Genomic DNA, 57,671 nt, shown 5'->3' with positions numbered 1-57,671 from the left:
GCCTGGGCGGCGGCTGCACCTACGACGGCCACGGCCGCCGCTTCCGCGTGGCCAGCAGCGACGGCAGCACCCGCTTGCAGCTTTACAGTCAGGCCGGGCAGATCCTCTGGGCCACCAGCAACGGCGGGCCCCGGCCGGGGGGCAGCACGGCGTATATCTACCTCGGCGGCAAGCAGATTGCCGAGTGGGCCAGCGCCGGCAACCAGACCCAGTATGTGCACACCGATGCCCTGGGCAGCCCGGTGGCGCACACGAATGCCTCAGGCGGGCTGATGAACCGCACGCGGTTTGAGCCTTATGGCTTCACGGCAGCGGGCACCAAGCCGGGGCCGAACACCAGCAGCATTGGCTTCACGGGGCATGTGAATGATCCGGAGACGGATCTGGTGTACATGCAGCAGCGGTATTACGACCCGATTGCGGGCAGATTCTTGAGTGTGGATCCGGTGGTGACGGATGCGGAGTCGGGAATCGGCTTCGGTCGGTACACGTATGTGAACAACCGGCCGTATTCAGGGACAGACCCCGATGGGCGCTTCAGTAACGATGATTGCCGGGCGATGGGCCCGAACTGTGAAGTTCTGGTCGACAGTGGACAAGGAGGGCGAGAACCATCGTCGGGTCACGTGTCGTTGAATATTGAACACTCCGACCATTTCATCCCCAAGGGTATGACCCGTGACGAGGAACGCGAGGGAAGCAGGGATGCGGGGGCCGTCGCCATAGGGGTTGCGGCTACAGTAGTGGGGCCTGAGCTGGTCGCGGCGCGTGCGCTTCCTTGGGTTGCTCGGCTGTTTGGGGCGACTCGGGTAGTTGGGACTGCGGCAAAGGGCGCAGCAACGGCTGAACGTACAGTAATTGGCCGAGTCAAGGACTTGCAGAATCTTCCTGCGGGCGAGAAGTCCTTGCTTGATCGATTGCCCAACATGGGCAACCCGAAAGCCAACTGGGCCCAGAACTCAGGGGTGCTACGCCAGGAAATGGGGCGTGGCCTACCGATGCGGGATGCCTCACCTTTGGACACTACGGGGCAGTTTCTCAACGCCGAGCGCAATCTCTTGATGGATCGCGGTTGGACGTTTGATCGGTCCACCAATTTGTGGATGCCGCCGAAACCATGATGCAGGAGATGAAAGCCATGTCTGAGCAGGATCGAGTGCACCTCAACTTCGAGAACGTAGCCAAGACGACGTTTGCATTTCTCAACGATCTTGGCTTCTCGTTAGTGGAGTCGCTGCCAACGCTTGTTCGTTACCAAAATGGTGACGTTGAGATATCTGTCTTTCATGGCCGACGGTCCTATGAAATTGGCGTCGATATCTTGTATGTGGGGACGCGGTATGCATTGGCAGAAATCATCCGGGTTGTTGACCCTGACGCTGCCAAGCGATACAGCCACGCAATCGCATCAACAGCAGAAGGCGTAGTCGTGGGTTTGGAAGCGCAGGGAGCCTTGCTGAAACGCTATGGGACTTTAGCGCTGCAAGGTGATCCACATTTCTTCTCGATACTTGAGGAAAAACGCACGGTCTGGGCTGATGAATACTGGCTTGATGGACTGGCTAAACAAGTGCGGCCGCAAGCGGATGAGGCATTCCATCGTGGGGACTACGCGAAAGCGGCTGAGTTGTACGCACGCATTCGATCTTGCTTGAGTCCGGCCGAGGTCAAGAAATTGGTGCTTGCCGAAGAGCGAAGCAAACCATGAAAACAAAGGGCCGCTGACAGCGGCCCTTTGTTCGTCTGGGGTTCCTCAAGCCTCGGACTTGCGGGTAGCGCTCATGCGCTGCTTGAGCTTCTCTCCTTCGATGAAGGAATCAAGTAGCTGTGTGATCTGTCGCTTGGCCTTGGGCCCCAGCTTCTCGATCTCTACAAATTCGGGGTCATACAAATTCGGGGTCAAGTCTTAAATATTAACTCCCTCCCACTTTCTTGCTCGGTCAGCTCAGAATGCAGGCCATGTCCCGGCCACTTCGCATCGAGTTCCCCGGCGCTCGGTACCACGTGACCGCACGTGGAGACAGGCGGGAGGACATCTTTGTGGATGACGCATGTCCAAATTCGGGGTCAGGTCTCAATTCTTAAGGCAAGACCTGACCCTCCGCCGTTTCCCTAAACTGTCCGCTGCCCCGCCACACCAACCCGCGCGGCAAGCAAAGCGCACAAACCCTGTGGGCGCTGTACAACCCAGCCGAGTCTCAGCTCAGCGCCATCAGCGTGCCGGTGGCAGCGCGGATCAGCCATGTCTACGACGCCGTCAACCAGCTGACCAGCACCAGCTACGGCGACGGCAGCCCCTCGGTGGCGCGGGCCTACTGGCCCGATGGCAAGCTCAAGACCGTGAGCACCGGCAGCGGTGACAGCTGGAGCTACACCTACAACGCCCTTCGCTTGCTGGAGAACGAAACCTTCAGCTACGCCGGCCAGAGTTTTACCTTCAGCTGGGGCTACGACGGCAACGGCAGCCTGAGCTACCCCACGGGTGGCCCGGTGGTCACCTATTCGCCCAATGCCCTCGGTGAGCCGCGCAGCGCCGGTGCCTACGCCAGCTCCGTGAAGTTCCACCCCAACGGCGCGGTGTCGAGCTATACCCTGGGTAATGGCATTGCCCACAGCCTAACGCAGAACCTGCGCGGCTTGCCCCTGGTGAACCGCGACGCCGGGGTGATGCAAGACCAGTACAGCTACGACGCCAATGGCAACGTCACTGCCATCGCCGATCAGCAGGAAGCGGTGTTCAGTCGTGCGATGACGTACGACGATCTGGACCGGCTGTGGACGGCCAATGCGCCCGGCGTCTGGGGCACTGCCACGTACACGTATGACGCGGTGGACAACCTGCGCACGGCCTCCGTCGGCAGCCGCAGCAGCACGCTGAACTACGACGCCAGCAATCGCCTGAGCAGCATCGTCACCAACGGCAGCCAGACCAACTACGGCTACGACGCTCGCGGCAACATCAGCAGCAAGGGCGGCCAGAGTTTTGCGTTCGATCTGGGCAACCGCCTCAGCAGCGCCAGCCTGGGCGGCGGCTACACCTACGACGGCCACGGCCGCCGCTTCCGCGTGGCCAGCAGCGACGGCAGCACCCGCTTGCAGTTGTACAGCCAGGCCGGGCAGATCCTCTGGGCCACCAGCAGCGGCGGGCCCCGGCCGGCGGGCAGCACGGCCTACATCTATTTGGGCGGCAAGCAGATCGCCGAGTGGGCCAGCGCCGGCAATCAGACCCAGTATGTGCACACCGATGCGCTGGGCAGCCCGGTGGCGCATACCAACAGCGCCGCTCAACCGGTGGTGATGAACCGCACGCGGTATGAGCCTTATGGCTTCACGGCGGCGGGAACAAAGCCGGGGCCGAACACCAGCAGCATTGGCTTCACAGGGCATGTGAATGATCCGGAGACGGATCTGGTGTACATGCAGCAGCGGTATTACGACCCGATCGCGGGGCGGTTCTTGAGTGTGGATCCGGTGGTGACGGATGCGGAGTCGGGAATCGGCTTCGGTCGGTACACGTATGTGAACAACCGGCCGTATTCAGGGACAGACCCCGATGGGCGCTTCAGTAACGATGATTGCCGGGCGATGGGCCCGAACTGTGAAGTTCTGGTCGACAGTGGACAAGGAGGGCGAGAACCATCGTCGGGTCACGTGTCGTTGAATATTGAACACTCCGACCATTTCATCCCCAAGGGTATGACCCGTGACGAGGAACGCGAGGGAAGCAGGGATGCGGGGGCCGTCGCCATAGGGGTTGCGGCTACAGTAGTGGGGCCTGAGCTGGTCGCGGCGCGTGCGCTTCCTTGGGTTGCTCGGCTGTTTGGGGCAACTCGGGTGGTTGGGACTGCCGCAAAGGAAGTACTACCGGCGGCTGCGGCCAAGATAGATCCGGGCAAGATTCGTGAAATCGAGAGCATCGTCAGATCGGGCGGAACACATTTCCCGCTGGATACCGGCGCTCAGCTTCGAGCGGTCGCCGAGTCATTCGCTAGCAAGGTCAGGAACGCCGCCTCCCCTGGAGCAGCTGCACATATCCGCGATGTCGGCCTAGGTGCCATTGATCGACTTGATAGATTCAAGGCGCTGACGCCTGAAGCTGTCCAACAGTTGCGAAACATCGTCAATGGAGCGTTCAAACCATGAGTAAGCCTGAGGAGGCCATGGAAACTCTTGCCTACTCGGAGCTATTGATCTCGTGCCAAGTGGAGGGCTGCGGCAGCGTGTTCCAACCGACGCTGGATGAGCCTGCGACTGATCCGGTGGAAGAGTGGGCCAAAGGCATGGCCAATCGTGCTCGCGAGGCTGGGTGGTCCGAAAGTGCCGATGGCCGAGTCCTTTGTCCGAAGCATGGGACTTCTACGACGCGCTAGAACGGCCGAGGGTCAGGTCTCAAACCTGCCTGATTAGGCAGCAATCTCCGCTGGCATCGGCTGCCTCACTGAGTACTCCCGCCACGGCCCCGAGCGGATGGCGTCGCCCAGGAGTCCTGGCAATATTGCCCGCAGGTCAAAGCGCCGGTTGAAGCGGTACTGGAACTCCGCGAGGTAGCGCTGCGAGTAGTGGCTCAGCTTGAAGCCCTTGAGCAGGCAAGAGGGTCAGGCCTAAACCTGAAGGCAAGACCTGACCCTTGCAATGGCTACAGCCAGGGCTGGAGTTGCGGATCAAGGCAAATGCCCCTGGGGTCTGTCACATTTGCCCTTTCGGTGATCGGCAGTCGGCAGGTCGAGGTCGAGTTTCAATCGGCAAGGTGAAGCTTGCCCCTTGTCGTCCGCTTGGCCTCGCCCCCATCACTGAAGCTGAGCTGCCCCCGTGAATCCGCGTTTTTTATCAGTTATTCGCCCAGCGCCGCGAGCCTCGCCCGCTGCACCGCCTGCCCGATCTCCGGCCCCTTGCGCCCCTCGGCCAGCTCCTGCGCGCTGACGGCCGCCAGGTCCACCGCCTGCACGGCGCGCAGGTCCTTCAGCAGTCCTTCACGCTGCGGGTAGGGCCGGTCTTCCAGCCCCAGCCGGCCGCGGGCATCGCATTCGCAGGCCCAGAGCAGCTGCTCGAAGCGTTCGGGCCGGCGCCAGGCATCGCAGCGTTCCATCAGGCGCAGGCGGGCTTCGGCGCTGAAGGCTTCGCTCTGGTGCACATGGGTATGTTCGCGCGCGACCAGCTCGGCCAGTTCGCGGCAATCGCTGGGCACGCGCCAGCGTTCGCTCAGGCGCCGCACCAGGGGCAGGCCGCGGCCTTCGTGGCCGATGTGGCGGGGCAGCACATCGGCTGGCGTCAGGCCCTTGCCCAGGTCGTGGCAGAGGCAGGCATAGCGCACCGTCAGCGGCGCCTGCTGCAAGGCGCATTGCCGCAGCACCATCAGCACATGGACGCCGGTGTCGACCTCCGGGTGATGGGCGGCGGGCTGGGGCACGCCGAACAAGGCGTCCAGCTCGGGCGCCAGGCGGGCCAGGGCGCCGCAGTCGCGCAGCACCTCGATCATGCGTTCGGGCCGCGCCTCCATCAGGCCTTTGGCGAACTCCTGCCAGACGCGCTCGGCCACCAGGGCATCGACCTCGCCCGCGGCCACCATCTCGCACATCAGGGCCTGCGTCTCCGGCGCCACGCTGAAGCCTTCGAAGCGGGCAGCAAAGCGGGCCAGGCGCAGGATGCGCACCGGGTCCTCGGCAAAGGCCGGCGAGACATGGCGCAGCAGCTTGTCGGCCAGATCGCGCCGGCCGCCGTAGGGGTCGATGATCTGGCCGCCGTCGTCCTGGGCCATGGCGTTGATCGTGAGGTCGCGCCGCGCCAGGTCCTGCTCCAGCGTCACATCGGCCGCCGCATGGAAGGCGAAGCCGTGGTAGCCGGGCGCCGTCTTGCGCTCGGTGCGGGCCAGTGCGTACTCCTCATGGGTCTCGGGATGCAGGAAGACCGGGAAGTCGCGGCCCACGGCGACGAAGCCGGCCTCCCGCATCTGGGCCGGGTCGCCGCCCACCACCAGCCAGTCGCGGTCTTTCACGGGCCAGCCCAGCAGGGCATCGCGCACCGCGCCGCCGACCAGGAAGAAAGCTTGCTTCGTTGTCATGAGGTGCTGCTTGTGTGTTCGAACAAGGGGCCGCCAATCTTCTGTGCGCTCTTCGCGCTGCGAGCCCCGCGGATCGGGGGGGTGTTCAGGGGTGAATGTCGGTACAGTCGCGCTGAGCGCGCCGATTGAGCGCGGCTCAGCGCAGGCGATCATGCCAGTGCAAGCACACCACGGACGGAGTTGAGTATGTTGATGCGCAAGATGATGATGAATCTGAATTCGGTGTTTGCCGCGTCCGTGCTGGCCGTGTGTGCAGGTGGCGCGTCGGCCGCCACGTTGAGCGAAGCGAGTTATTTTGACGGCAGCACCTTTGTCTACGAGTTCGGTGCTCGCCAAATCACGGCTGCGGATGCGGCCGGCTCCTTTTCCTTTTTGCTGAACGCCAGCGATTTCGGGTTCAGCTCCCTGCTGGGCAGTTACGCCGTGTCGGGTGACATCAGCGGCAGCCGTTTCCAGATCTCCGAGGTCAAGATCAACGGCACGGCCTGGGTTTTGGGCGCCAGCGGCAGCAATATCGACCTGGGCTCGCTGAGCTTCCCGGACATCAATTCCGTGGAAGTCACCGTGTCTGGCGCGCGTCTGGGTGCCGGCGCCAACTTTCAGGGTTCGTTGGTGCTGACCCCGGTGCCGGAACCTGAAACCTATGCCCTGCTGCTGGCGGGCCTGGGGGTCGTGGGTTTTGTCGCTCGCCGGCGCAAGGCGGTCTGAGCGGACGAGAAGCCAGTTTCCCCATGAAAAAAGCGCCGTGAGGCGCTTTTTTTGTGGTCGGCCGCGTGCGAGCCTCAGGCTTGGGTTCGGTAGGGCTCATCCTCGGCGATGAAGTCGCGCTCGGCCAGGGCATCGGCCACGAAGGCCTGCACCGCCGGGTGCGCCTCGATGGCCTGCACATAGGCCTGCGCCGCGGCGGTCAGCGGCAGGCCGTAGCGGGTGACGCGCATCACCACCGGGGCGAAGTAGGCGTCGGCCGCGCTGAAGGCGCCGAAGAGAAAGGGCCCGTCGCTGGCGGCCAGGGCCTCGCTCCAGAGCGCGTCCACGCGGGCCAGGTCGGCCTTGAGCTTGGGCTCGGTGGCCAGCAGGCGGGTGCCCACCGCCTGCAAGTCCGCGTCGATATTCATCGGACACAGGCTGCGCAGGGTGCCAAATCCGGCGTGCATCTCGGCACAGAGGCTGCGGGCGCGGGCGCGCTGGCGGGCGCCGCGCGGCCAGATGGCGTGCTCGGGGTGCTGCTCGGCCAGGGTTTCGGTGATGGCCAGGGTGTCCCAGATGACGAAACCATCGTCTTCGACCATCAGCGGCACCTTGCCCACCGGAGTCAGCGCGGCCAGGGCCTGATAAAAGGCCGAGCCGGGGGTGAAATCAAAGCGCAGCTTCACCTCCTCGAAGGGGATGCCGAAGGCCTTGAGCAGCACCCAGGGCCTCATGGACCAGGAGGAGTAGTTCTTGTTGCCGATGTAGAGCTTCATGGGGTGGGTTCTTTCTGGTCGTCGGACGGGCTTGCAAAGAGCGGCCAGCTTAGCGAGCCAGGCCGCTGAAACTGAAAGCCAGGCCGCTGATATTCACGCATGAGCTTGATGCGCTGAACGCATCAATGCATGCCCGCGGCGGGCCTTGGGCTTCGCCTCAGCGCCCCGCCTTCATGCGCCAGGCATCGAGCCGTCCGCAGCCCTGTTGCTCGGGCCGCAGGTAGTCGGGCGCCACGGCCGCCATGGCGCTGGGCGCGATGCCCAGCTCGGCCAGGCCCGGCAGGGCCGGGCCGCTGAGACCGGCCACATTGGGCACGCGCATGGAGCCCAGGTTGTCACGCGACATCAGCGGCTCGCCCGGCATCAGCTCCATCATCAGCGCCTGTGCCCAGGCCAGGGGCGCGGGCAGGGGCAGGATGGGGCGCGGGTGGCCGCTCCAGCGGCCGGCCCGGCGCACGATCTCGGCCAGGCTCAGCACCTCGGGGCCGGCGATCTCGTAGGTCTGGCCGATGGTGGCCGGGTCGGCGATGCAGCGCCGGATGGCCGCCGCCACATCCTCCACCCAGACCGGCTGAAAACGCGCCTCGGCGCCCGCCAGCGGCATCAGCGGGAACAGGGCCTGCAGCTTGGCGAACAGGTTGACGAAGCGATCACCCGCGCCGAACACCACCGAGGGGCGCAGGATGCTGAGGTCCAGATCGGGCGAGGTCTGCAGCACCGCCTCGCCCTCGGCCTTGGAGCGCAGATAACGCGAAGGGCCCTCGGTCTGCCCATCGACCGTGGCGCCCACGCCGAGGGCGCTGATGTGGATCAGGCGGCGCACGCCGGCCGCCCGGCAGGCGGCCGCGATCTGGCGCGGCAGCTGCACATGGTTGCGCTGGAACTGGGCCTCGCTGCCTTGCAGGATGGCGATCAGATTGACCACCACCTCGTGGCCGGCCACCAGGGCTTGCAGGGTCTCGGGCCGGTGCACATCGGCCTGCAGCACGGTCAGCCCGGGCAGGCTCTGGATGGCTTGCAGGCCCGGCGCGTGGCCCAGGCGGCGCGTAGGCACGGTGATGCGGGCGCGGCCGCCCTGGGCCTGCACCAGCTGCTCGCACAGGGCGCGGCCGATGAAACCGCTGCCGCCCAGGATCAGGATGGACGGGCTGCTCGAATCGATGGCGATGCTCATGGCAGGGGCTGCTCCTCGGGAACGATGTCGGTGCCTGCGCTGCGCGGGCCGATGCTGCGCCCCAGGCGGCCCTTGAGGCTGCTGGCCTCGGGGCCCAGGCCCAGCAGCTGGGCGTAGACCGCGCTGTTGGTCAGCACCTTTTTCACATAGTCGCGGGTTTCCAGAAAGGGCACGTTCTCGGCCCAGATGGCCGCCTCCAGCACAGGGCCATCGCGCCAGCGGCGCGGGCGGCCCGGGCCGGCGTTGTAGGCGGCTGCGGCCATGGCGTAGGAGCCGCCGAAGTCATCAAGCACCAGCTTCAGGTAATGGGTGCCGATGCGCAGATTGAAGTCCTGCGTCTTCATCAGCTCGGGGCTGTAGCTGAGGCCGGCCTTCTTGGCCGTCCAGCGCGCCGTGGCCGGCATCACCTGCATCAGGCCCGTGGCGCCGACAGATGAGCGGGCGTCGGCGATGAAGCGCGACTCCTGGCGGATCAGGCCGTAGACAAAGGCCGGGTCCAGGCCGGCCTCGCGGGCTTGACCGAGCAGGGCGTTGCGGAACGGGGTGGGGAAGCGCTGGGCCAGGTCGAACTCCTGGCGGCTGCGGTCGCTGCTGTTGATGCAGCGGTCCCAGAGTTCGCGCTCGCAGGCCAGCTGGGCGGCGGCGCGCAGCTCGCGGTCGTTCAGGCCGCGCAGGGAGAAGTTCCATTCGCGGTTGCCCTCGCTGCGCAAGCCCAGCTGGATCAGCATCAAAGCCCGGCCCAGGCCCGGGTGGGCTTGCGCCTGGTTGCGCTCGGTCGGGCTCAAGGCGCTGGGGGCGGGCGGCAGGGCGGGCTGCAGGCCCAGCTCTTCGGCGGCCAGGCGGCCGTAGTAGTGCAGGGCGGCCTGGGGAGCTTCGGCCATGGTCTGCAACAGCTTGCGCGCTTCGTCCCGCTGCGCTTCGCCGGCGGCGCCCGGCGCGGCCGTGGCCAGCAGGGCGCGTGCGCGCCAGTAGGGCCAGGGCGGCAGGTCGCGCGCTTCGCGCAGCTCGCGGGCCTGGCGGGCCTCACGGGCCTCGCGGCCGTGACGCAGGCCTTCATCGGCGCCGGTCAGCAGATCCAGACCTTGCAGGGCCTGGGTCCAGCGGCCGCTGCGCAGGGCGGCGCGCACGATCCAGGCGCGGGTCTCTTCGCTCCACTCAGGTGCCAGTCGCCCCTGGAGCTTGAGCGCGCGCTCGAAGTGATCGCTGGCCTCGGCTTGCAGCTTGAAGGCCGCTTGGCGACCGATTTGCGCCCAGGCCCAGGCCTGCAGGTCTTGCGGCAGCTCGCGCTGCCAGCGCTTGTTCATGGCCTCGGCCGCAGCGCCCGGGTCGGTGGCCGCCAGCCGCATCAGTCCCAGGGTGGCCAGTTCGGTGTTCTGCCGGGGGCCGCCGCGCGCCTTGCGCGCCATGTAGCGCGCAGGGTTGTCGAGCAACTCTTTCAGGGCCAGCTCCACGGGCTTGCCCAGCAGGCTGGCGGCTTGACGTGCGGCCGGCAGCTTGAGCGATTCAAGCGAGAGTCGCAGCTTGAGCCAGAGGTCGGCCTGGTTGAACTGCTTCTGGTCCAGCCAGGTGCTGGCCAGCAGACCACAGCCTTCGCTGGCCTCGCGTTGCGCGAGCCAGGCGGCGCGGGCCGCTTCGCGCGCCACGGGCCGGCCGTTGAAATGCTCGGCCAGCAGGGCGTAGCAGGCGACCTCGCGGTCGTCGCGCATCTGGTAGGCGGCGTGGTCCTTGGCGAAGTTCTTCCAGTCGCGGCGGCGCCCCAGTTCGAGCAGCCAGTCGTTGCGCAGGCGGTCTTCGACGTAGGAGCCGGGCCAGCGGGCGTAGAAAGCGTCCAGCTCGGGCTGCGCGGCTTCGGCCAGGCGCTGGCCGATCTGCCAGTAGTCGACCCAGGGGGCCAGCGGGTGTTTGAGCTCCTGCGCTGCTGCATTCAAGGCCGAGAGTCGGGCGCGGTTCTTCTGGCGCAAGGTGTCCTGGGCTTCCAGGATCAGCTCCGGGCTGGCGCTGGTACTCACAAGGGCCGGGTTGCTTTGGGCCCGGGCCGGCGCTGCGCCCGAGCCGAAGCCTCCGGCAATCGCACAGGCCGCCAGGGCCAAGGCCCATGGACGCACACGGCCTGCGCGGCGATCGGGGGCATCCCCAGCCTGAGTCCTCACTTCTGCTTCATATACTGCCAAGAACATGGTCCCACTGCTTTCTGCGACTGCGACTGCTTTGTTGTTTCTTCCACATCACACGGATCCAGGCGGGCCCAGTGGGCCGCGCTTGCGCAAGGACTGCGCCTCATGAGCGATACACCGGCTTCGCCTTCATCGTCTGCTTTATCCGCACACACCACACTGTCTCACGAGCGACCGGCCCTGCGCGCGCAATTGTTGGCCCAGCGCAGCGCCTGGTTGGCCACCCCGACCGCTCATGCCGCGAGTGCAGCGCTGGGCTTGCAGCTGCGTGAGCTGCTGCGCCAGCTGGCGCCGCAATGCCTGGGGGTCTATTGGCCGCTGGACGGCGAGTTCAATCCCGGCCCGCATCTGCTGAACCTGGCCGCTATGCTGGAGACCGAAGCCGCCGCCGATGAGGACGACGACGAAGCCTTCGACGATGACGGTCCTGCCGAGCCCCTGCAGTTCGCTCTGCCGTTTGCCTACAAATCGCCGCGCCGCATGGACTACCGCCGCTGGGATGGCCCGCTCGACGGCCCGGCGCCGGCACTGCTGGACGAGTGCGGCATTCCGAGCAGCAAGGGGGCGGTGGTGGTGCCTGATGTGGTGCTGGTGCCTTGCGTGGGCTTCACCCGCGAGGGCTACCGACTGGGCTATGGCGGCGGCTATTACGACCGTTGGTTGGCGGCCCACCCAGGCGTCACCAGCATCGGTCTGGCCTGGAGCTTGGGCGAGGCGTCCTTTGCCGTCGAGCCGCATGACCAGGCCTTGACCCTGGTGCTGACTGAGCGCGAGGTGATTTCGCCTTGAGCCGCTTGTGGGAGTGTGCGAGTTGAAGGGCGCGCTGAGCCGCCGGAGCTGCCTGGGCCGTGCGCTGTCGGCCCTGTCTGCTGCAGTCTTGCCGCCATCCGAGGCCATGGCGGGCGAGGCCGTGCCGAGCTCCATACAGGCTGCGGTTCCGGCCGATGTGATGGTCGACTACGGCCGTTTTCTGAACCGCCGAGACCCGTTGACCCTCAGCGATTTTTCCGGCCCGCACTCGCGCCGCGATGTGGTCGAGGTGGTGCTGCTGCACCAGGCTTTGGCCCTGGGCGGCTGGGCCCAGCCGCTTGAGTTTGTCGACATGCCCTCGGGCGAGCGCCTCTTGCGCGAGATCAGCTCCGGCCGCCTGATTTGCAGCGCCACCACCTACTGGGAGCAGGACATTGCCGGCGCTGGCCCGGGCGTGATGCTGAGCCGCCCCATGGTGCAGATGGGCGAGTTCGAGGCCGGCCTGTACACCGTCGAGAGCAACCGCCAGGCCCTGAGCGCGCGCAGCTTGGCCGATGTGCAGGCCTTGAGCGTGCTGTCCAACCGCAACTGGGTGGTCGACTGGGCGACGCTGGAACAACTGGGCATCCACCGGCGCCAGCACGTCACCAACTGGGAGCTGATGCCGCGCATGGTGGAGGCGGGCCGGGCCGATCTGCTGCTGGCGCCTTTCCAGGCCACGCCCGATCTGTCGCTGACCGTGGGCAAGGTGCGCCTGGTGCCGATCCCGGGCCTCAAGATCAGCCTGCGCGGCACCCGCCACTACCTGCTGGCGCGCGAGCACCCGCAAGGCTTCGGCCTGCGCAGCGCTTTGGACATCGGCCTGCAGCGTCTGCTGCAACAAGGCGTGGTGCGCAAGGCCTACACGCAGTCGGGCTTCTTCAATAGCAAGACGGCGTCCTGGGCCCGGCTCTAGCCGGATTCAGGCCTCGGCGGGCCTGTTGCTTTCTGATTCGCTTGCTGTGTTGGCTGCTGCTTCGGCTGCTTCGGCTGTTGCGTCGGCCTCGCCAATGTCCGCCCGTGTCTGCGCCGCCTGCGCGCTGACCCAGTCGCAGAACTGGCGCACTTCGGTGCGCTCGCGGCTGTGGCGGGATTGCAGCTGCCAGTAGGAGATGGGGCTGCTCATGCGGCCGGCCGGGCCGAAGGGCTCGACCAGATCGCCGCGATGCAGCTGTTCGCTGACCAGGGCCACGCGCGCCAGTGCCACCGCTTGTCCGGCCAGGGCTGCTTGCACTTGCTGGTAGGTGAAGTTGAGGTACATCCAGCGGCGCGGCTGCAGCTCGCCCACGCCATGCGTGCGCAGCCAACGGCGCCAGCCCAGGTATTCGGTGCTGGCGCGCGAGTCGTCTTCTTCGGCCAGGCTGTAGGCGGCCAGATCGGCCGGTCGGCGCAGGGGAGGGGCTTCACCGGCCGCGGCGCGCTCGGCGGCCCAGCGGCCGATGGCCGGGGTCAGCGTCTCGCCGAACAGGCGCTCGGCACCGGGCGGCGTCTGTTCTTTCGAGATGTAACGCAGGGCCACGTCGAACTCGCTGTCGTCGAGATCGATCACCACATCATTGGCCGAGACGCGGATGTCGATGTCCGGATGTTCGCGCTGGAAAGCCTCCAGCCGCGGGATCAGCCAGAGCGAGGCGAAGGAGGCAAAAGTGGTCACATTGACCACACGCCGGCCGCGCGACTGGCGGATCTGGCGCACTGTCTGATCCAGCCGTTCGAGCAAAGGCAGGACCTGCTGGCGCAACACCGCGCCGTCGGCGCTCAGTTCCACGAAACGCGTGCCGCGCAGGAACAAGGTGCAGCCGATCTCGTCCTCCAGCGATCGGATCTGGCGGCTGATGGCCGATTGGGTCAGGTGCAGCTCTTCAGCCGCGGCGCGAAAACTGAGCAGACGGGCCACCGCCTCGAAGGCGCGCAGAGGGCCGATGGACAGCGGCCGCTGCCGGCTGGACAGGGGCAGCCGCGCGGGTTGCGGGTCGGAGGGGTGCTTGCCATTCATGCGCGAATGGTATCAATCGTCTGCGGCAGTCTCATTGGACGCCGCTCCGGGGGAACCCTAGTATTCACTCATGTCCATGAGGGTGTTTGCAAGGTCTGTGTCACCTCGGGACGGGAACAGCGGGAGCAGTAATCATGAGTGAATCGCAAGCATTGTGGCGCCTGGCCGAGGGCGAGGCCCTGAGTTTCAAGATCGGCCCCGGGGCGCGCGAGCTGCGCGTGAGCAGCGGCCGCCTCTGGTTGACCCAGCCTGGCTGCCCCGACGCACCTTCAGAGGATGTCTGGCTGCAGGCCGGTCAATCCTTGGCCCTGGCCTCGGGCAGCCAGGTGGTGATCGAGGCCTGGCCGCAGGCCGACTTCCAACTGCTGGTGCCGCCCTCGGCCTGCCCGGCGCTGCAGGCGCGGCTGGGTGAGCGGCGCGCGGCGGCTCAGGAGCGGAATGCCATGGGCTGCCTGGCGGCAGCCTGAGGCTTGACGTCTGAAACCTGAGGCCGCACTTCAGCGCGGCGCTGCCTTCTTGGCGGCGGCCGGCTTCTTTTTCGCCGCAGGTTTTGGGGCCTTGCTCGCCCGCGCCCGCAACGCGGCCCCCAAGGCCAGGCGCGCCCAGGGCACCATCAGAGCGGGGGACTCCATGGCCTCCTCGGGCGCCACAAAATAGCCCAGGCTCAAGACCTGACCTTCGCGCTCGTACTGGAAGGGCGCGCAGCCGGCGGCTTCGAACTGCGGCCGGCTTTCGGCGTCGGCTTTCAGGTAGAGCTGATCGAAGGCAATCAGGGCGATGAAGATGTCGTCGACATAAATGCCCCAGCCGCCAAACATGCGTCGGCTGCGCAGCGGCCCCAGCGGGGCCAGCAGCTCCAGGCTGTGGTGGAGCAGTTCTTGGGAATCCTTGGACATGGGTCAAATATAGGGGCTGTTCCTGCCTGGGCGCGGCGCGAAGTCCGCTCACAATCGCGGGGCCTTCCGAATTGCCTGCCCGAATGTTCCCAGGGAGTTGTCAGTGGACATGAACGACCGCGCCGCCTTGCGCCACAAGCTGATCCAGGATCGCCTGAACCTGCCCCACCGGCTGGAGCTGGCCGAGCAATTGCAAAGCGTGCTGCGGGTCTGGCTGGTGCGGCGGCGTGAATTGACCATTGGCGCTTACTGGCCGATCAAGGGCGAGTTCGATCCGCTGCCGGCGCTGTACCGCTGGAGCGAGGCGCACCCGGATCGACGCATCGGCCTGCCGGTGGTGGACAAGGAGCACGGCACGCTGCGCTTCCACGTCTGGTATCCCGGCTGCCCGATGGAGGACGATGCCTACGGCATCCCCAAGCCCAAGGACACCGCCACGTTTGAGCCGCAGCTGCTGCTGGTGCCCTGTGTGGGTTTCGGGCCCTTCGGCCTGCGTCTGGGTTATGGCGGTGGTTTCATGGACCGCACTCTGGCCGAGCTGCAGCCGCGGCCGGCCACGGCGGGGGTGGGCTATGCCCATGGCTTTCTGCCCATGCTCAAGGCCGAGCCGCATGATGTGCCGCTGGATGCCGTCTTGACCGAAGAAGGTGTGGTCTGGGACCGCGAAGGCTGAGCATTCTTCAGCCCGCCATGGCCGACAATCCGCAGCCATGAGCACGACGACCTACGCCCAACACCTGGCCCAGCTGCAAACGCAGCTGGAAAGCGCCCTGGCGCGCACCGGCTTTGACGCGCTGCTGATCGCGTCCGGCATCGAGAAGTACGCCTTCCTTGACGACCGGCCCTATCTGTTCCAGCCCAACCCGCATTTCAAGCATTGGTTGCCGCTGACCCAGCATCCCAACAGCTGGCTGCTGCTGCGCCCCGGCCACCAGCCGCGCGTCGTCTACTACCAGCCCGACGATTACTGGCATGTGCCTCCCAGCGCGCCGACTGGTGAGTGGGTGCAGCATGTGGAGCTGATCGTCATCAGCCGCGCCGAAGACGCCGCCGCCCATCTGCAGGTGCCGGGCCGCCTGGCCATCATTGGCGAGGCCGATGCCGCGCTCGAAAGCGTGGTGCCCAACAACCCACAAGACCTGATCCATCTGCTGCACTACCAGCGCGCCTTCAAGACGGCCTACGAGCTGGAGCAGATGCGCGCCGCCTCGCGCCGCGCCGCGCCGGCCCATCTGGCCGCGCGCGATGCCTTCCTGGCCGGCGGCTCGGAGGCTGAGATCCACCGTGCCTATCTGATCGCCGCCGGCCACACCGACCGCGATCTGCCCTACGGCAATATCGTCGCGCTCAATGAACATTGCGCCGTGCTGCACTACCAGTACCAGGACACGCAGCGCCCGGCCCAGAGCCGCAGCTTCCTGATCGATGCGGGCGCGCAAGTGAACGGTTATGCCTCGGACATCACGCGCACCTGGTCGGCCGGTGGTGCCGGCAGCGCCGAGTTCGACGCCTTGCTGGCCGCCATGGAGTCAGCCCAGCTGGCGCTGGTGGACGAGGTCCGCGCCGGGGTGGACTACCGCGACATCCACCTGAGCACCCACCGCCGCATCGCCGCCATCCTGCAAGACCAGGGCCTGGTGCGCATGAGCGTGGAAGCGCAGCTGGCCGAGCGCGTGACCAGCATTTTCTTCCCTCATGGCATCGGCCATTTGCTGGGCCTGCAGGTGCACGATGCGGGCGGCTTCATGGCCGATGAAACCGGTGCCGTTTCGCCCAAGCCAGAAGGCCACCCCTATCTGCGCCTGACCCGCCCCCTGGCGGCCGGCATGGTGGTGACCATCGAACCGGGCCTCTACTTCATCCCGACCCTGCTGCGCCAGCTGCGCGCGAGTGCCTCGGCCTCCAGCGTGGACTGGGCCAAGGTCGAGCGCCTGAGCCGCTTCGGCGGCATCCGCATCGAAGACGATGTGGTCTGCCGTGCGGAAGGCCCGGCCGAGAACCTGACCCGGGATGCGTTCGCGAGTTTGAGCTGAGGTTGATCGGGCGGGTCTCGGCACGAAGCAGCCTTTGGTTTTGCTCGTGAGGCCCTGCAGCCCGTGCCGCCGCCGGACTCATGGTTCCGGGGTCGGCCCTGACGGGCCGACTTCCCTGCGCTGCTCGCGCCTCGGGGCTGGCGCATAACTCACTCCGCTCCCTGCGTTCGCTTCGTTCAGACAGAAGCGCCAAGTCAGAACTTGAAGCGCGCGGGTACGCGCGCGCCCCGAGGCGCTGTGCTGCTCGGCCCTTCACAAATCGCCCGGCAGCGGCGCGGGCTGCAGGGCGCTTGCATCGCGGTCGATGTGCCTCATCAACGGTGGAACACGCCACCTCCGGAGGTGGCTCGGCCCGCCGACGGGCGATTTGTGCGCGGCCGAGCGCGCAGCGGAGCGGCTCATGCGCGCGTACTCGCGCGCTTCAAGCTCTGACTCGGCGCCACTGTTTGACCACAGTGAGCGCAGCGAACGGAGGGAGATTGGCGCCGCTGAGCCGCGAAGCGAGCAGCGAGGGAAGTCGGCTCGCAGAGCCGACCCGCGAACCATGAGCCCGGCGGCGGGACGAGACACCGCAGCGAGAAAGATCAAGACACCGGAGGTCCGCTATGTGCCGTTTCCAGCCGACGAAAAAAGCCGCTGCGCTTTCTTCAAGCTGCAGCGGCATGGCGTCTTGATCTCAGACGCGGCCACCGTTGAGAGTGGCGTTGGAGATGACAGCGTGAATCTGTCTGGGTGGGCGCCGAATTAGAAGCGGAAGCCCAGACCCACGCCGACCAGGGTGGGGTCGACCTTGAACTTGCCGACTTCGGTGCCGCTGGAGTAGACCTTGGTGCCGATCTGGACCTTCTTCACGTCCACGTTCAGGTACAGGTTCTTGCTCAGCTCGATGTCAGCGCCGACCTGGAAGGACAGACCGTAGCTGTTGCGCTTGATGCTGGGATGCAGGGCGGCGTCCACGGCGGAGTCGAACTTCACGGCCGAGAAGTTGGTGTAGTTCACGCCGGCGCCGACGTAGGGGCGGAAGCCGCCGGTCGGGTTGAAGTGGTACTGGGCCGACAGGGTCGGGGGCAGGTGCTTCAGCGAGCCGATGTCGGTGCCCTTGGACTTCAGGGTGTGCTTTTGCGGCACGGTCAGGATCAGTTCCAGGGCGAAGTTCGGGGTCACGAAGTAGCTGAAGTCCACTTCAGGGATGACCTTGTTGTTCACGGTCAGGCCCAGGCCGGTGCTGTCCTTGTTGGCCGAATCCAGGTTCACGGCGCGCACGCGCATCAGCCAGGGGCTTTCTTGGGCGGCGGCGTTGAAGGAAGCGCCAGCCAGGGTGGCGAGAGCCAGGGCGGCGGCGGCGGTGCGAGCAAAAGTCTTGGAGATCATTTTTTTGGCTTCCTAGGTATGGGATCAATCAAATCTGTTCCCGATGGAAGCCATTGAATCGCTGCGCAAGGGGTTAACCCTTGATCTGGCGCAAATGCAAAAAGGCCCTCGCGAGGAGGGCCGTTTGGAATTGATCTGACGCAAGAAACTCAGCCGAGGCCGAGGCGTTTGCACAACGCCAGCGTCAGGGTCGATTGATTGAGCGTATAGAAGTGGATGCTGGGCGCGCCGCCGGCGATCAGGCGCTCGCAGACGCGTGTCATCACCTCCAGGCCGAACTCGCGGATGCTGGCCGCGTCGTCCATATAGCCCTCCATCTTCAGCGCCACCCAGCGCGGGATCTCGATGCCGTCGCGTGCGGCGAACTGCGCGATGCGGGCGTAGTTGTGGAAGGGCATGATGCCCGGCACGATGGGCGCGTCCACGCCCAGCTTGCGCACTTCGTCGACGAAGTGGAAGTAGGCGTCCGGGTTGAAGAAGAACTGCGTGATGGCCGAGTTGGCGCCCGCGCGCATCTTGGCGGCAAAGTGCTGCAGATCCTTGGCCGCGTAGCGCTGCTGCGGGTGGTACTCGGGGTAGGCGGCCACTTCGATCTGCCAGTCCGGGCCCTGAGTTTCGCGGATGAAGGCGACCAGCTCCGAGGCATAACGGAATTCACCGGCGGTGGCCGTGCCGCTGGGCAGATCGCCGCGCAGGGCCACCACGCGGCGGATGTTCTGCGCGCGGTAGGTGGCCAGAATTTCGGCGATGTTCTCGCGCGTGGAGCCCACGCAGGACAGATGCGGTGCGGCCTCATAGCCGGCGGCCGCAATGTCCATCACCGTGCTCAGCGTCTTCTCGCGGGTGGAACCACCGGCGCCGTAGGTGACGCTGAAGTAATGCGGATTCAGCACGCTTAGGTCTTGCACCACGGTCTTGAGTTTCTCGGTGCCCACCGGGGTGTTGGGCGGGAAGAACTCGAAGCTGACGGGCACGCGGGGTGTTGCAGTACTCATGGCTTGTCTTTCGCATGCTCTGGTGCCTGCGCCCAGAGGAAAAATTCCTTGTTGCCGTCACCGCCGGTGATGGCACTCTCAAAATAGCCCAGCACCTGCCAGCCCTGATCTCGGGCGGCCTGGCGGGCCTGGGTTTCCAGCAGCGGGTATTGCTTGGCGTCCTTGACCAGGCCGCCGCGGGCCAAGGCTTTCTTGCCCAGCTCGAACTGTGGCTTCACCAGCAGCAAGACCTGACCCTGCGGTGCCAGCCAAGCCGCCAGATGCGGCAGCGCGCCCAGCATCGAGATAAAGCTGAGGTCGCCAACGATCAGGGCAAAGCCCTCGGGCGGCGCGTGCTGCGCCAGGGTCGAGCCGGCCAGCTCGCGCACATGCAGATGCTCCAACCCCACCACCTGGGGATGCTGGCGCAGCTGTTCATGCAGCTGGCTGTGGCCCACGTCCACGCCCACGACCTTGGCCGCGCCCGCTTTCAGCAGGCAATCGGTGAAGCCGCCGGTGCTCTGGCCCATGTCCAGCACCGTCAGCCCGCGCACATCCAGGCCGCTTTGCTGCAGTGCGCCCTCCAGCTTGAGCCCGCCGCGTGAAACAAAGCGCAGCTCCGCGTCATCGCTGACGCGCAGCTCACAATGCTCCGGCAACTCTTCACCCGCCTTGCGGATGGCCTGCCAGTCCTTGGGCGCCCGCCACTGCGCCGCGCCGGCCGAAATCAGCCGCTGCGCCGCCGAACGAGTCGGCGCCAGGCCTTTGGAAACTAACAGTTGATCAGCGCGCATAGGTGAAAAGGAAACTCGGTCTTGCCAGGGCGTAGCGAGCGGTGCTCAGGCTAGGCGGACGGAGCGCAGGAACCGGAAGGTACTTGGGGTACCTGAGGATTCCGAGCACCGCCCAACGACGCATGAGCGCCGCGCAGTAGCCCTCCGCCGATCAATAGCGGTAGGTGTTGGGCTTGAAGGGGCCGGTCTTGGGCACCCCGATGTACGCCGCCTGCTCATCGCTCAACTCGCTCAGCTGCGCATTCAGCGTGGTCAGCTGCAGGCGGGCCACCTTCTCGTCCAGGTGCTTGGGCAGCACATAGACCTTGCCGATGTCGTAGGCGTCCTTGTGGGCGAACAGCTCGATCTGGGCGATGGTCTGGTTGGCGAAGCTGGACGACATCACATAGCTCGGGTGGCCCGTGCCGCAGCCCAGGTTCACCAGACGGCCCTTGGCCAGCAGGATGATGCGCTTGCCATCGGGGAAGATGACGTGGTCGACCTGCGGCTTGATCTCGTCCCAGCCACACTTGGACAGCGAGGCGACATCGATCTCGTTGTCGAAGTGACCGATATTGCAGACGATGGCGTTGTTCTTCATCGCGGCCATGTGCTCGTAGCGGATCACGTTCTTGTTGCCGGTGGCGCTGACGAAGATATCGGCCTTGTCGGCCGCGTATTCCATGGTCACCACGCGGTAGCCTTCCATGGCGGCTTGCAGGGCGCAGATCGGGTCGATCTCGGTCACCCAGACTTGCGCCGACAGGGCGCGCAGGGCCTGGGCCGAGCCCTTGCCCACGTCACCGTAGCCTGCCACCACGGCGATCTTGCCGGCCACCATCACGTCGGTGGCGCGCTTGATGGCGTCCACCAGCGATTCGCGGCAGCCGTAGAGGTTGTCGAACTTGCTCTTGGTCACCGAGTCATTGACGTTGATGGCGCGGAACAGCAGGCTGCCCTTGGCGGCCATTTCGTTCAGGCGCAGCACGCCGGTGGTGGTCTCTTCGGTCACGCCGATGATCTCGGCGCTCTTGCGGGTGTACCAAGTCGGGTCTTGAGCGATCTTGGCCTTGATGGCGGCGAACAGGATGCGCTCTTCTTCGCTGCCCGGCTTGTCCAGCACCGACAGGTCCTTCTCGGCCTTCTGACCCAGGTGCATCAGCAGCGTGGCATCGCCGCCGTCGTCCAGGATCATGTTCGGGCCTTCGCCTGGCTCGCCCTTGCCGGCGAACTCAAAAATGCGGTGCGTGTAGTCCCAGTAGTCTTCCAGGGTCTCGCCCTTGTAGGCGAACACCGGCGTGCCACGGGCCACCAGGGCGGCGGCAGCATGGTCCTGGGTCGAGAAGATATTGCACGAGGCCCAGCGCACTTCGGCGCCCAGCGCTTGCAGGGTTTCGACCAGCACGCCGGTCTGGATGGTCATGTGCAGCGAGCCGGTGATGCGGGCGCCCTTGAGCGGCTGGGTGGCGGCGTATTCCTTGCGAATGGCCATCAGCGCCGGCATTTCGCTCTCGGCAATCGTCAGTTCCTTGCGACCCCAGGCGGCCAGGGACAGATCGGCAATGTGGTACTGGTCAGCGGCCAGCGAGGTGGTGGTTTGGGCGGTCATGGATCAGCTCCTTCATGCGAAATATGAAGCCGCTGCATTCATTGCCTGGAGGAGGGGGAGGACGAAAAAAACCGGTTCGGTGCTCCGAACCCTGGTTTGATGCATGCAACCGTTCACCCACGCAAGGACGTCAGCGGGTGAGCGCGGTTGCCAATGAACAGGGCCGAGGGGATGACGAGGCCGCTGTGCAAATTTTTCCGAGCCTGGCCTGGGGGTCTGAAGCCAGACCGGCAGGTTGCAACGCTCCTCGGAACGGACGAATTCTAGTCGCAAGCGCCACTTTCGCGCTTGGAACAGGCCAGGTTTTCCCGCCAATCCCGGCCCGAGCTCAGGACTCAGGGGGCATCCACACCCAGGAAGCGGGCCATGGCGGCCAGTTCTTCGTCCAGCGCGGCGCTGAAGCCGGGCTCGCGGGGCGCCCTGCCGGCCACATAGCCCAGCTGTGCCTGCAAGCGCCCCTCGGCGCTGCTGACATTGCCCCAGCCGATCACCTCGCCGCGCCAGAGCAGGGGCAGGGCGTAGTAGCCCAGCTTGCGCTTGGGCGCGGGCGTGTAGGCCTCGAAACGGTAGGCCCAGCCCCAGAATTGTTCAAAGCGCAGGCGGTCCCAGACCACGGGGTCGAAGGGGGCCAGCAGGCGCACGGCCTCGTCCAGCTTCCAGCGCTTGGAGCCGGGGTTCTCGCCCTCGGGCCAGAACCAGGTCTGGCCCTCGACCTGGGCCTGGGGCCAAGTCTTGCGTACCTGGGCCAGCACCTGGCGCAGTTCGCCGCGCAGATGCGGCGCGCCATAGCCTAGCAGGCTGCACAAATGGCCGAGGCTGCGCGAAGGCAGGGGCGCGTACTTGGCCAGCACCAGATCCAGCAAGGCCTGGGCTTTCTCGTGCGGTGTGCGCGGATCGGGCGTGTGGGCCACGGCGCTGTAGATGCGCTGGCCTTGCTCACGCTGCTGCACGCGCAGCAGGCCTCGGTAATGCATGCCGTCCAGCAAATGGGTGGTGGCATTGCTGCTGCCGCCCCAGGCATTGCGGGTGGAGCCCAGATTGAAATGCTGCTGGATCTCGCGCGGGTGGCAGGGGCCCTGCGCTTGCACAAAGGCCTGGATGGCCTCGGCCTGAGCGCGCGTCTTGGCGTCCCAGGCGCGCTTGGCGCTGCGCGGATGCATGAGCTTGAGGTGCTCGCGCGGCAGGAAGCCGTAGTTGACCAGGCAATCCTCTTCCACCGCCAGCCGGGTGTAGCGGCGCTCCAGATCGCCAGCGCGGTAGTCCTTGACGCGGTGCCTCAGGGTCAGGTCTTGCGCGCGCGCCGGAGCGCGGATCGGGTCGGCCTGGACAAAGCCCAGGCGCTGGATGGCCTGGGGCAGGCTGGTGGGCTTGAACAGGCTGCGCGCCACGGCGTAGCGGCGCAGATCGGGCAGGGTCAGGGTGAGGGCGGCGGCGGGCATGGGCTTTGGTGTCAGTTCTGCGCGAGGCGCTCTAGCGCGCGGTCATGGGCGCGCGCCAGCAGCAGCTGGGCCAGCATGGCGCCCAGCCAGGCCAGGGCCATGTCTTTCTGCGTGTCCCAGGGGTCGCCCTGGGCGCCCAGGAATTCATCGGCGCCCTGACCCAGGGCCACCGCGGCGCCCCATTCGATCAGTTCGTAGATGGCGCTGATGGCCAGGCAGCAGGCCGTCACCACGGTGAACAGCCAGCCGCCGCGCTGCAGCCCGGTCTTGCGCAGCAGCAGCTCGCGTGCTGCGATGGCGGGGATGAAGCCTTGCGCCAGATGGCCGAGGCCGTCGTAGGGATTGCGGCCCAGGGCCAGCATCTCGCGCAGCCAGTCACCCAGGGGCACGCGGGCGTAGCTGTAGTGGCCGCCAGCGATCAGGATCAGGGCGTGGACAAAGATCAGGCCCAGCAGCAAGGGCGTGAGCGGGAAGCGCCGCTGCGTGGCCAGCAGCAGCGGCCAGACCAGCAGCACCGGCGCCACCTCCATCCACCAGGTGGCGGCATCGAAGGCACCCAGGCGGCTCCAGGCCAGCACGGCGAGATTGAGCCCGGCCAGCAGGGCCAGCTGTGTGGCGCTGAGCTGCGCCGGCGGGGTGAATGGGGTCGAACGGGACGAGGGTACAGCAGGCATGCCGGCATTGTGGCCGCCGCCCGAGGCGGGGGCGTCAGGTGAAACCTGGGCTGCTGTGCGATCCCCGGCCTGCAATTGCCCTCAACCTTTGCCGCCGGCTGCCGAAAACCGAGAACGCCCGGGCCACTGGGCGGTGTCGGCCTGCGTGCAGGCCAGGATGGCTTTTCCGTGGACGCATCATGACCGAAACCACCCAACTTGAAGCCAAGGTACTGCTGCTGGAGCATGACGCCGCGCAGTACCAGGTGCTGACCGAGTTTTGCCAGTCCGTGGGCCTGATGGCCTTTCCCCGCTCGTCAGCCGATGCCTTGGCCACCCTGGCCCAGAACAAGGACCTCGGCGGGGTGCTGCTGGCAGAAGACCTGCCTTGCGAGGGCGAGGACGGTCTGCACCTGGCGCGCGCCATCCACAAGCTGCGGCCCGAGTTGCCCATCTTTTTGCGCCGCACCACCGACCGGCCGCTCACGCCCGAGGAAGAAAAAGTGGTGCGCCACCGCTGGAACACCGGCGATCTGGATCACCTCAAGGCCGCAGTCGAGTACTCCATCTTCAGCCTGCGCTACCCGACGCGCCTGGTCTACGGCATCGTCGAGCTGACCCGCTCGGCCCTGGCCGCCATGTTCCCCAATGCCCTGGTGGTGTCCGAGTCGCCCTATGTGGTGCACGACCGCATCATCCACGGCGAGGTCTCCACCCTGATCGCCATCGAGAGCACCTGGTGCCGCGGCTACATGATGCTGCAGACCGAGGAAAGCGCGCTGCGCCAGGGCCTGATCCAGGGCTTCAGCTACGCCGGCATCGGAGGCGACCTGAACTTTCGCGAGCTCAACCACATGCTGGGCGAGACCACCAACCTGATCTGGGGTGCGTTCAAGAACCGCTACATCCCGCCCAAGGCCTTTGCCAACCAGCAGACCCAGGTGCCCATCGTCATCAACCACGAGCACAAATACATCTCCTTTGGCTCGCAGGACCCGCAGCTGTGCATCCGCTACCAGCTCTCCGATCCCTTCCGGCCGGGCCTGCCGCCGCTGATGATCGTGCAGCGCTTCATCTTCAATCTGCACTGGTCGCCCGATGAGTTTGCCGAGTTCGACGCCGAGGCGCCCGAGGTCGGCCCCACAGGCGAGCTGGAACTCTTTTGAGCGTTGAGCGCGGCCAAAGCTCTAGCCCAATATTTTACATACTCAATCAATCAATCAAGCCCAGCGTGACCCTCGAGGTTGGCGCGAGGAGGAAACAAGATGGCGAATGTTCTGGTGGTTGACGACTCCAACACCATGCGCGAAATCGTGGCCGGTTACCTGAGCCAGAACGGCTTTCAGGTCGCCGTGGCCACCGATGGGCGCGATGGCCTGCTGCAGCTGCGCAGCGACCCCGGCATCAAGCTCATCGTCAGCGATGTCAACATGCCCAATATGGACGGCCTGACCATGGCCGAGAAGATCCGCAAGGAGCTGGGCAACAAGGATGTGCGCATCATCATGCTCACCACCGAAGACAACCCCGCCATGCGCTCGCGCGGCAAGGATGTCGGCGTGACCGGCTGGATCGTCAAGCCCTTCCGCGGCGATGCGGTGCTGGCGCCGTTCAAGAAGTTCTGCGGCTTGAGCTGAAGCGCGCAGGCCAAGAAAGAAGGCCGCTCCGGGGATGCCGGAGCGGCCTTTTTGTTGGTTCGGTGTTCGCTGGCGTTTACAGCCCACCCGCGGCACGCAGTGCTGCAGCCTTGTGGTCTTCGCTCACATCGCTGCGCGATATGAGCAAAGCCCCAAAGCGGCGGGTTCGCCTTCGGCGTCCTCTGGCCCTTAAAGGCCAGCCGCTGCACGCAGCGCAGCCGCTTTGTCAGTCCGTTGGTCTCTGCTCACGTTGCTGTGCAACATGAGCATCGCCCACGAACCGATGCCTCGCTGGCGCGAGGTGGGCTTACAGCCCAGCTGCAGCACGCAGTGCTGCAGCCTTATCGGTCCGTTCCCACGTGAACTCGGGCTCTTCGCGGCCGAAGTGGCCGTAGGCGGCTGTCTTGGCGTAGATCGGGCGCAGCAGGTCCAGCATCTGGATGATGCCCTTGGGGCGCAGGTCGAAGTGCTCATTGACCAGGGCGGCGATCTTGTCGTCGCTGATCACGCCAGTGCCTTCGGTGTAGACCGTCACATTCATCGGGCGGGCCACGCCGATGGCGTAGGCGACCTGGATCTGGCACTGGCGCGCCAGGCCGGCGGCGACGATGTTCTTGGCCACATAACGGGCGGCATAGGCGGCCGAGCGGTCGACCTTGCTCGGGTCCTTGCCCGAGAACGCGCCGCCGCCGTGCGGGCAGGCGCCGCCGTAGGTGTCGACGATGATCTTGCGGCCGGTCAGGCCGCAATCACCTTGCGGGCCGCCGATGACGAAACGGCCGGTCGGGTTGATCAGGTACTTCGTGTCCTTCAGCCATTCCTTGGGCAGCACCGGCTTGATGATCTCCTCGATCACCGCCTCGATGAACTCGGGCTTCATCTTGGCGCCGTCGCTCATCTCGGGCGCGTGCTGGCTGGACAGCACCACGGTGTCGATGCTGTGCGGCTTGCCGTCCACATAGCGCATGGTCACCTGGCTCTTGGCGTCCGGGCGCAGGAAGGGCAGGCGGCCGTCCTTGCGCATCTGCGCCTGGCGCTCGACCAGACGGTGGGCGTAGTAGATCGGTGCCGGCATCAGCTCGGGCGTCTCGTCGCAGGCGTAGCCGAACATCAAGCCTTGGTCGCCGGCGCCGATGTTCAGGTGGTCGTCGCTGGCGCGGTCCACGCCCTGGGCGATGTCGTTCGACTGCTTGTCGTAGGCCACCAGCACGGCGCAACCCTTGTAGTCGATGCCGTACTCGGTGTTGTCGTAGCCAATGCGCTTGATGGTGTCGCGCGCCACCTGGATGTAATCCACATGGGCGTTGGTGGTGATTTCACCGGCCAGCACCACCAGACCCGTGTTGGTCAGGGTTTCGGCTGCCACTCGCGACAAGGGGTCTTGGGTGAAGATTGCGTCGAGAATCGCGTCAGAGATCTGGTCAGCCACCTTGTCCGGGTGACCTTCAGAAACCGATTCCGAAGTAAAGAGAAAATCGTTCGCCACTTTTACACTCCTTTGATAGTTCGACGGCGTTGCCGGACTGTCTGGTTTGGAGACGCGGCGAACGCTTTAGCAGCATTTGTTGAGCATCGCTGCCCGGCGGGACTTCAATCACATGAATAAAGCCCGCATCGCCCCGCAAGTTGTTCAGTAACTCGGCGATGCGCTGATTATAGAAATATGTTCCTGCTCCTTCGCCTTCTTTCTAAATGTCCCTTGCGTCTGCTCCATGCCGTCGGCGCGATGGCGGGCTGGCTGACCTTCTGGGCCTCGCCGACCTACCGGCGCCGTTACCGCGCCAATGTGGCTCAGGCCGGCCTGGCCTGGTCGGCCGTGAGCGATGGCGTGGCGGCGGCGGGGCGCATGATTGCCGAGCTGCCCTGGCTCTGGCTGCGCCCGCCGGGCACGCCGCTCGGCGAGCGCGTCCGCTGGGACGGCGCCGAGCTGATCGAGCAGGCCTTGCAGGACCGGCGCGGCCTGGTGCTGATGACGCCGCACCTGGCCTGCTTCGAAATCTGCGCCCAGGCCTATGCCGAGCGATTTGCCGAAAGTGCCAATGCCCCCATCACCGTGCTGTTCCGCCCGGCCCGCCAGGCCTGGCTGCGTGAGGTGGTGGACGGCTCGCGTGGCCGCCCGGGCCTGGAGACGGCGCCGGCCAACCTGGCCGGCGTGCGGCAAATGATCCGCGCTCTGCGCCAGGGCCACACCATCGGCCTGCTGCCCGACCAGGTGCCGCCCGAGGGCCTGGGCGTCTGGGCGCCGTTCTTCGGCCATCCGGCCTACACCATGACCCTGGCCAGCCGCCTGCTGCAGCAGACCGGCGCGCGTGCCCTGCTGATTTGGGGCGAGCGTCTAGAGAAAGGCCAGGGTTTCGTGGTGCATGTGCGACCCGGCCCCGAGATCGGCCGTGAATTGACGCCAGAATCGGCCGCCCTTCATATCAATCGATCCATGGAAGAGCTGATTCTCCAAGCGCCCAGCCAGTACCTCTGGGGCTACCACCGCTACAAGCAGCCACGCGGCCTGGACATCGGTGCTGCGCCGACGGCCGTGCCGGCGCCAGCGGCTGGACCTGCAGCCGGTCCTGTCGTTGAGTCGGAGCGCTGAATGCTGTCCATCTGGGGTGCCAAATTCCTGATCGGCCTGCTCTGGCTGCTGCACTTTCTGCCGCTGCCGCTGCTGGCTGCCCTGGGCCGCGGCCTGGGGGCCTTGCTGTGGTGGGCGGCCCGCTCGCGGCGGCGCATCGCCTTGCGCAATATCGAGCTCTGTTTTCCGGAGCTGAGCGCGACCCAGCGCCTGGCCCTGGCGCGCGAGCATTTCGCTTGGATGGGCCGCAGCGTGCTGGAGCGCGGCCTGCTCTGGTTCGCCCCGGCCGAGCGCCTGCAGCGCCTGATGACGATCAAGGGCGACATCCAGCTGGCCCAGCGCGCCGAAACGCCGGTGATGTGGTTGCTGCCGCATTTCGCCGGCCTGGAGTGGGCGGCGCCGGCCCTGATGCTGAACCAGACCTGCCCCGGCGTGGATGTCTACTCGCGCCAGAGCAATCCGGTGTTCGACGCCCAGCTGCTGGCCGGGCGCGCTCGCTTCGGCAAAACGGCGTTTGTGGATCGCCACGACGGCATCCGCCCGGTGCTGCGCCTGATCCGCGAGGGCTATGCCTTTTTGAATGCGCCCGATATGGACTTCGGCGCCAAGGACTCGGCCTTCATCCCCTTTTTCGGTGTGCCCGCCTGCACCCTGCTGGCCCCGGCCAAGATCGCGCGCAGCATGGGCATGACGGTGCAGCCCCTGGTGGTGACCATGAAGCCGGGCGGTCAGGGCTATCTGATCGAGGCCTTCGAGGCGCCGGCCGGCTACCCCAGCGGCGATCTGGAGGCCGATGCGCGCACGCTCAACGCCTGGTTGGAGGCGCGCATTCGCGAGAATCCGGCCCAGTACCTTTGGGTGCACAAGCGTTTCAAGACCCGGCCCGAGGGTGAAGCTTCTCTGTACTGAGCCGGGCGGGCGGAGGCCTGGCCTGATAATGCCGCGATGAACCTGCGCTTCACCAAGATGCAGGGCGCCGGCAATGACTTCTGTGTCATCGACGCGACCCAGCACGCCCTGACCCTCAGCCCCGCGCAACTGCAGCGCTTGGGCGACCGGCGCTTCGGTGTCGGCTGCGACCAGATCCTGGTGATCGAGTCCAGCCGCGCGCCTGGCGTGGATTTTCGCTACCGCATCTTCAACGGCAGCAGCGGTGCCGAGGTCGAGCATTGCGGCAACGGCGCCCGTTGCTTTGTGCGTTATGTGAACGAGAAAGGCCTGTCGGCCAAGCGCAGCATCACGGTCGAGACGGTCAACAAGCGCCTGGAGCTGCATCTGCGCGACGATGGCCGGGTCAGCGTGGACATGGGCGCGCCCATCTTCGAGCTGGCCCGTGTGCCTTTCAATGCCGAGGGCCTGAGCCCGCGGCTGCAAGGAGGTTTCGAGCTCTGGCCGCTGGCGGATCTTGGCGTTGAAGTCGCCGTGCTGTCCATGGGCAACCCGCATGCGGTGATGCTGGTGGACGATGTGGACCAAAGCCCGGTGGCGCAGCTCGGCCCCCAGGTCGAAACCCATGCGCGTTTCCCGCGCAAGGTCAATGTCGGCTTCTTGCAGATCGTTTCGCGCTCGGCGGTGCGCTTGCGCGTGTTCGAACGCGATGCCGGCGAGACCCTGGCCTGCGGCACCGGCGCTTGTGCGGCCGTGGTGGCTGGCATGCGTTTGGGCTTGCTCGATGCGGCCGTCGAGGTGCAGACCCGCGGCGGGGATTTGAAGATTGAATGGGCTGGCGCCGGTGCGTCATCGGCGGCCCTGGACGCGCCGGTCATCATGACCGGGCCGGCGCAAACCGTGTTTGAAGGAGAGATCTCGCTGTGAGCAGCCAAGCCCCCACCGTCACCGAGCAGGACATCGCCGACTTTCTGGCCCGCACCCCCAGCTTTTTCGAGCGCCACGCCGAGTTGCTGGCCAAGGTGCAGCTGAGCCACCCGCATGGTGCGCGCGCCGTGTCCCTGCAAGAGCGCCAGGCCGAAATGCTGCGCGAGAAGATCAAAGGCCTGGAGCAGAAGATCATCGAGATGATCCGCAATGGCCAGGAGAACGTGGCCATTGCCGACCGCCTGCACCGCTGGACCCAGGCCTTGATGCTGACCGTGGCCACGGCCGAGCTGCCGGCCGTGCTGCTGAAAGAGCTGCGCCACCAGTTTCTGATCCCGCAAGCCGGTCTGCGACTCTGGGGTGTGGATGCGGCCTTTGCCGAGCATGAATGCGCGCGCCCGGTCAGCACCGATGTGAAGAGCTTTGCCTCCAGCCTGAGCCAGCCCTACTGCGGCGTCAACTCGGGCTTCGAAGCGGCGGGCTGGTTGCAGGCCGCCGATGGCAGCGAGGGCGGCGCCACCTCCCTGGCCCTGATTCCCTTGCAACACGGCACGCCGGCGCGCAGCTTTGGCCTGCTGGTGCTGGGCTCGCCCGACCCGACCCGCTACACCGCCGAGATGGGCACCGAGTTCCTGACCCGCGTGGGCGATATCGCCAGCGCGGCCCTGGCCCGCTGGCTGCCAGCCGCACCGGCGCCCGCCGCTGATGAGCCCGCAGCGCAGGCCGACTGACGCGGCAGCCTCCGAGCGGCCTGCCGAAGCGGGGCCGCTGGCGCCCTTGCTGCAGGCCTATCTCGACCATGTGCGGGTGCAGCGCCGCCTGTCAGCGCGCACCTTGGTGATCTACACCGATGGCCTGCGCCGCTTGCAGGCTCTGGCCGAGGATGCGGGCATTGATCTGTTGCAACTGAGCAGCGCGCAGGCGAGGCGCTGGGCGGCGCGTCTGCATGCATCCAGCGAGGGACGGGCTGGCTTGGGGCCGCGCAGCATTGCCTTGCTGCTCTCGGTCTGGCGGGGCCTCTACCGCTGGTTGGGCCGGGAAGGGCGCGTGGCCTTCAACCCCTTTGATGGCTTGCGGCCACCCAAATCGGCCAAGCCCCTGCCCAAGGCCTTGGCGGTGGATGATGCCGTGCAACTGGCCAGTTACCGCGACGACAGCGCCGGGCAAGACCCGCGCCTGGAGGCGCGCGACCATGCCCTGGTCGAGCTGCTCTACGGCTGCGGCCTGCGCGTGGGCGAGCTGGAGGGGCTGGATGCCTGCGCTGGCCCGCAGGCGCGCGGCTGGTTGGATCTGGAGTCGGCCGAGGCTCATGTGCTGGGCAAGGGCGCGAAACGCCGCTCCGTGCCCATCGGCCAAGCCGCCTTGCAGGCCGTGCGGGCCTGGTTGGCCTTGCGGCCGCAGCTGGCTGCGGCGCAGGAGCCGGCGCTGTTTGTCGGCCCGCGCGGTGCTCGCCTCGGTGCCTCGCAGATCCGGCTTCGGCTCAAGGCGCGTGCGCTGGCAGCGGGCATGCCCACCCATGTGCATCCGCACATGCTGCGCCACTCTTTTGCCAGCCATGTGCTGCAGTCCAGTGGCGATTTGCGCGCGGTGCAGGAGCTGCTGGGTCATGCCCACATCACCACCACGCAGATTTACACCCAGCTGGATTTCCAGCATCTGGCGCGGGTCTACGACAGCGCCCACCCGCGCGCCAAGAAGCAGGCCGCGCCGTCCGACAAGCCCTAGTTCACCGTCTTTCTTTTCCGTTTCTCAACCATGTCCACAACTTTTGCCTGGATCGGCGCCGGCGCTCTGCTGGCTTTCAATGCGGCTGCACAGACCACCCAGCCGAATGGCGAGGCACCGGTGCTGGCTCGCATCAGCGAAACCCGCCCGGCAGCCATCGAGGCCAACTGGACACCGCTGCGCCTGCCCACCGGCAAGCGCATCGCCCTGCTGGGCGGCAGCTATCTGATGGCCATCGATGAAGACTGGGGTTTTGGCCCCAGCGTCTACGGTGCCGCCAAAGGCAATTACGGCGGCGTGTTCACGGTCGGCCTGACCGCGCAGCGACGCTGGCGCCTGGGCCAGAACACCCATCTGGCGGCCAGTCTGTACGCCGGCGCGGGTGGTGGCCTGAGCTCGTCCGAGGTGCGTTTTGGCGGTGGCCTGATGCTGCGGCCCGAGCTGTCCTTGCGCACCGAAGCGGGGGCCTGGTATTCGGGCGTGGCACTCAGCCATGTGAGCTTCCCCAGTGGCAATGTGAAGGGCAGCAGCATCGGCTTTGTGCTCGGCCGTGCCGCCAGCTTCAGCAGCTTTGCACCCACCGATGCCGGACGCTTCGGCCGCTCCACCCAGCGCACTGGCCTGGGCTTTGACGAGATCACCGTGCAAGGCGGCCTCTACAAGCCGCGTGCCGGCACGCGCAACCGCAGTGGTGTGGCCAGCACGGCCCGCATGGGCAAGGCCGGCGCCGATCTGCGCCACTACATCGCCGAGGGCAGTTGGTGGGGTGTGGAAGCGTCGGGCGCGGCCCAGGGCGGCGCTGATGGTTATATGGAAGTGCTGGCCAATGCGGGCCAGGACTGGGCCATTGGCCACCCCTCGCTGCGCCTGGGCGGCCAACTGGCCGTGGGTCTGGGGGGTGGCGGCAATATCGACACCGGCAGCGGCTGGCTCTTGCGCGCCGGCCCCAGCTTGCGTTGGCAAACCCCTTGGGGCCCCAGCGTTCGCCTGGACGCCGGCCTGGCCCGCGCCACCGCCGGCAACTTCAAGTCCGGCTTTGTGCGCCTGGGCCTGAGCCTGCCGCTGGACCGCCCGCCCAGCTTCAATGCCTGGGGCATGGAGGAGAGCAAGCCCGGCGTGGTGCGTACCCAGCAGCTGTTCACCAGCGTTCAACACCTGGGCAAGGTCCGCTTCAAGGATGGCCGCCAGGAGTCCATCACCCAGCTGGGCCTCATGATGACGCGCGAGCTGACGCCCCATGTCTACGGCATCGGCCAGGCCGGCAGTGCGGCCTGGGGCTCGGCTGGCGCCTATTCCTATGGTTTGGTGGGTCTGGGCGTGCAAGCGCGGCCCTGGGCGGCCCAGCCGCGCTGGAGCGTGGGCGCCGAGCTGATGGCCGGCGCGGCCGGCGGCGGCGGGGTGGCCGTGGCCGGCGGCGCCGTGGCGCAGGGCGAGGCCTGGACCCAGCTGAATCTGGGCCAGGAAGAGCGCCTGCGCCTGCGCGTGGGCCTGGGCCAGTGGCGCAGCCTGCGTGGCGACAAGCAAAGCACCAGCCTGCTCAATGTCTCGATCGGCTATGCCTTTGGCAGCCTGACGCGCTGAGCCGCGGCATCCACACTTCCAAAGAAGAAAGCGAAGCGATGAAGAAAATCGTCATCCGTGCCGGCAAGGAGCGCTCGCTGCAGCGCCGTCACCCTTGGGTGTTTGAGAGTTCGATCGCACGCGGCAGCGCCGATGCGGGCGAGACCGTGCGGGTCGAGTCGGCCGAGGGCGCCTTCCTGTGCTGGGCGGCGTTCAGCCCGCAATCTCAGATTCGCCTGCGTGCCTGGAGCTTTGACGAAGGCCAGCGCATTGACGCTGCCTTCTTCCGCCAGCGTCTGGACCGTGCCCTGGCGGTGCGCACACGCCTGCCGATTGCCTCGGATGCGCTGCGCCTGGTTCACGGCGAGGCCGATGGCCTGCCGGGCCTGATCGTCGACCGCTATGGCGACACTCTGGTGGCCCAGTTCCTGTCCAGCGGCGCCGAGCGCTGGAAGGCGGTCATCGCCGACCACCTCTTGGCCGCCACCGGCCTGAGCCGCCTGTTCGAGCGATCGGATGCGCAGGTGCGCGAGTTGGAGGGCTTGCCCCAGGTGACCGGCTGGCTGCGTGGCGAGGGCGCCACGGAAGTGACGATCAGCGAACACCAGTGGCGCCTGAGTCTGGACGTGGCCGAGGGCCACAAGACCGGCTACTACCTGGACCAGCGCGACAACCGCAAGAAGTTCGCCGACACCGTGCGCCAGTACGGCTGCCAGTCTGTGCTGAACTGCTACAGCTACACCGGCGGCTTTTCGGTGGCGGCGCTGGCGGGCGGGGCGCAGGAGGTGGTCAGCGTGGACTCCTCGGCGCCGGCCCTGGCCCGCGCCACGGCCCATGTGGCGCTGAACGGCTTTGCGCCTGAGCTGCACCGGGCGCTGGATGCCGATGTCAACGCCACCTTGCGCGGTTTTCTGAAAGAAGGCCGGCAGTTTGACGCCATCGTGCTGGACCCGCCCAAGTTCGCGCCCACGGCTGCCCACGCCGAGCGCGCCGCCCGCGCCTACAAGGACATCAACCGCCTCGGTCTGCGCCTGCTCAAGCCGGGTGGCGTGCTCTTCACCTTCTCCTGCTCGGGTGGCATCAGCCCGGATCTCTTCCACAAGATCGTGGCCGGTGCGGGCCTGGATGCCGAGGCCGATGGCTTCATCCTCGATCGCGTCGGCGCGACGCCCGACCATCCGCAGACCATCTGCTTCCCCGAGGGCGAGTACCTCAAAGGCTTGCTGATCCTGAAAAGCTGAGGCCTGCGCGGCTGCTCTTTGTGCGCTTCGCAGGGCGGCGGCGCGCTTCCTGGTGGTTTCCCTTAGTGGAAATTCCTGCCCCGGCTGAAGGGGGTGAAGGGCTGGGAAGCCGTGCCATATTCACGACCTGGGTTTGTTTGAAACCAACCCGAAACCATCCACCCGCCGCGGCCAGAAGCCGAAGAGCACAAACAGGGTGGACAGATCGTCGCAAGACAGAAGCACAGCATCGAGAGGGACTCAGCGTGGCAAAGAACAAAGCAACTCTTCACTGGATCGCGGCGGCCGCCTTGTTGGCCATGGCCGGCGGCGCACAGGCACTGGGCAATCAGCAGGCGCCGAACCAGAGCCTGCCCAGCAGCGTGGGCGGCCTGGGCAATCTGGACCCGCTGACCGGCAACACCAGCTCGCCCTCGAACTGGCGCTTCGCCCCCGGCCAGAGCATTGCCGGCGTGGCCGGCCTGCTGGACGGCGTGGCCCGTCTGAGCTTCACCACCAGCGGCGGCGGCAGCTATGGCTGCTCCGGCTCGCTGCTGGCCGGTGGCCAGTATGTGCTGACCGCGGCGCATTGCGCCGATGACTTCACCTCGATGAAGGTGCAGTTCGGCTGGTTCAATGGCACGGCCACCGTGACCCGCAACGTCGCCGTCGGCGACGCCATCCTGCACCCGGCCTGGCAGGGCTTCAACAACTCGGCCGACAACGGCTCGGACATCGCCATCCTGAAGCTGGATGCGGCCGTGACCACCATCCATGGCTACAAGCTGAGCACCACCAACGATGTCGGCAAGACCCACATCATGGCCGGCTACGGCACGACCCAGAACGCCAACGTCAACTCCGGCACCAACTGGAACGATGGCGCATACGGCCACTACGCCTTCAACACCTTTGACGTCGACAGCAAGACCTTCAACAAGGCCGTGGGTGACACCCTGGGCGCGGGCTGGGGCTACAACCCCGACTACTACCGCCATGGCGTGACCTATATGGTCGATTTCGATCGTGGCACCGCAGCCAACAACACCCTGCAACGCATCGCCGACGCCACCGGCAACCAGTTCAGCAGCGATCTGGGCCAAGGCGGCGTTGAAGGCCTGATCGCCGGTGGCGATTCGGGTGGCGGCGACTTTGTCTGGAACGGCTCCGAGTGGGTGCTGTCCGGCGTGCATTCCTGGGGCTGGCAAGGCAATGCCACGAATGGTTTTGGTGCCTGCGACTTCCTGGGTCTGAGCGGTTGCGACAACGCCATGAACAACAGCGCCAGCTATGGCGATCTGTCCGGTTCCACTGCGGTGTTCTCGCATGGCCAATGGATTGCTTCGGTCACCGCCGTGCCCGAGCCGCAAACCTACGCGCTGATGGCTCTGGGCCTGCTGGCTGTGGGCGCCGCTGCACGCCGTCGCAAGGCTTGAGCATGGGCCGCCTCGAAGCCCGGGCCGCGGCCTGGGTTTCGGGCCTCAAACAAGCGACCTTCGGGTCGCTTTTTTCATGCGCTTGTCATGGAGGCGCAGAGGGCAATCCGGGTTTGTCCCGGCCCGTGATCCGGGGGGCATGGCGCCTTGGGCTCATGGCATATTCACGGCGCGGTCACACGGGCTCGCGCTTCCGAACAGGAGGCGAGGTGCGGGCCTTGGGCGACGAGGGCTCATGGCCTGTGCTCACCCTTCCGCGCATCAACACAAAGACACAGTCTTCGAGGAGAACTTTTTTATGAACCACCCCTCCACACGCCTGCAGCGCGGCCTGATCGCCGCCGCTGTGGCCTTGACGGCCAGCGCATCGGCCATGGCGCAAACCTCTGCCAGCGATTACTTCGTCGGCAAAGAGGCTCTGGTGGTCTCCACCGGCAACCCGGCTTCCTGGGTCCTGCAACCCGGCGCTGACAGCGGTGCGCTCGATGGCGTGGCCCGCTTGCTCTATTCCAATGACCAAGGCGGCTGGATCTGCTCGGGATCCCTGCTGGCTGGCGGCCAGTATGTGTTGACCGCTGCACACTGCGCCGACAACTTCAACTCGATGACGGTGGACTTCAAGCAAGGCGCCGTGACTCGCAATGTGGTCCAGGCTTGGGTGCACAGCGGTTGGACTGGTGCCCTGGGCACCGGCGCTGACATCGCCATCGTCAAGCTGGACCAGGCCGTCACCGACATCAACGGCTTCGCCCTGAGCACCAGCAACGATCTGAAGAAAGACTTCCTGCTGGCAGGCTATGGCCTGACCGGTACCGGTGCCACCGGTAACAGCGGCGGCTTCGACTGGGGCAAGGCGCACTACGGCTACAACACCATCGACGTGGCAGATCAGGGTGCATTCGGTGTCGAGTACATCAGCGACTTTGACAACGGCAGCAACGCCAAGAACGCCATCGCGCGCCTGGGTGCCGCCTGGGGTACGGGCTGGACCAGCAGCACCGGTTTGGGTGCAGGCCTGGAGGCTCAAATCTCCGGCGGTGACTCCGGCGGCGGCGATTTCGTCTGGGATGCCGACAACAACCGCTGGCTGCTGGCTGGCGTGCATTCCTGGGGCTGGGGTGCCTGCAATGCTGCGCTCGGCGTGGAAGACTGTGATGCCCTGGCTGGCACCAACTCCAGCTTCGGCGACCTGGCTGCGTCCACGGCCGTGTTCTCGCATGCCGAATGGATCGGTTCCATCACGGCCGTGCCCGAGCCGCAGACCTATGCCTTGATGGCCCTGGGCCTGCTGGCCGTGGGCGCCAGCGTGCGCCGCCGCAAGGCCTGATCACTGCACGACACAGGCGACAGGAAAGGCGACCTTCGGGTCGCCTTTTTTCTGGGCGCCTGGCTTTGGTGAGGTGACGGGCTTCAGAGCTTGGGCAGGGCAATGCGTGGCTCGAATTTGCCGCGCCGCACGCTGAAAAAGGCCTTGACGTTGCGCACATTGGCATCCTGCGTGAACAGGCGCAGCACCAGGGCCTGGTAGGCCGCCATATCGGGCACCTGCAGGATCAGCACAAAGTCCGGCCCCGGCGAGACCTGATAGCACTGCTGCACCGCCGCTTCACCCAGCACACGGGCTTCAAAGGCCTGCAGGTGCTCGGCGCCCTGGCGGTCCAGCGTGATCTCGACGATGGCGCTCAGGCCGGCGCCCAGCTTCTCGGCCGAGAGCAGGGCGACGCGGCGCTCGATGATGCCGCTGTCCAGCAGGCGCTTGACCCGGCGCAGGCAGGTGGCTGGCGAGACATGGGCTTGCTGCGCCAGGTCCTGGTTGGACAGCGAGGCGTCTTGTTGCAGCAGTTCCAGGATGCGCAAATCGGTGGCATCCAGGCTCAGCGTCTCGATCGAATCGTTCATTTCAATTCATTCCGTGAAATATGTTGTCGCACAACATGATGGGTGATTGATTATTTCAATCTGATTGAAAAATTGAAAGCAATGATTTCATGCCTGTGCCTACGATGCGCTCCATTGCAACCTCATGCAGCGTGCTCAGGTCCTCAGCGACGGAGCGCCGCAACATCTTCAGGAGACCAGAGTCATGTGTGGAATCGTCGGTGCCGTCAGCCAGCGCAATATCGTCCCCATCCTGATCGAGGGCCTCAAGCGCCTCGAGTACCGCGGCTATGACTCCTGCGGCGTCGCCGTGCACCAGGACGGCGGGCTCAAGCGCGCCCGCAGCACCTCGCGCGTGGCCGAGCTGACCGGCCTGGCCGCCGAGGACGGCATCGCCTCCGGCACCGGCATTGCCCACACCCGCTGGGCCACCCACGGCGCCCCCGCCGTGCACAACGCCCACCCGCATTTTTCGCATGGCCCCAGCGCCGGTTCCGACAGCGTCGGCCGCATTGCCTTGGTGCACAACGGCATCATCGAGAACCACGACGAACTGCGCGCCGAGCTCAAGACCCGCGGCTATGTCTTCACCAGCCAGACCGACACTGAAGTCATCGCCCACCTGATCGACCACCTCTACCAAGGTGATCTGCTGGAGGCTGTGCAGCAAGCCCTGCCGCGCCTCAAGGGCGCTTACGCCGTGGCCGTGTTCTGCCGCGATGAGCCGCACCGTGTGGTGGCTGCGCGCGAGGGTTCACCCCTGGTGCTGGGCGTGGGCATGGAGGCCGCCGATGGCGAACACTTCGTCGCCTCTGACGCCATGGCTCTGGCCGGTGTGACCGACCAGATCGTCTACCTGGAAGAGGGTGATGTGGTGGACCTGCAGCTGGGCCGTTTCTGGATCAGCCGCCTCAACGTTGAAACCGGCCGTTATGAAGCGCAGCAGCGCGAGGTGCGCACGGTGCACGCCCACAGCGGCGCGGCCGAGCTGGGCCCCTATCGCCACTACATGCAGAAGGAAATCTTCGAGCAGCCCACGGCAATCGCCAACACGCTCGAGTCCATCACCAGCATCAGCCCCGAGCTCTTCGGTGACGGTGCCTACGGCATCTTCAAGGAGGTCGATTCGGTGCTGATCCTGGCCTGCGGCACCAGCTACTACTCGGGCTCCACCGCCAAGTACTGGCTGGAGTCGATCGCCAAGATCCCCACCAGCGTGGAGATCGCCAGCGAGTACCGCTACCGCGACAGCGTGCCCAACCCGCGCACCCTGGTGGTGACCATCAGCCAGAGCGGTGAAACCGCCGACACCCTGGCCGCCCTCAAGCATGCCCGCGCCCAGGGCATGAAGCACACGCTGACCGTCTGCAATGTCTCCACCAGCGCCATGGTGCGCGAGTGCGAGCTGGCCTACATCACCCGCGCCGGCGCCGAGATCGGCGTGGCCTCGACCAAGGCCTTCACCACCCAGCTGGTGGGTCTGTTCCTGCTGACCCTGGCCCTGGCCCAGACCCGCGGTCACTTGAGCGAAGCGCAGGAAGCCGAGCATGTGAAGGCTCTGCGCCACCTGCCCGTGGCGGTGCAAGCCGTGCTGGCGCTGGAGCCCCAGGTCATCGCCTGGAGCGAAGAATTCGCCCGCAAGGAAAACGCGCTCTTCCTCGGCCGCGGCCTGCATTACCCGATCGCCCTGGAAGGCGCCCTGAAGCTCAAGGAAATCAGCTACATCCACGCCGAGGCCTACCCCGCCGGTGAACTCAAGCACGGCCCCCTGGCCCTGGTCACCGCCGAGATGCCCGTCGTCACCGTGGCGCCCAACGACACCTTGCTCGAAAAGCTCAAGAGCAATATGCAGGAAGTCCGCGCCCGCGGCGGCCAGCTCTACGTCTTCGCCGACGGCGACACGCAGATCGAAAGCGAGCCGGGTCTGCACGTGATCCGCATGCCCGAACACTACGGCGCCCTGAGCCCCATCCTGCACGTGATCCCGCTGCAGCTGCTGGCTTACCACACGGCTTGCGCACGTGGAACGGACGTAGACAAGCCTCGTAACCTGGCGAAGTCGGTCACTGTGGAATAAACGTTAGGTATTGTTGACTCCAACAAACAAAGTCCGTCGAGATCGACGCTCGTAAGTCGTTGATCTGTCTACATTGGCGTCGAGCTGGAAAGTCCGTCGGAAGTCCTGCAATCAGAGGCTCGAGAAACGTCGATCCAAATTAAGTCCGTCGAAGCGAAATTTGTGGCCGATTTGACCCGGATCAGGCTCGGAAAAAACTACTCTTTAGGGTCCTTGGAGCCACTATGAAAGGCCACGCCGCAGCGGTTGCTGACGGTCGCGGCCGGAGCCCGCGTGGCGGCAATGTGCCCAAAGCAGAAGTTCCAGATCCACCGCGATGGAACGCACCGCAGCGGTTGCGGTCCTAAGCCTTGCCGAACTCGACGCCCGCAAGCGGTCGTTCAACGTGCGAGGTCAGCGGGCGGCGCAGCCGTCCGCTGCAATGGCCAGTTAAAGGTCTGGGTCGCACCACAACTCGGTAGCTTGACGAAGCCTCTGGGACAATCATTCATTGACGGTCCAATAGCCTTTCTGCCCGATCGCTGCGTCGCGAGGCAGATCTGGAAGACTGGGAGGAAGCGTATCAACATCGGATGCAGCACAACGGAAGTAGAAGTAGTTGTGCCATTCGGGCGAAGGAGCGTCCAGCGGCAAATCCAACGGAACGCCTTGCAGTACGAAGCGTTCACTGTCGCAATGATCTGCGATGAAGCCCGGAACTTCGTCAAACCCGTCGGCCTCCTCCAGCCTTTCAGGATCGAGGAACCGATTCAACTCAGCCGCAATGTCGGCGAGTGCACACCTTCCGGAATTTGAGCACTTCATTGCGGAACAGGTCGTGGTCGCTGCACATACTCTCCGGCTTTGGGTCCATCCGAACCTCGTTTAGTTTGCGGGCAACTACTATGGATGGGGTTGAAATCTTGCGGCATCCACTCATAAAATGCTCGCATGCCCTGTATTCATGCGGGCGCGTGTATTTTTATGACCGACCACTTGGTAGGGATTTTATTAACAGGCAGAATTTTAACTTGTTATCGAGGCGTAATGCCAGATTTCATGAGTGACTCTGCAAAATCTTTTGTTGCTCTAACTTGGACGGACACGAAGTCATTTGCATTTTCATCGTAGTAGATGTGCTCTACCCGATACTCGTAGTTGGATGCTGACGGATCGAGACGGCGCCACCTCCGCCAAAGTCCATTTGGGGTTGCCTCAATCCGTACTAGAGGGAGGTCTACCCCATCAAGATGCACGAGAAGATCTACGTACGGAGATCCGCCTTTTGATTTTGTAACGGTTGTCGCAGTGAAAGCTAGTTTGCTTGGGGGGCGACCTAGATGCGGAAGCTCAATAATATTAGAAGCCGTCCGATCATTAAGTGAAACCACCTCAAGTACGGAGAGATTCACCAGGGTCGCTTGGAGTTGTAGTTTTGCTTCCAAGTCGTTGGCCCTATTTGTCTGCTCTACAGTTTTCTGCCTAAGCGATTCGACTCGAGACTCGGCGGCGGATGCAGCAACATCCGCAGCTTTGATTGCTCCATCCGCACGAGCAAGCCTATCCGTCGACTTAACTGCATAATTGAGAAGCTTGTCGGAAGCCGCTAGCATCTGGCTCTCCGTTTTCACGGTGAGACTTTCGAGCCGCACCTCAGTTTCGCTGCGCATCTTTTCTGCGCGCGCTGAAATGTCATCAAGCTGCTTGCTTCTGTCCTGAATCTCTAGGTGCTTCTGATGGAGATTCTGCTGCGTGTTGGCTAGCGCAGTGGTTTGCAATTTCAAATCATCTGCCGTCTTGGCGATACTTCCCTTTACATCCCACCCCAAGTAGCCGAGCATCAGCGCTACTGCAGCAAATGACGGGAGAAATCTGGTGATCAAGAACTGCTGGAAAACTTCTTTCGCCTTTCTCTCAAGGGCAAACTCAACCACCTTTCCCTCCAGGAGTTTTGTGGCGTCTGAACTTTCAAGGTAGGCATTGACGCTGGCCGCAAGTACGTGGTACTCGGGTGAGTCAGGCGTGATCTTGTCCATCTGATACTCCAAGTGTTTGAAGCCTCGGGCTGTGCCCTAGTGCGGCCAACGAACAGCGTTTATCCGCTGCGCGGGCGAGGTTGGAGCAATTCTTGGCGCAGCGGCGGCGGGCAAACCTGTCGGACTGAACCGCCCAGCCGAGGGTGTGCCAGGCGGGAGCGACATGGGGAATAAGTTTCAAATCCCCAACTGGGTCAGTACGGATTCACTTGGGTGAGCGAGCCGCCCCTGCCCCTTTCGACCGCGACAGTCGCGCAGCCGGAAAGAGCCGTCAGGCCAGCAAGAAGCAGCGCAGCGACAAGCTGTCTCATCATCACCTCCCGAAAATGTCCGGCGATTTTGCTGACGGTCCGGGAGCGGCGCACTCACAGTATTGAGGATGACGCCGATGTCTTTCGATACTTCTCGCTAGTGAAGCGGACATTGCCAACGCGATGGCATGTTGCCGACCACGATGTCGAATTTGCCCTTCAGCTCCGGCAGCTCGCGCAGGCTCCCGAGTTCATCGTCGACTGAAGCTGGATGCAGATGGTCCCCCAAGCGCCGTTGCAATCGCCGGGTCAGTCGGTGGTTGGCAGAACTCCCGCAATGGGGTCAATCTGTGGCTGGCGCACACACTGGTGTCCACCTAATTGGTTTGGTGGAGACCATCCTGGCCATAGTTGACGGCCCGTTCAAGATGAGTTGGCCGGACGCATACATCGCTTCTTCAGTGCAGCCACAAAAGTGGCCGTCGGGGAGCCCGCCGTCGGGCAGCGCAAGGTGCTCGACCCAAAAGGCCAGAGCCAACGAGGCTGCGACGCGAACTCCGAACGGCGCTGGCTACATGCTCATCAAGCATGCCAGCCCCTCTGTAGGGCTAGCTCCTTCAATGTCTCATGCCACCGGAGGAGAACAACGGCGATGTCCGAGATCGTCTGCGGGTAGGCCTCCTCCCCCTTGGCCTCCGGCAACAGGAACTGCGCCCGCCTCTCGGATTTCCACCTGGCCAGTGCCTTCGCGAGCTCCAGGAAACGGCCCGCCCTCACCGTCTCGAATATGATTTCGCCTGCGCCTGCGGATCGCGACGGCAGGAATTCCAGCCGTTCCAGGTACTCCCGCAGGCCGGGTTCGCCCCCCGACAAAGCCGTTGCCAGCGCATGCTCGAACAACAGGTTCCAGTCGCTGTGATCAAACACCATCAGATAGCGGATGCAGGGGATGAACTCTCCGCTCTCGCGCACGGCCGTGGTCAGCAGGCGACTGCGTTTCCGCCATAGCCTGTCGCGCTCATCCAGGTCGTCGGGCGGACGCGTCCCTAGCACGTCCTTGAGCACTGTGGTCAACTGCGGGTCGCGTAATCCGTGACTCCGCACCCTCGGCAGGAACCTGGACAGCTGCACCCACTTCGCGACAAGTTCGCGCTCTGCCCGCGGGCTGGACAGGATCGCCCACCGGAGGATGTGCCGTGAAGCGTTCCAGCGCCGGTCAGAGACCTGGGCGATGTCACCGCCCTGCATCTCCCGGAGCTCCTTCAGCGTCATGCAGACGTTCTTCTGCAGACGGCCGATCAGCAGGAACGACGTGGCTTCCGTGCACACGACGGCATCCCAGTTCTGCAGGTAGTCGGTCGCTTCGGAGATCTCAGCGGCCGAGTCCCCCGACTTCGCGGCGATGTGGATTGCCAGCCGGACCAGATCGGCGCGCGCATTGCGGCCGGCGCCGCGAGACGTCGGCAGCTCGAGCAGCGCACGCGAGATCAGCGCACGGCAGTCCTTCCATCGCCCCGCCCGGAAGAGTAGCCGGGCGGCGACACCGACCAGCGCCGGCGCCTTGGCCCCGTGCTCGAAGTCCGGTCCGAGTGCCGCGCGGATGGTTTCCACCGCCAGCATCGGCTGGTCGCTGAGCAGGAACTGGTTGCAGAACCCAGTCGCCCATGCCACCGCCATGCCGCGCGGCAGGCGTTGCACCTCCTCCGGCAGCAGGCCCTCGCGATTGCGCACCTTAAGGAATAGTTCAGCATCAGAGCCTGCGGGAAATTCCTCCGGGTCGATCCGCGCGTCCGTGACCCGCCCCACGGTCCAGAGCCTGTCCAGGGCCTCGAATGACTCGCCTCGCCACAAGCCGTGATAGACCGCTTCGGCCCCCGCCGCAGGGTCGCCTTCCGCGGCCTTTTCGCTGAAATAGTCGAACGCGAGGCGATGAAGAAGATCGAACTGCGGTCGATCGCGGAGCCTGATCAGCGGCAGCATCTCGTTGCGCACGTCCTGCCGGTGCCTCAGGGCCGTGAGGTCGCGTTCCACCAGGGAGACTTCCCTGGAGAAGGCGTCGAAGATGTCCTGGGCCTGCCTCTCGTCGATGGCCGACGGATCGAAATCGGGAATAGCCGGGTTCGGTGCGGGCGTGCCCGGTCCCATGACACGGACGATGACCTCAGGCGTGATACGGCGTACCACTAGCCCCGGGTCGGCCAGTGCGCGGACACGATCATCCCGCACATGGTTGAGGATCCGGCGGATCAGAATGCCGTTGATCATGCATGTCGCCGCGTCCCCTGTTTCACCGGAAGCCAGCTCCGCCATGATGGAGCGCGCGATCTCGTTACCGCTTTCAGGGCAATCCGGCGTCAGCAGGCCGGCGGCCATGCGGATTCGCAGCGGATGCACGCGCAGCTTCTCCAGCGTGAGACCCTTGCGCCGGGTGGCCAGCATTTCGGCCAGCTCGATGGCGACTTTCGGACTCATCGGCTTGGAGGCCCGTTCGGCCAGGCGGCCGAGCAGAGTCGCCGCGCCATGGACGTCTATCCCCTTTAGCTCTTCCTGGTCCACCTCGCCCGCGAAGCCGTCGAGGCGACGGCGTCCGGAGATCACCAGCCGCAACCTGGGCCAGTCGGCGGTGACGAAGGGCCGCAGGAAGCGCTCGATGTGGACCACCTGGTTGGCGTCGTACTGCACGATCTCGAAGGTGTCGAGCACGAGCAGCACGGGGCGTTGCCATTCGAATGTGCTTTCCAGGCTGTCCAGCAGCGTGTCGACCTGCTGGTGGAACGCGTCGACGAGTTCCTGCAGCAGCCGGCCCGAATCGGGCCCCTGGGCGACGCTCTCCGACTGCAGCGCCAAGGCCCGGTCGCGCAGTTCGCTCAGCCCTGCTTCCAGTGCCTCGAACTGCGCCGAGACCTGCTGGCAGATCTCGGCGAACATCCCGAAGTGATCCTTCGGGCTGATGCTCGGCCGATCGAAGTCGAGGTACGCGACCGGATACTTCCGGTCCCCGGCGTTCATGTGCTCAAGCATGAAGCGCGACAGCAGCGTCGTCTTGCCGACGCCTCCCGTCCCCCAGAGCACCAGCGGCTTGCGCCCCGTCAGCACCCGCTTGAGATGCCCGAAGGTGCGGGTCACCGTATCGATCAGCGACTTCGCCGAGACGGCGCCGACGAAGGCCCGCAGCCGCTCGAGTTCGTCGTCGCGCCCCACCACGTCGCGCTCGTAGTCCTTGCCGCAGACGCGCTCGAACTGTTCGATCATCCGGCGCTTGCGGATCAGTCCGTCCAACTGGTTTAAGGGCATCGGCGGTGTTACCGCCTCCACGCCGCTGAGCACCGATGCGGCGACCCGCAACGCCTCCAGGCGCGGGAGCGCCATCGATTCGTCGACCAGCGTCTGTCCCGAAAGCGTCAGGCGCAAGGCCTCGCTGACCGGGTCCGCGAAGCGCGTGGCGGTGCGCGCCACCGCCGCCGTGAGCTCGGTCGACCCCGAAGCCAGCTGCAGCACCTCGGTGCGCGCGTCGCGCCTCAGTTCCCATTCAGTGCCTGTGGCTGTAATCGACGGTTCGGAGAGCTGCAGGACCGTCTCTTCCGCGTCGGGACGACCGATCCTGATCGACAGGCCCTGGGCCAGCTGCGAGGGAAGGAAGGATGAGACGACGGCGGCATCGAGTAGCAGGGGCCAGGCCGGACTGTCGTCCAGGCGTTCGTTCCTTTCCGGTACGTGAGGCTTCGAGCTTGCACCCTGCATGGCGCGCATGGCCCAGGCCGGCAACGACGACAGGTCTTCCTCCTCGCTCGGTGGGGTGCTCATGGCGTGTGCGCGCTTTCGAGGAAGTCGACGACCTTCGCGGCCAGAGCCTTGCGGGCCGACTGTGGTGCGGCCGCACGACTGTTGTCCTTGAGAGTGGTGACCGCAATGGCTCGCAGGAAGTTCTCGGGCAGTGCGGCTTCCAACTGATCGATCGATTGCCATGCGTTCTGCATGCATTCCCTGAACCCATCGGGCAGATCGGCGTCGCCGCGTAGATCTTCCTTCAGATGATCCATGCCAGCGGCGGGCAAGGGTGCCGTGCTCAGGAACAGCCAGCGCAACTGGGGAATTTCGACGACCTGGCCGGCATCGCGCACGCCGACCAGCGCCGTGACCAGCTCGCGCAGGCCATCCGTCCAGAAGACGGTATCGTTAGGAGGCACTGCCACGTCGATGATCACCCATGCCGGAAAGTTGCCGGGCTGAGCCTTTGCATGCCGAACCAGCTGTCTGGCCACCCAGGCCGGTAGGTCGAGTCCCAGCCAACGCTCGCGAGTCTCCGTCGAGGTCTGCTGCGGCCGGGGATCTTTCGGATCGGAAGCCACGCCGAGCTGTTCTACCAGGGCCCGGGCGAATTCTTCCGGTGCCAGCTTCTGCATGTTGCCGGGGCCAAAGCGCACGACCTGCGCCTGATTGCCCAGCATCCGTTGCAACAACGCGATCGTGAAACGCACGAAGGTGCCGTAGTCGCCGATGACCGACATCACCCGCTTCCCGTCCCCGGTCATCATCTCCTCAATGTATTCGCGGAATACGCGCCTGCCGATGATGGGGCGCGGCTCGCGGGTGTTGTCGTTCAGCGACCACACCGTCGTCGCCTGCTTGTCGGGATCCGGAGGGTCTTGCCAAGCCGCACAACCCCGAAGATCGGCTGCGATGGTATCGATCCGGACGCCCTGGTTCACGCGGTCTTCCGGCCTGGGCGCGGGCGGCCCGGGCGGCGAATCGACCGCGGCGTTGTGCAGGGCGAGGAGCTCGCCGTTCGCATCCACTGCCGCTCCGCCGGACGATCCCTGCGCGGTGCTGACGCGATACCAGGCGCGTGTCGAGGACGCGTCCAACTGCTCAAGGTAACCGACGTCCAGCTGTTGAGCCATGCCGGCCGGGTGCTGGAAAACGACGACGCGCTTCTTGCTCACGTAGTCGCATTCCTCCTTGGGCAGCTGCAACCAGCCCCGGATCCATCCCCCGCCGACGCGGCTCGGCCGGTTGCCGATGTCGCGCTCGAGCCGCACGACCACATAGTCATGCTGCAAGCCGACAGCCTCGGCGGCGGCAGTCCCCTCTCCCGGGCGCGTCCGCCGTGCATGGACGAGCCACTGCGCGGCGGCACGCACGACTACGACCCTGCCTGAACGACCCCCAGCGGTGCCGCTCAGTTGCGGGGGCGGTTCGTGCTGGTAGTCGAATACGAACTGGAGTTCGCTCCCTACCGCGTCCTGGATGAAGGTGTCCGCAGCGCCGTTTGGGCGCAGGCATTCCGGGATGACGTGGTAATTTGTCAGGACCAGGTCGGGGCCAATGAGGAAGCCCGTCCCCCGCAGTTCATTCTTCACGGCTACAGCGCAGACCACGCTGCTGACGCGCGGCAACATTCGCTGGAAAGTCGCCGAGTTGAAGAAGGGTTCGTAGTCCGTCAGCAAGGCCTGCAGTTGCGGGGAGTCCAGTCTGCGTCCTTCCAGGATCTCTCGCAGCCCGACGACCAGATAGGGGTTTTGCTTGGCTTCACGCTTGAGCAGCGCCAGCGCTTCTTCCAGCTTGTCAGCGTCGACCAGCCGGGTCACCAGCTTGCTTGATAAGGCCGCCATGTCGCCAACGCTGTCGCCTTCCACCCGCAGCAGGTCGATATCCAGCGACGCGCTCGCGAGCCACGACAGGCTGCCGGGCGACAGAGTGCGCACGAAGAGTTGCACCAGGTCTTCTATTTGGTAGGGGCTAGGCTTTGCCATGCTGCTTGACGATGCCGTTCTTCAGGATGTTTCCCATGACATGGGCGGTCAGTCGCGCCACAGCCACCGCCGCATTCGCGTCCCCGATGATGCCCTCCGGATCCGAAGACCGCCCACCCCGGTGCGTGCCTAGCACCTGGTGGGTGTAAAGGTCGAAGATCGGGGACCCCGAGTTGCCACGCAAGGTCGAACAGTCGTGTTCGAAGTTCGTCGCGCCGTCGCGCAAGGCTGTGGTCCGGCCGGGCGAGCAACGCTTGCGGCCGTCGGCGTCTCCGAAGACGGACAGCACCTCGGTGCCCGCCAGGCGTTGTAGCGGGTGACCGACTGCGTACACCGGCTGCCCTTCGAAGGTCGGTGTCGGACCGTCCGAGTAGGCGCCCAGCAAGGTCTCGTCGTCGGACACCGCCAGCGCATTCGGCAGCGTCCCGCCGTTCGACGCCAGCCTCAGCACCGCCATGTCGATCGCGGGCTCTGGCGCACAGGCCTGCAGCGCGTTCGCGGCAAAGCGCAGAGGCGTGGCGGGCTCGTCGGTCGCACCGAAGTCAGCGACGCAGGTCCAGCGTGGATCGAGGGACCAGTCCGCCACCGGCAACGCGGCGTCGGGAACAAGCAGTCTGACCACGTGCCGGTTTGTCACGATAAGGTCGGCACCCAAACGCCATCCGGTGCCGATGTGCTCCTCCCTGCCGTTCGCGAAGACCCGGTACAGCTTTGCCACCGAAGCGGCTGCCTTGTCGACCTGCTTGCGATGCGTGCCGAGCCAGGCGGTCCAGAGCTCGTTACCCCTGCTGGCGTTTTCCGGAGACTGCACCTTGCCCAGCGGCATGCGTAGGGCCGGACGGCCGATCACCTGGACGATGACCTCGAGCGCGTCGTGCATGAACTCTCGTGCCGCGGCGTCGCCCTGCGTCGCCGAACAGTTGAGGCCACGGTCCGCGGCGTCGAGGACGGTCTGGGCGGCGGCCTCCAGGCTGATTGGGTCGGCCGGATGCAAGCGCGCCAGATGAAGGACCACGCCTTGCTTCAGCTGGGCGCGGTCGATCTGTTCGCCCCCTCCGATCGACTGCAAGGCTCCGCCCGCCGACAGAAGTTGCCGCGTGGTCGCCAGGAGCGCGTCGAAGCTGCCCATGCCCGCCCTAGCGTTCGAGGTACTCAGCCAGGCTCATTCGTACGAAACCCGGCGGCGGCTCGTCCCCTTCGGCCAGACGCGGCGCCGCTTCCGGTTGCAGGACTTCGAACTTCAAGGCGTTCGCACGCTGCCAGTCGGCCTCGAACACCTCCAGGAAATAGGCGGCGACCTCGCGGTCGTCGAAGATCAGGCTGGCATCGCGGTTAAGCGTGACGCCGTCGGAGCTCCAGTTGTGGCTACCGATCAGCACCCGATGGCCGTCGACCACGATGCCCTTGGTATGGGTATTTGCCAAGCGCCTTACGCAACGCTCGACATCGAGGCCGTTGAGTTGCAGCGCCCGCATGTCGTCGAGGAAACCGTCGCCGCCACTGCGAAGGATGATGCGGCAGTCATCCAGGACCCGGGACTTGCGCGTGATCGCATCGACCAGGACCTTCAGGTTGCCTGACGTTACCCCGGCGAAGCTGATGTACTGGTTCTGGAAGACGAGCTGTTCCTCGGCCGATTCGATCAACGCCAGCACCGCCTCTGTGAACACTTTCCCCTGGCGGTCCGGCGTCAGCAGGGGTTTCACCCGCACCCGGCGCAGTCCGATCTCCAGCGGCTCGAAGACCCGCTGGGCCGCGGCCTCCAACACCATGGCCTCTTCGAGGACGGCGGGAACGTCGACCATGACCGGGTCCTCGACGGCTTCCAGCGTCCCGCCGAGCTCGTCGCGGCAGACCCGCAGGTCCTCGAGGATGTGGTTGCGGAACAGGTCGGCCAGCTTCCGGTTGCTCAGGCTGACGTGCCATTCCCGGTTGCCGGCGCGCGAGGTGGCGCGCGGATCGTTCAGGTCGGCGTCGGCGATCAGCGGCTGGCTGGCGCGTTTCCAGTTGCCGCTAGAGAGCCAGACATCCTGCTCGTCGCGCACGCTGACCTTGATGTGGTACGAGTTGGCAACGAGTCCCCGGCCGCCGGTCGGGACGTAGATGTTCTCGAAGTTGTCGGGATGACGGAGTTCCCAGTCCGCGAAGGTTTTGCTGCGGTCGAAGTCACCTGCGGCGATCTTGCCGCTGGCGGGGTTGCGTGTCTGCCGCGCGGCCACCAGCTTCAGGTCGATTCCCTCATCGAGCTTCCCGCCAACCGCGCCGGCGATGTGCGCCGCATGGAATTCGTAGATCGACGACACGAGCCGCTCGCGTGTCCCCGCCAGGAAGGCCGCCAACTGCGTCCAGCTGCGTTCCGGCCCCACGTGCAGGGTCACCGTCATGTCCTCGTTCAGCCACTTGAAGCGGAACGCTTCGCCGCGCCGGTCGGCATCGTTGTACGCGATCGACGAAGCGGCGGCTTCGACCGCCATCGTTCCCGGCGCCCGGCCGCGTTGGTCCAGCACCGAGGCCGGTTCGACGACGACCTCGAATCCCTGGAAGCTTCTCGGCGCCACGGCCTCGATCGGTAGGATGCGCGCTGGATGGGCTGAGACGATCAGACCGGTCGACGCCAGACGTCCATGGGCGACGAGGGCTCCCGCGCGCACCGCATGAACGCCGGGCACTTCGCCGAGCATGCGCTCTAGGGATCGGGCCGCCTGATCGGCGTCGGACGATGAGGGGGCGCCGGGCGCCCCGATCGCGCCGCGGGCCTCCAGGAAATCGACCGGGCCGACGCAGACGTCGATCTGCAAGGGAATGGTCAGCGACAGCTTGCGCACGCCGGAGCCGGCGGGGGGGCTCCCACCAGGTGACGGCGACGGCGCCTCTGAGGCCGACCTCGGAGCGGGGGAGGTTGGCTGTGGGCACGCGGACCCTGAAGGCCGGACCTCGCGCCAGGGCGCCCGGTGCAGGTAACGCCGGATCTCCGATGCGGGCACGGCGTAGTTCTCTACCCGGTACAGGCCCGCAAAATGCAGCGCGACCGCATGGCCGCTTCCCATGTTCATGACCACCGCCCCGGAGTTGCCTCCCAGCGTCGAGCAATCGTGGGTGGCCCAGCCGCGGCTCTTCGGCCCCATCAGGCCCGGCGCGATGCGCTTGATATCGTAGGTTCCGCCGAAGACGCGGTCCATCCAGGACTGGTCCGGAATGATGTAGGCCGGCGCACGTGCGGGATAGCCGATCACCACGACGGCATCGCCGTCTTGGGCGTCCTGGTCCGCCAGGATCAGGTGCCTGCCCTCGGTCTGTCCGTTGGCCGCCCCCACTTCGAGGAAGGCGATGTCCGCCTTCTTCTCGTCGGGTTCGATCCACAGCACGCGCCTAATCGCCGCGACTGCGGACTCGGGAACGGCGTGCTCGCGCCGGTAGTCGACCGTGGCGACGAGCCTCTCGCCGAACCGCCCTGGCTTGAAGACGAAACCCTCGCCGCCGGCCTTGGCCATCAGTTCCGCCACGTGGCGGTTGGTCACCACGATCCCGGGGGCCACCAGCCATCCAGTGCCGAGGAAAGGCAGGTTGCCTGCATAGTTGGCGACATCGATGCGTCCGATCTGTGGCAACCAGGGTTCGATGGTCGGCGCGGCCGCCTGCAGTTCATCGAGGATGCTGCGGGCTTCGACATCCACTTGCGTGCCGCTGAACTGGATGGCGTCGTGCTGGACCATCAGCGCCGGGCGGCCTTCGCGGACCAGGGTCTCGAGAACGAGGTCGTCAAAGACATCGTCGCCGCCCGTGCTTTCCAGCGCGATGCCGCCTTCAACAGCCAGCGTCGAAGAAGCATGGCGTTCCCGGACCAGGCGCCTCCCTTTGGCCATCAGCTGCGCATGCAGCTTAGGATCGCGCTGCGCCAGCTTGTTGAACCATCGTGCATGGCGGTTGACACGTTGAGCTGCGTCGTCATCAATCATGTCGGCCTCGCGGACTTTGGTTACGAGTTGGACTCGCATGCGATTTCATCAGCCACCACTCAGATGGTGAACTTGAGGTCGATGATCGCGCCTTCCCCTATCACCTCGGGTCCCCACTCGTCTTCGATGTGCCCCGTCCCGTCCTCGCGTGCCGCACGCACCTTTACGGTGACCTTGTCGCCCGTTTTCATGGCATAGCCGCCCCAGGCGGGAAATCGTCCACGGTCGCGCAAGAAGTAGCGCAGCTTGGCGCGCGTCGAATTGTCGAGGCTGGCGACGACAGGCACGCCCGTTCCAGAGTCCACGCCAATGCAGACCGTGACTGGCCCCTTGATCAACTCCGAGCGAACGATGCGAACGGAGATCCAACCTTTGCCCGTAGGCGGCTTCGGCGTGGTGTTTTCAGGTGTGCGCAACTGGCGGAACCCGAGCGACACCATTAGGTGGTTAACTGCAGCGCTGCCACCCGCGAGCACCATTGCTGTCAGGATCTTTCCGCTCCAGTCGAGCGCGGGGACCTGCGGCGAGATCAGCTTCGCCAGCCCTGTCACGACGTCGAGCTTGAACTGAAAAACCAGGAACAGCGACGCAGCCAACGAGACGACAGGCCGCACAGCGCGGGCATTGAGGGTCTCGACGAAGGGTCGCCAGTTGAAAAGTATGGCCAGCGCCGACTCGAGGACGGTCGCCACGGCGAGCAGGAGAAACAGGGCCTTGAAGGCCTCGGGATAGACCTCGTCGCTGAAGCCAGTCGTGTTGTTACGTCCCTTCGGAACAACCTCGATAGTCAACTTCCTTTCGCCGCTGCCGGTCGCACAGGTCAGCTTTTCGCTAACTGCGGTCGCAGCTTCGGCGGCTTTGTAGAAGACATGGACCGGCTCTTCCTTGGAGGGATCGCCCGTCATCCGCAACGTTCCGTACTTGGGCCCTTCCTTAATTGTGGCTTTCGCCCCAGTGCAAATTTCCTTCTCCTCGCCCGCGGACGTGGAGATCGTGGTGTCTGCTGCACTTCGGTCGTCGGCACCTGCCGCAGTGAGCGGCAGGGCTAGAACGAAAACCCACAGTGCAAAGGACATTCGCATCATGTTCATAGCTCTACTCCCTCAGGGCCGGAAGCGACGTTGCAATCGCCGGGTTGGCCGGTGCTCGGCAGAACCCCCGCAAAGGGGTCAATCTGTGGCTGGCACACACACTCCCTGAGCAGGCTCCGCGACAGCGTGTAGTTCCAAGCCTCGTCCATCTGTCGGGGCTCTTTCTTTTCCTGGCCCAGGGCACTAGCTCCGCTCAAGGCAGCGCTGGCCCGGGACGTTCAGGTCATGCGACCAGCAGCGGGATGGGCGCCTCAGCACCTAGCTTCTCTGCCACCATCAGGAATCCAGGCGGCAGGATGTCCGTTAGTTCCGCCATGGCCAGTACGAAAGTACCGAAGGGCCAGCTCAAGTCTTCGCCAAATCCACTCAAAGTCTGGCTGGCCACGGCAACCGCTTCCAGTGCGTCACGAATGTCGCGCAACGGTCGTTCGACGCGGTCTCGCACGGCAGTTGGCAGTTCCGATGGCGGCCCGTCGAGGATGGCCTGCCGGAGCCCAGAAGCGGCTCCATGAAGGGTGGCCGCTGCACGAAGCACGCCGGCGAAGCGATGGAATACGGTGAACTGCAGGTTTGTATCCGTGATCCCGGCAGAGTTCTTGACGCCGGGGTAGTGCAAGCGGGTCGCGTAGGAGATGTCAGGTTCTCTGGGATTCACGTGTCGCAACTCGAATTCACCGAGGTAGGCGACCATGCGTCCGACGTCTGTGTCGCCTTTGAAGACCTCGTCAGCCTTCTCTCGCAGCGCCTGGGACGGCGATGTGTGGTTGAACCCCTTCTTGCCCGCGTAAACCTGGTCCAGGCACTGAAGGCCTCGACGCAGGAAGGCTCGCAGAACAAAATCGCGCGGCCGATCCTCGAACTTCTTCCAGTCGGCTGGATTCAGCTTGACCGGCACCGCGATGGTGAGGTCGCGCCAGAACGCCTCTTTCTTCTCCTGCGCGTTTGGCGCCCCGAGCAGCAGGCCGATGTCGCGCGGCGGGCGGATGCCCACAAGCGCCGCATAGCTGTCGACCAGGTCTTGCACGCCGTCCTGGTCGATCTTCTTGCCACGCGCCGTAAACGCGCCGTCCAGCTTCACCTCCAGGCGCTTGATGCCGTCTGCCGCGTTCAGGTTGGCGCTCACGGCCAAAGCTGCCGTGCGCTCAAGCCAGGGGTTCAACGTGCGCGAGTCAACGCTGGCGATCGCCTTGGCCGCAATCAGTCGTCCCCACAGGTCGGCCTTGAACTCCATGTCCAGCAGGCTCACCCGCTTGTCGGTGAAGTCGGATCCGAACACCGAGAGCACAGCCGATTGGTTCTCGACCTCCTTGGCCGTGCTGGTCAGCCAGCCAGAATCGAGTTCGAACGAATGCCCCGCCTGCGCGGCGTCGACAAGGTCTCCGAGCAGCGCAATGCGTCCGCTGCACAGCGAGTGATACAGGTTCTGCGCGGCGACCTGGTCTCCCATGCCGCTGAACCACCCAGCAACTGCAATGCCGCGGGACTTGCTGCGCTGGATCTGCTCGGCCAATGTGAGCCCGAGCTTGGCCTTCTTCGCGTCAGACAGGGCAGCCAGCAGTCGCTTTCTGGCCTTGCCATAGGCAGTCAGCGCACTGACGACGGACTCTGGCACCGCCCCGTTGAGCCGCTTCAGCTCCTTGTCGATCTTGTCGCCCAGCGCGCCAAGTGGCTTGAGGATGAGATCCAGCGCGTCGCCAGTCTTGCCAGTGATGGCTGCCGTCACCTTGTCGACTTCAGCCTTCCATTGCGCCGTCGCTTCGGTCAGCGCAGATTTCGCAGCATCCTTCAAGGTCGTCTTGAGGCCGGCAGTGAGCTGCGTGTCGCCGAGCAAGCGATCCAGCCAACTGCTGACCAATGCATCCGCGTCTGCGGCGTTGCCAGCGATGACATCGAGCGAGCCGTCTAGCGCATCGGTCAGCGGCTTGGTGAGCTTTTCAACCCAGTCGGCCTTGGCGGCCGCAGCATCAGCCTGGCCTAGTGCGATGAGTGCCAGCTTGTTGACGTCAGCATCGGAAAGCTTCGCGTTGACGATGTCCACGATCTTCTTGCCAAGCGCGGTGCCCGGCTTCGTCAGGACATCCAGCGCCGCCGGGTTGATCTCAGGCCAGGCCGCGCGAAGTGCACGTTCCGCACTTGCAGCCAATGCGCTTAGGTCCAGCGAAGCAGCCAGCGTCAGCGTGAAAGCGTCGGACCGCGCGTCGAGCACTTCCAGCTCGACCTTTAAGCCCCAGGTCTCATGTCGACGCTCCGGCCGTACGTGGAAGCTGACCTCAGCCGATTTTGCGAACTTCACGCTGGCATCCACGCTGATGCTCAGCCCGATCTCTGCCCGGTCCCCGTTGAGACCGTAGGTCCAGCCGCTCCACCCCTGCTTCGCGCCAACGCTCAGCTGCGCTTGGAGCTTACCGTTGAGATCCAGCCGCAATCCCCAGAAGTCCGGTTCGGGCGCGAGCGACATCAGTCCGGCGTAGTCATTGGGCAGCAGCCAATACCGTCGCGATCCCGCCAATGCGTCGATGAGCAGCTTGGTCGTATCGTCGCCGAAGTACCAGTGCAGCTTCGCGTCAGCGGCTGCAGAGAATGCAGCAGTAGCCTGTCCCCAGGTGCTAATGGCCTGGTTTCCCTTCATGCCCGCGCTCAGCGCCAGGTCGGCTCCGACGGAGAGTGCGATGCGCTCCTTGCCCGGCTCAATCTTCAGCTTGTCCAATAGCGCCTCGTCGATCACGTCAACCGTGATGGCGGCTGTTCCTCCTGCCGTAGCACTCCAGTCCCAGCCGAACTGTGAGGTCTTCGAAGTGGCGGTTTTGTCCAGGAGCGGTAACGAGACTTCCGGCTCCGGCTCCTGCGGCAATTGGCCCAGCGGCGTCAGCAGCAGTTGCCACTGCTGCTTGACACCCAAGGCCTTCAATGCCGCAGGCAAGTCCGTCGTTGCGGTCCACGCCTTGAGCTTCTTCACCAAGTCTTCGTCGAGCTGTAGTCCGGACATGGAACTCACCAGTGTTGAGGGCGCCGAAGGGTAGCCAGAGGAGCTCTCTGAGCCATCATCAAGTTAGTGGAGAACAGACGCGCACTGGGTGGCTGGCAAGGCTGTCCGTGCTGTTCCTTTACGGATCGCATGCTCGTGGGTGAGCTTGTCGATGACAACCTGCTTGAACGCGGCCTCAGCGCGCGACACGCGGGGCGTCGCACAGCTGCTTGGCATTGAGCGTATCGAGGTCGTCGGGAATCACGAGTGGTGATGATGGCCATCAAGCGCGGGCCTGGGCAGAACCCTCAAGGCCTGAACGTCGAACGCGTCGCTGGGAGCCAGACGCCAGCAATTGCAGCAACACCTCAGCCCCGCATCCTTCGACTTGAGGAAAAACCACGTGGGACATGTACGCATTTGCCGGTGCTGCGAGGGAACTGACCATCGGATGCATCCGCCAACGCTAGTGGATGGCTGCGCATACCGCGCACACCTAGCGCCCAAGGGAGACCGTCATGCCGTTGAGCAGCGCTCTGAAGAAGGGGTCGCAAGACCCGTACGTGAAGACCATCCAGCAGCACTTACTGGCTCTGGGATACGTCCTCCCCCGCTTCGGCGCCGACGGTGCCCTCGGTGACGAGACGCTCCGAGCGTATGGCGAGTTCCTAGTACTCGAGAAGATGCAGGCTCCGACTGATGAACAGCCAAAGAGCATCTCCGTTGCGGGAGCCGCGGCCGTGGAGCGCGCCTTCGCCGCGCTTGCAGCGGTCGCTCCAGTTGGCAAGTTTTTCGACGAGCGCAACAAGCATCCGCATGACGGGCGCTCGAAGTCGCAGCCCAACATGAAGTGGAAAGATGTGAAGGCAATCGTCCTCCATCAGACCGCGTCGCAGTTGGGCGAAAAGCCGGAGCGGTGGCACAGCGTGCCAATTCACTTTGGCATTTCGCGTCTTGGAAAAACCATCCAGCTCTACGACCTCACCGAGGTCTGCAACCACGCTGGCGCTTTCAACCGTTGGACCATCGGCATCGAGATTGACGGTTGGTTCTCCGGCATCGACGGTCAACCCAATACGCTCTGGCAGCCCAAGCCACCCGCTCCGAAACGAACGCCGATGACCCTGCCCGCAGCGCAAATGGATGCCGCAAGAGCCTGCGTCAAACTCATCATCGACACGGTTGCTGCCAACGGCGGCAAGATTACGCACATCCACCCGCACCGCCAGTCGAGCAAGGACCGTCAGTCCGACCCTGGCTCGTTGATATGGCAACAGGTCGGTATCTGGGCCCAAGACGAATTTGGGCTGTCAGACGGTGGGAAGACATACAGCATCGATACCGGCCGCCCGATTCCCCAAGCGTGGGACCCCAGGTACACCGGCAACAAATACTGACCAGCGCTCGGGGCGCCTTGCGGATGGCCTGGACGGTTGGGCGAATCCTGCCGGTCTCAGCAATGATCCGGTGAATTGAGGAGTGACCCCAGTCGAAAAGCTTCTCAATCTCGTGCAGCATCCAACCTGCTCTCCAACGCTCCCAGATCAGCGCCTTCTGGCTATCCGAGTAGTTGATCCGCGGTCGCTGTGTCAATGACTTGACGTTTCGGGGCTGCATCGTGTCGCCGGCGACTGGTCGGCTTGGCGTCTGACATGGTGTCTGAATCGCCCCGGGTTTTGAGGAGGCTCCAACTCTGGAGAATGGAGCCATGAAGAAGTCCCCGAAGTTTTCGCCCGAGGTGCGTGAGCGTGCCGTGCGCATGGTGCTGGAGCACCGAGCAGAACATCCGTCGCAGTGGGCGGCCATCGAATCCATCGCCGACAAGATCGGCTGCGTGCCGCAGACCTTGCACACCTGGGTCAAGCAGCACGAGGTCGATGCCGGCCAGCGAGACGGTGTCTCGACTGCGGAGGCTCAGCGCATCAAGGAACTGGAACGAGAGGTGCGCGAGCTGCGCAAGGCCAACGAGATTCTGAAGCTGGCCAGCGCGTTTTTCGCCCAGGCGGAGCTCGACCGCCGCATCAAGTCCTGAAGGCGTTCATCGACCAGCACCGCCAGCAGCTTGGGGTCGAGCCGATCTGCCGCGTCCTGCAGATTGCCCCATCGGCTTACTGGCGCCACGTCGCTTGTCAGCGCAGCCCGGCCTTGCGCTCTTTGCGAGCCCAGCGCGATGTGCAACTGCTACCGCAGGTGCAGCGCGTCTGGCAGGCCAACCATCAGGTCTACGGCGCCGAGAAGGTCTGGCGCCAGCTCAACCGCGAAGGCGTCGCCGTGGCGCGCTGCACCGTCGAGCGGCTGATGCGCCAGCTCGGGCTGCAGGG

47 protein-coding genes, 1 pseudogene, 1 riboswitch and 1 other annotated feature (2 of these 50 cut by a window edge) are annotated in these 57,671 nt (G+C 65.2%); of the genes and pseudogenes, 24 read left to right on the top strand and 24 right to left on the bottom strand.

The genetic code is table 11. The annotated features are described in order from the left end of the window. A protein-coding gene (locus C1O66_RS12995; RefSeq protein WP_102768270.1) for an RHS repeat domain-containing protein crosses the window boundary here: on the top strand, positions 1–1,121 show its final stretch. 2,356 nt of this gene lie to the left of the window's left edge; only the last 1,121 of its 3,477 coding nucleotides appear in the window; its start codon lies beyond the left edge, outside the window; it ends in the stop codon at positions 1,119–1,121. Between the two features lie 17 nt (positions 1,122–1,138). Then, positions 1,139–1,708, top strand: coding sequence for a hypothetical protein (locus tag C1O66_RS12990; RefSeq protein ID WP_165794598.1), 570 nt, complete (start codon positions 1,139–1,141; stop codon positions 1,706–1,708). Positions 1,709–1,753: 45 nt separating this feature from the next. Here C1O66_RS12990 and C1O66_RS23925 read toward each other — a convergent pair whose 3' ends face one another. After that, the gene (locus C1O66_RS23925) at positions 1,754–1,903 is read right to left on the bottom strand and encodes a hypothetical protein (RefSeq protein ID WP_165794597.1); all 150 of its coding nucleotides are present in this window, start codon (positions 1,901–1,903) and stop codon (positions 1,754–1,756) included. Between the two features lie 320 nt (positions 1,904–2,223). Here C1O66_RS23925 and C1O66_RS12980 point away from each other — a divergent pair, with 320 nt between their 5' ends. Then, positions 2,224–4,143 (top strand): RHS repeat domain-containing protein, encoded by a 1,920-nt coding sequence (locus C1O66_RS12980; protein WP_133155203.1) that lies wholly within the window; start codon positions 2,224–2,226, stop codon positions 4,141–4,143. 688 nt (positions 4,144–4,831) lie between these two features. Here C1O66_RS12980 and C1O66_RS12975 read toward each other — a convergent pair. After that, complete coding sequence (locus C1O66_RS12975; protein ID WP_102768267.1) at positions 4,832–6,058, bottom strand: multifunctional CCA addition/repair protein; 1,227 nt, start codon at positions 6,056–6,058, stop codon at positions 4,832–4,834. Between the two features lie 186 nt (positions 6,059–6,244). On the opposite strand from C1O66_RS12975, the gene C1O66_RS12970 reads away from it, so the two are divergent. Next, positions 6,245–6,766, top strand: a complete 522-nt coding sequence (locus C1O66_RS12970; protein ID WP_102768266.1) for an FxDxF family PEP-CTERM protein — start codon at positions 6,245–6,247, stop codon at positions 6,764–6,766. Between the two features lie 74 nt (positions 6,767–6,840). Here the strand turns inward: C1O66_RS12970 and C1O66_RS12965 are convergent, their stop codons facing one another. The 3 genes from C1O66_RS12965 to C1O66_RS12955 form a co-directional block, all read right to left on the bottom strand. Next, on the bottom strand, positions 6,841–7,521 hold the full coding sequence (locus C1O66_RS12965) for a glutathione S-transferase family protein (RefSeq protein WP_102768265.1): 681 nt from the start codon (positions 7,519–7,521) through the stop codon (positions 6,841–6,843). 157 nt (positions 7,522–7,678) lie between these two features. Next, entirely contained in the window at positions 7,679–8,695 is a 1,017-nt protein-coding gene (locus C1O66_RS12960; RefSeq protein WP_102768264.1) for a complex I NDUFA9 subunit family protein, read from the bottom strand. Then, a complete protein-coding gene (locus C1O66_RS12955; protein ID WP_243392789.1) occupies positions 8,692–10,704 on the bottom strand; it encodes a lytic transglycosylase domain-containing protein in 2,013 nt (670 codons plus the stop codon). The genes C1O66_RS12960 and C1O66_RS12955 overlap by 4 nt, the downstream gene beginning before the upstream one ends. A 270-nt stretch (positions 10,705–10,974) precedes the next feature. Between C1O66_RS12955 and C1O66_RS12950 the strand changes: the two genes are divergently transcribed. Continuing rightward, positions 10,975–11,658 carry a 5-formyltetrahydrofolate cyclo-ligase gene (locus C1O66_RS12950; RefSeq protein ID WP_102768262.1) on the top strand — a complete coding sequence of 228 codons (684 nt, stop codon included), beginning with the start codon at positions 10,975–10,977 and terminating at the stop codon, positions 11,656–11,658. A 13-nt stretch (positions 11,659–11,671) separates the two neighbouring features. Then, complete coding sequence (locus tag C1O66_RS12945; RefSeq protein WP_133155202.1) at positions 11,672–12,574, top strand: hypothetical protein; 903 nt, start codon at positions 11,672–11,674, stop codon at positions 12,572–12,574. Positions 12,575–12,580: 6 nt separating this feature from the next. Here the strand turns inward: C1O66_RS12945 and C1O66_RS12940 are convergent, their stop codons facing one another. Continuing rightward, complete coding sequence (locus C1O66_RS12940) at positions 12,581–13,654, bottom strand: LysR family transcriptional regulator (RefSeq protein ID WP_102768260.1); 1,074 nt, start codon at positions 13,652–13,654, stop codon at positions 12,581–12,583. Between the two features lie 134 nt (positions 13,655–13,788). Between C1O66_RS12940 and C1O66_RS12935 the strand changes: the two genes are divergently transcribed. Continuing rightward, positions 13,789–14,121: a DUF2917 domain-containing protein gene (locus tag C1O66_RS12935; RefSeq protein ID WP_102768259.1), complete on the top strand. Its 333-nt coding sequence runs from the start codon at positions 13,789–13,791 to the stop codon at positions 14,119–14,121. Between the two features lie 30 nt (positions 14,122–14,151). Here the strand turns inward: C1O66_RS12935 and C1O66_RS12930 are convergent, their stop codons facing one another. Further along, positions 14,152–14,550 (bottom strand): TfoX/Sxy family protein, encoded by a 399-nt coding sequence (locus C1O66_RS12930; RefSeq protein WP_102768258.1) that lies wholly within the window; start codon positions 14,548–14,550, stop codon positions 14,152–14,154. Positions 14,551–14,659: 109 nt separating this feature from the next. Here C1O66_RS12930 and C1O66_RS12925 point away from each other — a divergent pair, with 109 nt between their 5' ends. Together C1O66_RS12925 and pepQ are read left to right on the top strand one after the other, a co-directional pair. Beyond that, a complete protein-coding gene (locus C1O66_RS12925; protein WP_102768257.1) occupies positions 14,660–15,223 on the top strand; it encodes a 5-formyltetrahydrofolate cyclo-ligase in 564 nt (187 codons plus the stop codon). 37 nt (positions 15,224–15,260) lie between these two features. Further along, positions 15,261–16,583: a Xaa-Pro dipeptidase gene (gene pepQ, locus C1O66_RS12920; protein WP_102768256.1), complete on the top strand. Its 1,323-nt coding sequence runs from the start codon at positions 15,261–15,263 to the stop codon at positions 16,581–16,583. A 744-nt stretch (positions 16,584–17,327) separates the two neighbouring features. Here pepQ and C1O66_RS12910 read toward each other — a convergent pair. The 6 genes from C1O66_RS12910 to C1O66_RS12885 all read right to left on the bottom strand — a co-directional run bounded on the left by C1O66_RS12910 (position 17,328) and on the right by C1O66_RS12885 (position 23,423). Continuing rightward, positions 17,328–17,954, bottom strand: a complete 627-nt coding sequence (locus tag C1O66_RS12910) for an OmpW/AlkL family protein (protein WP_102768254.1) — start codon at positions 17,952–17,954, stop codon at positions 17,328–17,330. A 149-nt stretch (positions 17,955–18,103) separates the two neighbouring features. Further along, on the bottom strand, positions 18,104–18,949 hold the full coding sequence (gene metF / locus C1O66_RS12905; protein ID WP_102768253.1) for a methylenetetrahydrofolate reductase [NAD(P)H]: 846 nt from the start codon (positions 18,947–18,949) through the stop codon (positions 18,104–18,106). Next, the gene (locus C1O66_RS12900) at positions 18,946–19,722 is read right to left on the bottom strand and encodes a TlyA family RNA methyltransferase (protein WP_102768252.1); all 777 of its coding nucleotides are present in this window, start codon (positions 19,720–19,722) and stop codon (positions 18,946–18,948) included. The genes metF and C1O66_RS12900 overlap by 4 nt, the downstream gene beginning before the upstream one ends. A gap of 151 nt (positions 19,723–19,873) precedes the next feature. Further along, the gene (gene ahcY / locus C1O66_RS12895; protein ID WP_102768251.1) at positions 19,874–21,310 is read right to left on the bottom strand and encodes an adenosylhomocysteinase; all 1,437 of its coding nucleotides are present in this window, start codon (positions 21,308–21,310) and stop codon (positions 19,874–19,876) included. A gap of 132 nt (positions 21,311–21,442) precedes the next feature. After that, a riboswitch (S-adenosyl-L-homocysteine riboswitch) is annotated at positions 21,443–21,565 on the bottom strand. An 80-nt stretch (positions 21,566–21,645) separates the two neighbouring features. Continuing rightward, on the bottom strand, positions 21,646–22,749 hold the full coding sequence (locus C1O66_RS12890; RefSeq protein ID WP_102768250.1) for a DNA glycosylase AlkZ-like family protein: 1,104 nt from the start codon (positions 22,747–22,749) through the stop codon (positions 21,646–21,648). Positions 22,750–22,760: 11 nt separating this feature from the next. Then, on the bottom strand, positions 22,761–23,423 hold the full coding sequence (locus tag C1O66_RS12885) for a DUF2238 domain-containing protein (protein WP_102768249.1): 663 nt from the start codon (positions 23,421–23,423) through the stop codon (positions 22,761–22,763). A gap of 179 nt (positions 23,424–23,602) precedes the next feature. On the opposite strand from C1O66_RS12885, the gene C1O66_RS12880 reads away from it, so the two are divergent. After that, the gene (locus C1O66_RS12880) at positions 23,603–24,568 is read left to right on the top strand and encodes a chemotaxis protein CheX (protein ID WP_165794596.1); all 966 of its coding nucleotides are present in this window, start codon (positions 23,603–23,605) and stop codon (positions 24,566–24,568) included. 99 nt (positions 24,569–24,667) lie between these two features. Then, positions 24,668–25,039 (top strand): response regulator, encoded by a 372-nt coding sequence (locus C1O66_RS12875; RefSeq protein ID WP_102768247.1) that lies wholly within the window; start codon positions 24,668–24,670, stop codon positions 25,037–25,039. A gap of 307 nt (positions 25,040–25,346) precedes the next feature. On the opposite strand, the gene metK is transcribed toward C1O66_RS12875, so the two are convergent. Further along, a complete protein-coding gene (metK, locus tag C1O66_RS12870; RefSeq protein ID WP_102768246.1) occupies positions 25,347–26,525 on the bottom strand; it encodes a methionine adenosyltransferase in 1,179 nt (392 codons plus the stop codon). A 177-nt stretch (positions 26,526–26,702) separates the two neighbouring features. On the opposite strand from metK, the gene C1O66_RS12865 reads away from it, so the two are divergent. From C1O66_RS12865 to C1O66_RS24770, 9 genes are all read left to right on the top strand, one after another. Further along, entirely contained in the window at positions 26,703–27,629 is a 927-nt protein-coding gene (locus C1O66_RS12865; RefSeq protein WP_102768245.1) for a lysophospholipid acyltransferase family protein, read from the top strand. Next, positions 27,630–28,517 (top strand): LpxL/LpxP family acyltransferase, encoded by an 888-nt coding sequence (locus C1O66_RS12860; protein ID WP_102768244.1) that lies wholly within the window; start codon positions 27,630–27,632, stop codon positions 28,515–28,517. A gap of 36 nt (positions 28,518–28,553) precedes the next feature. After that, entirely contained in the window at positions 28,554–29,423 is an 870-nt protein-coding gene (dapF, locus tag C1O66_RS12855) for a diaminopimelate epimerase (RefSeq protein WP_102768243.1), read from the top strand. After that, entirely contained in the window at positions 29,420–30,154 is a 735-nt protein-coding gene (locus C1O66_RS12850) for a DUF484 family protein (RefSeq protein ID WP_102768242.1), read from the top strand. Before dapF ends, C1O66_RS12850 begins: the two co-directional genes overlap by 4 nt. Next, positions 30,129–31,148, top strand: coding sequence for a tyrosine recombinase XerC (locus tag C1O66_RS12845; protein WP_102768241.1), 1,020 nt, complete (start codon positions 30,129–30,131; stop codon positions 31,146–31,148). The genes C1O66_RS12850 and C1O66_RS12845 overlap by 26 nt, the downstream gene beginning before the upstream one ends. A gap of 30 nt (positions 31,149–31,178) precedes the next feature. Continuing rightward, complete coding sequence (locus C1O66_RS12840; protein WP_102768240.1) at positions 31,179–32,729, top strand: hypothetical protein; 1,551 nt, start codon at positions 31,179–31,181, stop codon at positions 32,727–32,729. Positions 32,730–32,767: 38 nt separating this feature from the next. Further along, complete coding sequence (locus C1O66_RS12835; RefSeq protein WP_102768239.1) at positions 32,768–33,949, top strand: class I SAM-dependent rRNA methyltransferase; 1,182 nt, start codon at positions 32,768–32,770, stop codon at positions 33,947–33,949. Between the two features lie 245 nt (positions 33,950–34,194). After that, positions 34,195–35,364, top strand: coding sequence for a trypsin-like serine protease (locus C1O66_RS12830; protein WP_243392788.1), 1,170 nt, complete (start codon positions 34,195–34,197; stop codon positions 35,362–35,364). 298 nt (positions 35,365–35,662) lie between these two features. Beyond that, positions 35,663–36,691: a trypsin-like serine protease gene (locus tag C1O66_RS24770; RefSeq protein WP_207795949.1), complete on the top strand. Its 1,029-nt coding sequence runs from the start codon at positions 35,663–35,665 to the stop codon at positions 36,689–36,691. Between the two features lie 83 nt (positions 36,692–36,774). Here C1O66_RS24770 and C1O66_RS12820 read toward each other — a convergent pair whose 3' ends face one another. Continuing rightward, on the bottom strand, positions 36,775–37,263 hold the full coding sequence (locus tag C1O66_RS12820; RefSeq protein WP_102768238.1) for an Lrp/AsnC family transcriptional regulator: 489 nt from the start codon (positions 37,261–37,263) through the stop codon (positions 36,775–36,777). A 184-nt stretch (positions 37,264–37,447) separates the two neighbouring features. Here C1O66_RS12820 and glmS point away from each other — a divergent pair, with 184 nt between their 5' ends. Next, positions 37,448–39,319, top strand: a complete 1,872-nt coding sequence (gene glmS / locus C1O66_RS12815; protein ID WP_102768237.1) for a glutamine--fructose-6-phosphate transaminase (isomerizing) — start codon at positions 37,448–37,450, stop codon at positions 39,317–39,319. Between the two features lie 483 nt (positions 39,320–39,802). On the opposite strand, the gene C1O66_RS23710 is transcribed toward glmS, so the two are convergent. Continuing rightward, positions 39,803–40,123 (bottom strand): hypothetical protein, encoded by a 321-nt coding sequence (locus tag C1O66_RS23710; RefSeq protein ID WP_133155201.1) that lies wholly within the window; start codon positions 40,121–40,123, stop codon positions 39,803–39,805. 209 nt (positions 40,124–40,332) lie between these two features. Continuing rightward, a complete protein-coding gene (locus C1O66_RS12810; protein ID WP_133155200.1) occupies positions 40,333–41,334 on the bottom strand; it encodes a hypothetical protein in 1,002 nt (333 codons plus the stop codon). A 213-nt stretch (positions 41,335–41,547) separates the two neighbouring features. Here C1O66_RS12810 and C1O66_RS23705 point away from each other — a divergent pair, with 213 nt between their 5' ends. Beyond that, complete coding sequence (locus tag C1O66_RS23705; protein ID WP_133155199.1) at positions 41,548–41,850, top strand: hypothetical protein; 303 nt, start codon at positions 41,548–41,550, stop codon at positions 41,848–41,850. 317 nt (positions 41,851–42,167) lie between these two features. On the opposite strand, the gene C1O66_RS12805 is transcribed toward C1O66_RS23705, so the two are convergent. From C1O66_RS12805 to C1O66_RS12780, 6 genes are all read right to left on the bottom strand, one after another. Beyond that, positions 42,168–45,389, bottom strand: a complete 3,222-nt coding sequence (locus tag C1O66_RS12805; RefSeq protein WP_102768235.1) for an ATP-binding protein — start codon at positions 45,387–45,389, stop codon at positions 42,168–42,170. Continuing rightward, a complete protein-coding gene (locus tag C1O66_RS12800) occupies positions 45,386–47,302 on the bottom strand; it encodes a trypsin-like serine peptidase (protein ID WP_165794595.1) in 1,917 nt (638 codons plus the stop codon). The genes C1O66_RS12805 and C1O66_RS12800 overlap by 4 nt, the downstream gene beginning before the upstream one ends. A 22-nt stretch (positions 47,303–47,324) precedes the next feature. Then, the gene (locus tag C1O66_RS12795) at positions 47,325–48,467 is read right to left on the bottom strand and encodes a trypsin-like serine peptidase (RefSeq protein WP_102768233.1); all 1,143 of its coding nucleotides are present in this window, start codon (positions 48,465–48,467) and stop codon (positions 47,325–47,327) included. Positions 48,468–48,474: 7 nt separating this feature from the next. Continuing rightward, entirely contained in the window at positions 48,475–51,294 is a 2,820-nt protein-coding gene (locus C1O66_RS12790) for a phospholipase D-like domain-containing protein (RefSeq protein WP_165794594.1), read from the bottom strand. Between the two features lie 59 nt (positions 51,295–51,353). Beyond that, positions 51,354–52,385: a hypothetical protein gene (locus C1O66_RS12785; RefSeq protein ID WP_102768231.1), complete on the bottom strand. Its 1,032-nt coding sequence runs from the start codon at positions 52,383–52,385 to the stop codon at positions 51,354–51,356. Between the two features lie 223 nt (positions 52,386–52,608). Then, positions 52,609–55,371 carry a hypothetical protein gene (locus C1O66_RS12780; protein WP_102768230.1) on the bottom strand — a complete coding sequence of 921 codons (2,763 nt, stop codon included), beginning with the start codon at positions 55,369–55,371 and terminating at the stop codon, positions 52,609–52,611. Between the two features lie 497 nt (positions 55,372–55,868). Between C1O66_RS12780 and C1O66_RS12775 the strand changes: the two genes are divergently transcribed. Next, positions 55,869–56,747 carry a peptidoglycan recognition protein family protein gene (locus C1O66_RS12775; RefSeq protein WP_102768229.1) on the top strand — a complete coding sequence of 293 codons (879 nt, stop codon included), beginning with the start codon at positions 55,869–55,871 and terminating at the stop codon, positions 56,745–56,747. 28 nt (positions 56,748–56,775) lie between these two features. On the opposite strand, the pseudogene C1O66_RS24775 reads toward C1O66_RS12775, so the two are convergent. Further along, positions 56,776–56,943 (bottom strand): annotated as a pseudogene (locus tag C1O66_RS24775) (IS30 family transposase); the annotation flags it as partial. Positions 56,944–57,058: 115 nt separating this feature from the next. Between C1O66_RS24775 and C1O66_RS12770 the strand changes: the two are divergent. Then, positions 57,059–57,671 (top strand): IS3 family transposase gene (locus tag C1O66_RS12770; RefSeq protein ID WP_102767821.1). Its coding sequence is split into 2 segments (ribosomal slippage): positions 57,059–57,347 and positions 57,347–57,671, totalling 1,221 coding nucleotides (it continues 607 nt past the right edge of the window); the frame shifts between segments, so codons are not numbered across the junction. After that, positions 57,337–57,453: a sequence feature (AL1L pseudoknot), on the top strand. Its footprint overlaps the gene before it by 117 nt.

This window comes from Paucibacter aquatile (assembly GCF_002885975.1).
Taxonomy (GTDB): domain Bacteria; phylum Pseudomonadota; class Gammaproteobacteria; order Burkholderiales; family Burkholderiaceae_C; genus Paucibacter_A; species Paucibacter_A aquatilis.
This window is presented reverse-complemented; position numbering and strand designations above follow the sequence as displayed.

Excerpts from the sequence above, each read along its gene's own strand:
- C1O66_RS12820 (WP_102768238.1), bottom strand. The coding sequence starts at position 37,263 with ATGAACGATTCGATCGAGACGCTGAGCCTGGATGCCACCGATTTGCGC.
- C1O66_RS12970 (WP_102768266.1), top strand. The coding sequence starts at position 6,245 with ATGTTGATGCGCAAGATGATGATGAATCTGAATTCGGTGTTTGCCGCG.
- C1O66_RS12875 (WP_102768247.1), top strand. The coding sequence starts at position 24,668 with ATGGCGAATGTTCTGGTGGTTGACGACTCCAACACCATGCGCGAAATC.
- C1O66_RS12865 (WP_102768245.1), top strand. The coding sequence starts at position 26,703 with ATGTTCCTGCTCCTTCGCCTTCTTTCTAAATGTCCCTTGCGTCTGCTC.
- C1O66_RS12930 (WP_102768258.1), bottom strand. The coding sequence starts at position 14,550 with ATGTCCAAGGATTCCCAAGAACTGCTCCACCACAGCCTGGAGCTGCTG.
- C1O66_RS12795 (WP_102768233.1), bottom strand. The coding sequence starts at position 48,467 with ATGGGCAGCTTCGACGCGCTCCTGGCGACCACGCGGCAACTTCTGTCG.
- C1O66_RS12805 (WP_102768235.1), bottom strand. The coding sequence starts at position 45,389 with ATGAGCACCCCACCGAGCGAGGAGGAAGACCTGTCGTCGTTGCCGGCC.
- C1O66_RS12845 (WP_102768241.1), top strand. The coding sequence starts at position 30,129 with ATGAGCCCGCAGCGCAGGCCGACTGACGCGGCAGCCTCCGAGCGGCCT.
- C1O66_RS12965 (WP_102768265.1), bottom strand. The coding sequence starts at position 7,521 with ATGAAGCTCTACATCGGCAACAAGAACTACTCCTCCTGGTCCATGAGG.
- ahcY (WP_102768251.1), bottom strand. The coding sequence starts at position 21,310 with ATGACCGCCCAAACCACCACCTCGCTGGCCGCTGACCAGTACCACATT.
- C1O66_RS12900 (WP_102768252.1), bottom strand. The coding sequence starts at position 19,722 with ATGCGCGCTGATCAACTGTTAGTTTCCAAAGGCCTGGCGCCGACTCGT.
- pepQ (WP_102768256.1), top strand. The coding sequence starts at position 15,261 with ATGAGCACGACGACCTACGCCCAACACCTGGCCCAGCTGCAAACGCAG.
- C1O66_RS12860 (WP_102768244.1), top strand. The coding sequence starts at position 27,630 with ATGCTGTCCATCTGGGGTGCCAAATTCCTGATCGGCCTGCTCTGGCTG.
- C1O66_RS12775 (WP_102768229.1), top strand. The coding sequence starts at position 55,869 with ATGCCGTTGAGCAGCGCTCTGAAGAAGGGGTCGCAAGACCCGTACGTG.
- C1O66_RS12810 (WP_133155200.1), bottom strand. The coding sequence starts at position 41,334 with ATGGACAAGATCACGCCTGACTCACCCGAGTACCACGTACTTGCGGCC.
- C1O66_RS23710 (WP_133155201.1), bottom strand. The coding sequence starts at position 40,123 with ATGAAGTGCTCAAATTCCGGAAGGTGTGCACTCGCCGACATTGCGGCT.
- C1O66_RS12790 (WP_165794594.1), bottom strand. The coding sequence starts at position 51,294 with ATGATTGATGACGACGCAGCTCAACGTGTCAACCGCCATGCACGATGG.
- C1O66_RS12925 (WP_102768257.1), top strand. The coding sequence starts at position 14,660 with ATGAACGACCGCGCCGCCTTGCGCCACAAGCTGATCCAGGATCGCCTG.
- dapF (WP_102768243.1), top strand. The coding sequence starts at position 28,554 with ATGAACCTGCGCTTCACCAAGATGCAGGGCGCCGGCAATGACTTCTGT.
- C1O66_RS12960 (WP_102768264.1), bottom strand. The coding sequence starts at position 8,695 with ATGAGCATCGCCATCGATTCGAGCAGCCCGTCCATCCTGATCCTGGGC.
- C1O66_RS12990 (WP_165794598.1), top strand. The coding sequence starts at position 1,139 with ATGTCTGAGCAGGATCGAGTGCACCTCAACTTCGAGAACGTAGCCAAG.
- C1O66_RS12890 (WP_102768250.1), bottom strand. The coding sequence starts at position 22,749 with ATGCCCGCCGCCGCCCTCACCCTGACCCTGCCCGATCTGCGCCGCTAC.
- C1O66_RS12910 (WP_102768254.1), bottom strand. The coding sequence starts at position 17,954 with ATGATCTCCAAGACTTTTGCTCGCACCGCCGCCGCCGCCCTGGCTCTC.
- C1O66_RS12950 (WP_102768262.1), top strand. The coding sequence starts at position 10,975 with ATGAGCGATACACCGGCTTCGCCTTCATCGTCTGCTTTATCCGCACAC.
- C1O66_RS12940 (WP_102768260.1), bottom strand. The coding sequence starts at position 13,654 with ATGAATGGCAAGCACCCCTCCGACCCGCAACCCGCGCGGCTGCCCCTG.
- glmS (WP_102768237.1), top strand. The coding sequence starts at position 37,448 with ATGTGTGGAATCGTCGGTGCCGTCAGCCAGCGCAATATCGTCCCCATC.
- C1O66_RS12885 (WP_102768249.1), bottom strand. The coding sequence starts at position 23,423 with ATGCCTGCTGTACCCTCGTCCCGTTCGACCCCATTCACCCCGCCGGCG.
- C1O66_RS12785 (WP_102768231.1), bottom strand. The coding sequence starts at position 52,385 with ATGAACATGATGCGAATGTCCTTTGCACTGTGGGTTTTCGTTCTAGCC.
- C1O66_RS24770 (WP_207795949.1), top strand. The coding sequence starts at position 35,663 with ATGAACCACCCCTCCACACGCCTGCAGCGCGGCCTGATCGCCGCCGCT.
- C1O66_RS12975 (WP_102768267.1), bottom strand. The coding sequence starts at position 6,058 with ATGACAACGAAGCAAGCTTTCTTCCTGGTCGGCGGCGCGGTGCGCGAT.
- C1O66_RS12840 (WP_102768240.1), top strand. The coding sequence starts at position 31,179 with ATGTCCACAACTTTTGCCTGGATCGGCGCCGGCGCTCTGCTGGCTTTC.
- metF (WP_102768253.1), bottom strand. The coding sequence starts at position 18,949 with ATGAGTACTGCAACACCCCGCGTGCCCGTCAGCTTCGAGTTCTTCCCG.
- C1O66_RS12880 (WP_165794596.1), top strand. The coding sequence starts at position 23,603 with ATGACCGAAACCACCCAACTTGAAGCCAAGGTACTGCTGCTGGAGCAT.
- C1O66_RS12835 (WP_102768239.1), top strand. The coding sequence starts at position 32,768 with ATGAAGAAAATCGTCATCCGTGCCGGCAAGGAGCGCTCGCTGCAGCGC.
- C1O66_RS12935 (WP_102768259.1), top strand. The coding sequence starts at position 13,789 with ATGAGTGAATCGCAAGCATTGTGGCGCCTGGCCGAGGGCGAGGCCCTG.
- C1O66_RS12780 (WP_102768230.1), bottom strand. The coding sequence starts at position 55,371 with ATGTCCGGACTACAGCTCGACGAAGACTTGGTGAAGAAGCTCAAGGCG.